Origin of the sequence: Hahella ganghwensis DSM 17046 (assembly GCF_000376785.1) — a bacterium.
Classification (GTDB): Bacteria; Pseudomonadota; Gammaproteobacteria; order Pseudomonadales; family Oleiphilaceae; genus Hahella; species Hahella ganghwensis.
This window is the reverse complement of sequence record NZ_AQXX01000144.1, coordinates 1-57,671: the sequence shown is the minus strand read 5'-3', so window position 1 is coordinate 57,671 and position 57,671 is coordinate 1. Positions and strand designations below refer to the sequence as shown.

Here is a 57,671-nt window from a genome sequence, read left to right as displayed (position 1 = left end):
TATTGAAGACACCGTCGGAGCCATGGCTGATCTGGTAAAGGAAGGTAAGATCCGGCATATCGGATTGTCCGAGGCGAATGCCGGACTTCTCAGAAGGGCTAATACCGTTCATCCGATTACAGCGCTTCAGAGCGAGTATTCACTGTGGACAAGGGAGCTTGAAGATGAAGTCTTACCGACCTGTCGGGAGCTTGGTATCAGCCCGGTTGCCTATAGTCCCCTGGGGCGCGGTTTTCTGACCGGTACCTACAGGAACAGAGAAGCATTTGAAGAAAACGATTGGCGATTGACCAACCCCAGATTTTCAGAGGAAAACTTCCAAAGAAATCTGGCACTGGTCGAGCGGGTTGAAGAGTTGGCAGAATCCAAGGGGTGCACGACAGCTCAGTTGGCCCTTGCCTGGTTGCTCCATCAACAGCCAGACCTGGTCCCTATCCCCGGAACTCGGAAGGTGTCACGTCTGGAAGAGAACGCCGGAGCAGTTGAGATCACTCTTTCAAATGAAGAACTGGCGAAAATCATGCAGGACTTCCCCAAAGAAATGGTGCAGGGATCACGTTATCCGGAAATGGCCATGAGGTTGCTTAATCAATAATTTTGCAACGCACTATTTCTGGTCGTAGAGGCAATTTTCTCCCTCATCAGTAGATTCATCATGGTGCGCTATTTTCATTGGAGAAAGACATAGCGCACCACATTAGCACACACCAGGACTGTCATGCGCTGATCTATCTTCGTCCCTTTCGTAACAACCCTTTGAAATAAAAAGCTTATTCCGCCACCTACACTACCTGACCTGTTTTTTGCATTACTCCTACATTACCAGTATGTATTTCAATATCAGCGAGTGGAGAATCTTTATGGAAAACCTGAAGGTCAGTGATTGCATGAGCCGCAAGTTCGTCTCCTTTACCCCGGAAATGCCCGTGGTCGAGGCGGCGATGAACCTGGTACAGAATGAATTAATCGGAGGGCCCGTCGTCAATGGCGAAGGAGCTCTGATAGGCTGGATTTCAGAACAGGACTGCCTGGGAACTGTCAGTCAGGTAATGTACTACGCCGACCGAGCTGCCACGGTTTCAGACATTATGCGTAAGGAGGTTCTGGCCGCCAAAACCGATGACAACCTGTTGGATCTTGCCAGCATGATGCAGCAGCACAAGCCCAAGATCTATCCCGTCGTTGATGAGCGCCAGCGGGTGATGGGGGTAATCTCCAGGCGCATTATCCTGCGGGAGATGTGTAAACAAATATCACGTCCCAGATAATATTCATTTGGATAAAAAACTACCGGCATCACCGGCTTCTGTGGATCAAACGCGGTGCCTTAACGTATTTTGAGTTCTCCGCCGGTCAATGCCCGCAAGCGGCCGGGATCCAGTATTTCAATTTCGCCATAGGACCGGGCAATAATCCCCTGGGATTCCAGGTTCTTCAGTATCTGGTTCGTCGTCTGCCGAGAAATTCCAAGCATCATCCCAAGTTGTTCCTGGTGCAGACTGATAACCCGACGGGATTTCCCTGTCCATTCTCCATACCCTTCCGACATCATCAACAGGCGTCTGACCAATCTCTCTGATGCACTGAATAAAGCAGTGTCTTCCAACGCGAGAAAGGCAAAGCGGAGCTTGTTACACAGCAAAAGACCAAAATCCCGCCAGTGTTCAGGTTTTTGTTCCAGCAGTCGGTGTAATTTTTTCTGCGGGGCATGGAGTACTGTCACCGGCCCTTCGGCAATGGCCGTGTGGGTACGTAACTGGCCATCAAACAGAGCGATTTCCCCAAACCAGTTAGGTGGCTCAACAAACGTCAGAATGGCTTCTTTCCCGTCCTCACGTACGCCACTGACCCGCAAGGCCCCCTGTATGACGGCGTATATTCCATCTGGATGATCACCACGTTCGAAAAGATGTTCTCCCGAGGCCAGCGGACGTATTGCTGACATTTGTAGCAGGCTGTTTTTCAAAAGTTCAGGCAGATTCTGGAACCAGATGCCAGTGTTAAGCAGATCGAGACAATCCGTTGGTCGCTGTGGGGCGGTCATGCGGGGTGGGGCTCCCTGTTATCATTTTTATTGTGGGAGCCTAACCCGGATTTCTCATGAGTTACCAGGAGTTTCGCGCAGAAATCAGACCTGATGAGGAGTTTTTGATGCGGCATTGATACGAGTCGGCCCAACCCGTTCTTCAATCGCTTTCTGAAGGTCTTTCATCAGCCCCAACATGAAAAGCCATTCCACCACCACAAAGAGGGGCCCTACCACCAATCCGACAAGATCATCCACAAATGCAGGTTTTCTGCCTTCGTAGTAATGACCGATAAACTGGACAATCCAACCGACAACGAATAGCCCAATACCCGTGGATAGCCAGATCCCGGTACTTGCCGCCGCGATGACAAAACCTCCCCAGACTGACAGTGCCATAAAGACGGACATCAGAACTCCCAGACCCAGATGCAAACGCAGATAGAAGCTACTGGTAGCTAATGCCAGCAGCAGGGCAACCGTCAGAGGGAAGTCTGCAACATTGAAAACGGGTCGGGAAAGCAGCACAGCCACGGCAAAGACAATCATCGGTATCCCGACAAAATGCGTGGCGATATTACGACGATCACGATGATAATCGGCGTATTGGGAAAGGTGATCAACAAGTGTTTTCATCAGACAACTCCTCCTCTATATCGAACAGAGTATAAAAAATCAGGAGTCGTCGATTTGTCGCCTTTCTGACAAAGCACCGACTAAAGATAAGCTTTGGTGAGGATACTTATACGCCCTGGGCTAAGTATGATAGCTCCCTAATCCAGTTCATCCTTGACGACTTTTCTCACTTCCGCCAACCAGGTCAACCATGCCTTTTCAAAATGAATCCCCAATCTCAACGTCATATAGGGCAACAGATACTTTTTCCGTTGCCGGGGAGTCAGGTGATCCATCTGGGCTTCCAGTTCCGCGTACTGCTCCGCAGTTTCCTGGTGCAACTTCTCATGACGGGCAAGCTCATCCAGAAGTTCATCTTTATCGCCATGGCGCCCGGCAAACAGTTTGACCAATAAGGGTTCCTTGATTTTGAAGGCCCTGGCCGGTTGCCTGACCCAGGCTTTCAACGCTTTTAACCCAGAATCCGTGAGGAAATACACTTTCTTATCCGGCTTACCTGCCTGCTCCACTGCTTCATACTCAACCAGACCGTCATCATGAAGTTTGTGGAGTTCTTTGTAGACCTGCTGATGAGATGAGGACCAGAAATGGCCAATGCTGCGGTTAAATCGCTTAACGATATCGTAGCCGGTACCTTTTTCCAGATCCAGCATTGCCAGGATGGCATGTTTTAGAGACATAACTACTCAGAATTCAATGCCGACGGATCAGAACTCAGAACCGACGGGCTGTTTTATTATAATCGTTTCGCCGCAACCCGAGGCTGCGCAATCAGGCGACGTTACCATGTTTGTCACAGAAAGTTGAGTGGATCACAGAATTTCCCAAATTATTGCTCCTTATCGTTGATTATGCAATTTTTTGCATATATTCTGAAAAAATATTGCACAACCATCAGGAGAACACCATGAGCACAGCGAACAATAAGAATAGCTCTTCCAAGAAAAAATCGCTGAAGCCAAGCCCTATCAGAATTGGGACCCGGTATCGCGCCAGTCGGGTGGAAGGCAACTATGATGCTATTGTCATCGGCTCCGGAATTGGCGGGTTGACCACCGCTGCGTGTATGGCCAAACAGGGCAAGAGAGTCCTGGTGCTTGAACAACATTACACAGCAGGTGGTTTCACTCACAGCTATGCCCGTAATGGCTACGAGTGGGATGTAGGAGTTCACTACATTGGGGATATGGGGTCACCCAACACATTGGGGAGAAAGCTGTTTGATTACATCACCGAGGGGCAGCTCAAATGGGCTCCCATGGATGATAACTATGACCGCTTCTATATTGGCGATGAGCAGTTTGACCTCCACCAGGGTAAAGAAGGTTTTATCCGCAGCCTGGCTGGTTATTTTCCTGAGGAAGAGAAGGCCATTCGCCAATATGTCGCCATGTTGAGCAAAGTGGCCACGGGAATGCAGTTCTTCACCATGAAGAAAATTCTTCCCTGGCCGATCCGAAAAATTCTGAATATTGCCACCAAACCAGTCGTACCCTCTTACTTTAACAAGACCACCTACGAAGTACTCTCTGGCCTGACCAAAAACGAAAAGCTGATTGCCGTCCTGACCGGGCAATGGGGAGACTGCGGACTGACACCAAAGGAATCCAGTTTTCTGATTCACGCACTGATCGCCAAGCACTATATCCATGGTGGATACTACCCGGTAGGCGGTGCTTCCCGTATGGCCGAAACCATCATTCCGGTCATTCAGAGTGCTGGCGGTGATGTCCTGACTTACGCGGATGTCAAAGAGATACTGTTCGAAGGAAACAAAGCTGTCGGTGTTAGAATGGCAGATGACAACTGTCTCTATGCACCCCGTATCATCAGCAATGCTGGCGTCATTAATACCTTCGAAAAACTGATGCCCGATACCATGGCCAAAAAAGCCGGCTACACAAAGCAGCGCAGTCACATTACTCCGTCCATGCCACATCTGGGCATGTATATCGGCGTCAAGAACACCGCAGAAGAGTTAAATCTGCCGAAAACCAATTTCTGGATTTATCCGAGCACGGATCATGACGCCAGTGTTGCCAGGTTTATGGAAGATCAGAACAATCCATTCCCGGTGGTGTATATCTCATTTCCTTCTGCCAAGGATCCCAGTTACCAGAGTCGCTATCCCGGCACGTCCTCCATTGAAGTCGTTGCGCCAACCACTTACGAGCAGTTTGCCAAATGGAAAGACACGATTTGGGGCAAGCGTGGCGAGGAATATGATCAGCTGAAAGAAGAACTCAGTGAGCGTATTCTGGCTTATGTATACGAGAAGCTGCCGCAATTAAAAGGCAAAATCGACTATTACGAGCTCTCCACCCCTCTGTCCACTGACTACTTCTGCCGATACAGTCGCGGAGAAATCTATGGCCTTGACCACACGCCAGAGCGCTTCGAACAGGATTGGTTACGCCCGAAAACCAACATTAAAGGGCTTTATCTGACCGGACAGGATGTCCTGAGCTGCGGCGTGGTCGGAGCGATGATTGCCGGTCTGCTGACAACGGTTGCTATTGATACCAGAGACAGCCTTCCACTTGTGAAGAAAATGTTTGTGGATAAGGGCAATCCTGTATCCTCCTCCAAACTGGCAGAAGCCTGAGTCTCAACAAATAAGACTCACGTCACGATGACGGGAATCGCTGATTTCACGTTATCGTGACTACAAATCACATTAAAACCCGTTATACTGGCGCCTGTTTAAAATAGGGATGGGCAGAAGAGTCGCCCTTTAACGGATATTGCCATGCGATTTGCAGTTCTTATCACAGTCTTTACCTTACTTTCTGGGTGTCTGACCGCTCCTGGAATAGTGAGGACCCAATCACCCACGACACTTACCCCACTTGATGACCAGCGTGCCTGGATTGTCGGGAGCCTGTCGACGGCACCTGATGTTAGCAATGTTAACGCAAGCCTTTTGTTGAAAAACCAAGCCTCTATTGGACTTGAAGAGTCCGCCGAGAACAGTTTTTCACTCAGTTTTGACTGGGGCACCTTAGGCATGATGCCGGAGCTACAGTTCTGGAAAGGTGGCGAAGATAACGCACCCGAAAAGACAACTCCCTATGATTCGCTTTTCCTCATGGAAATCGTTCCGGGGCAATACTTTCTGGCGGATATCGAGGTCTATGCCCATCCATATACAACCCGCGCGCTTAATGATTACTACATCCCACTCAAATTCGCACCAGGTACAGTGACCTATCTTGGAGCGTTTACAATGGAAATGTTGTCTTCAGGCAGAATCCGAACAGCTCAACTGGCGATAAAGGAACGGTATGAATTCGATGTCAGTGAGTTGAGAGCCATGTACCCTCAGTTACAGGGCAAGGAAGTGATTAATGGCACTTTGCCCATTACCTACATTTCACCATTTGTTGTCAGGTACTAGTTCATGAGCAGGTATTCATTTATTGGCGCCTTCATGATGATATCAGCGCTACTAGCAACCTTACCCTCTACAGTTTTTGCCGGAAGCCTTCAGGTCTCTGATATCAAAGAAAAAATGGTCTCGGTAAACACTATCGGACTGCTTCCCCTGGATATCCAGATGATGGAGATCTTTCCCGGAGACCTGGTGGAACCCCGTGAAGACTGGGCAGTTCAAGCAAAGGAAGTCACCAAAAACTTGATGTCTGACTTCTTCAGCAAGACGCCGTACCAACTGACTCCCATTGATATTCAGGGTCAGGAAAACCAGATTGAAGAAGTCATGCCCCTCTATAAACGAGTGGCCGCAACGCTGAATGCCGGAGTATTGGACCAATTCAGCCCTATCAGCCTGCCCGGAAGAGATAAACCGTTTGATTACTCACTCGGGGATGTTTCGTTTCTGTTCGAGAATCGGGATATTGATGCTGCCCTTATCGTCATTGGAGCAGACGCGTACTTGAGCACCAGCAGAAAAGTCTCCGAAAGCGCCAGTGCTGTGGTAAAACTGGTATTTGGCGTGGTGAATTTCACCAATCCCGAAGGAACGATCACGATGGCATTGGTAAATAGAGATGGTGCTATATTGTGGCATTCCAGCCAGACCATAGGGGGCACAAACTTTCGAGAGCCTAATATACATCAGTACATCATGACCAAAGTTCTGGAAAGTTTCCCCACGACGCCATGATGACTTCAAAATCAGTTAATAAGTTAGTTTTGACGAGCATGGTCTGCGTTTTGCTGACAGCCTGCTCAGGCTCGCAGATTAAGCCAATCACAGACCCCGGTTATCAGCCTGGTAAAGAAGATGCCCGCCTGAGAATAACTGCGGACAGATTGAGCAAGCGTATTGAGGATAGCCGCCACTATTACCACGATCCGGAAGTTCAGGACTACCTCAACCGGATCGCGAGACGGCTGGTTGGAAGCCTGGAGCTGGGGGATATCAAGCTCAACATACAGGTCATAGAAAACCCTAACTACAACGCCTTTGTTCTGGCTAACGGTCATATTTATATTCACACCGGTCTGCTGAGCCTGATAGATTCAGAAGCCGAACTGGCGACGATTCTTGCTCATGAAATCGGTCATGTTGTGCACAGAGATGCGGCGCGAGCTGCAGATCAGAGAAAGAGTGCCGCCAACCTCTATGCCGGCTTCTCCGCGCTACCGCTCATTAATATATTTGGTGGCCTGCACATGGCAGGTTCTATCAGCGGTTACTCCAGAGACCTTGAGCGGAACGCTGATCACTATGCTGCCGAGAGACTCAACCAGGCAGGATACAACCTTGCAGAAGGCTCTGGAATATTCAGGAAGCTAAGTGAAGCAACCGAGGGTATAACCGAAAATGACACACCCTATTTTTTCAGCACCCATCCACGGATGAAAGAACGGGTTGATAGTTTTGGTCAGCTTGAATTCGGTAATAACAGCAACCAGCAGAAACAGGCCCCAATTGAATCAACCCCAAATATTATTTTCCGTGATATGGCGTGGTCCACACTGGCAAACTATATCGAGCTGGGCAATACAGCCCAGGCAGAACATCTGCTACCCAGACTGAAAGAATATGAAAGCAATAACGCCGTGCTTCGCTATTACGAAGCCAAGATTGCTCAGCTCAAGGGAGAGGACGAGGAATATCGAAGCTTGTTAAATCAGGCACTGGCGCTAGAAGACCAACCCGATATTCGACGCGAACTGGGCCTACTCAGCTTCAAAAATAGAGACTGGGCAAACGCCAGAGAACACCTGACACAATATTTAAAGCAAGCTCCCGAGGCTAAGGACCGCATGTTTATCGAAGCCTATTTACGGGAAATTAAAGAGCACAAGGACACTGAACAATGAAAGTTTTGCCCTCGATCACCATGTTGGTAGCGTTGGTGTTTTCAACCCTGTACACCTATGCCGAAGAGGCGCAGGCGATAGATACTATCACCCATGGATTGGATGTCGATTTCACAGTTCCTGCCAGTTGGTACCTGTACCCGCGCTCCCAAGCAATCGTTTTAACCAGGGACGGAGAGCTACTGCAATCAGTCTCCATCTCTCGTATCGGATACGGAAAAAAGCTCACCAACATTGATCGAACACTGGACAAGAACGCACTCGTGAGCGAACTGGGTGAGCTCTATATGCAGAACATCGAAAACAGCTCCGAGGTGTCCAAACTGGAAAGACTGGCATTCGAGCCGGCACAACACGGCAGTCTTTCCGGGTTCACCTTGAAATATCGATTTAAAATCTCGAACGGTGCCTGGATGCTTGGCAGCCTGATCGTACTGACCGGTGAAAACTATGTCTATCAGGTTTTATATAGCGGTACAGAACGTGTGTATTTCGAACGCGGCGAGAAAGGTTTTGAGGCATTTCTCGCATCATTGCGAATCCTGAAACACTAACGCCTATGCTGACGCTCCTACAACTCAGCTATTCTTCAACCATAGCCTCCGACGCAGGAATTGAACTTTCCAGCAACTGGCGCTTTGGTGACGGTGCAACTTTCAGATCCTCCAGCAAAGCCTGAAATTCCGGGGCATTTCTCAGCAGTGTTCGGCCTCCCTCAATCAGGGAGTTCACCTCACTGCTTTTCAACTCCAGACTGGTCGGCAGGTTATTGAAAAAGCGCTTAAACGAATCTTTTTTGAATGACTCAAAGTTCACATCAATAAAATAGAATTTCTTGCCTTCATTTTCTGAGAATTTCTGGCCGTATTGACTCAGAAGCAGTCGAGTCTCCAGATTATAGTTCCTGATTTGGGCGTTACTGACAGCATCCACTGTTTCGACGATCCCTGGCTTATTGGGGGATAGATCCATAGGCGTTGAAGGCCTCACCTCAGCGTTCACCAGAATAATCACAACCCGTTCTGCTTTACTCAGCTCACGTCTGACATCATCGTTGCGAGTGATATATCCGAAGCTTTCCCGCACAGCCCTTAACCCGAGGTTATCGCTTATGCCGCCATCGACCAGGTGTATATAGGGACGATGCTCCCGATTGAGATAGCCTAGATAACTCTGCCTCTGCTCTTCCAGTCTCCGGTCTACGAAGTTCTTGTCGTCAGGCCCTTTATTGATCAGCGATCGACTTTGGTCACAATCCCCTGAAAAGTTTTCCATAACAACAGGAGGGAAAGCGACAGGCACTGCTGAAGACGCTGTTACTGCCCTGGCAATGGGTAACTTGCCAAGATCGGAACAGAACAGATCAAAAACGTCTTGTGTAAATGAAAAGCGATTACCGGCAGACAGATCTGTGGCATTGATCAGAATGTATGGTCGGCGTTCCACTGGAATATCTCCAAAGGTTGCGCCGCGAAAGATAAAGGTATCGTAGTACTCGATGGCCATTTCTGTACGGTCAAAAGCGGTAAACAGTGAACGCCACCAATAGGTTGGGGTCAGCAGTTGCCTGATCAATGCGCTTTGAATACTTTGCTTCAGAAAGACTTTTTCGTAATCCTCAAAAATATCCTCGCCATAAAGTCCATAATAGGCGGCCGTAAAGCTTCCTCCTGACACTGAGGAAATCATATCGATCTCATCCAACAGACGTCGCCGGGTCATTTTGGAGGGAAGATAGGTTTCACGCAGCTCCTTTAAAACGCCATAGCTCAACGCTGCCGCACGAGTTCCTCCTCCGGAAAAAGAAAGAATCAAGAGCGTATCGCCAAAACTGTGTTGTTGACTGTATGTATCCAGATGATAGCCGGTCTCAGACGATGAGTCGGTGGGGAATGGCTTATTCTGAGGTTTATAAACGCTGCTGCAGGCAGCCAGCAATAGTGACACGCCTGCCACGATGACTTTCTTGCAGATTTTCTCAACACGCCTCATATCAGAGGCCCCAATTTGATAAGACTTAACCAATGAGCTGATAATCTTTAACACCGAATCCAACATAAACCGCCGAAAAATTAACTGGAAAACAGTTCCTTCTGCATACGATGGCAATAGTCCACAAGGTTGTCATGCCCCCTAGCCATCTCGCAAAGCTCACTTTCAAATTCAGACAATATCAACTGCGCCAGGAACCCAAACCCGGTAGCATCCAATGAGCACGATCGTTCTCCCATCAGATAGACCTTGTCTGCCAGAAATACCGACAAATGCTGCAAAGTCTTATCCGCAATACTGTGAATTTCCTGACGGCTGTGTCGACCGATCCCTTGAGCCTTCGTCGACTTAATTACACCAGCCCGCGCAACACGAGGCACGATCTGCTTTAACGGCACTGGAAGCCCACCAAAGAATATCGGACAGATCTGATTCCAACCCGCCGGGTCAACCCAACGCATCCAGACCAGGCACCAATAGAAGTGCTCCTCCAGAGTTCTGGCTACCATGAAGGCCTGCGCTTTCTGCTCTGTGGAAAGCCAGGAATCAAGATCAACCTGATACTGCTCCGTCAGGTAGTCGATAATAAAGCTTGAATCGGCAATCTTTTTACCCTGATCCTCGATAAACGGCAACTTACCTTTCGGGGCCTTTTGCAGATTACTGATACGTGCAACCGCTTCATATTCGAGACCCGCAAGGCGCAGAAAAGTATGCGTTTTCAGCACAAACGGACTCGCATCATGCAACCCCAGCCCTTTACCAAATCCAAAAAGTTTTATCATAAGCTCCCCTTAATGACACGTGACCTGACGACAGCTTTATTTTAACCGTCGACTTTGTCTGTCCCCTTCAAATTGAGGTAGATCGTCAGCAATAGTACTCCAGTTCGCCTTGCTTCCTACAAATATGTGGACATCCGGCCGCTGAGGTATTTCGCTATCCAGGGTTCCGAGAGCAAACTCCACAACCTCGCCCTTATCGTTTGCAGAAGCAAAGGTCAAACTGGAACCACATTCACTGCAAAAAGTTCTTACGGTGCCATTAGGTGCTTTGAAAGATTTCAGCAATTGCTTTCCTGACGTCCAGCGAAAGTTTTCCGCAGCAGCCTCACCATAGGTTGTAAATCCAGCACCATGAAACTTCCGACACATGGAGCAATGACAATGCCCCATTTTCGATCCGATCTTCTGTACTTCATATCGAATTTCACCGCACAGACAACTCCCTGCATAGGGACCATTTGTATTACTCATCGGTTAACTCCCTTGAAGACCTCTCAAAAAAACAAACAGCATCATCTGTCAGCCCGACCAAAACATCAACCTGCATCTTTGGACTTAGAAGGCCATTTAATAGCTGAATTTGTTCATTTCGACTGCCGTTGCAGGCGTTAAAATAGAGTGACAGATGAAGCAGCCAGAAGCCCGGTTAGCGAGGCCCACGACGCTAGCTGGTCGATATCATCTGGAGGAGTGGAATGAGGAGTCGATATGAGGAAAGAGTATCATGCTTTCTGAGCATCAACCGTTAAAAGGGGAAGTGGTAGCATTTCTCGGCCCCGTCAACCTGTCCGGTTACGAAGATAACCATGATAATGGTATTGATTATCTGACGGATCTGGCGCGGGAGGCCGGTGCAGCAGTACAGTCGGGTATTGATCAACGGGTTACTATTCTGGTGACCAGTGAGTTGCATACCATGGTTGATATTCCACGGTTAGCCAAGGGAGCCAGGATCATCAGTGATTCTGTCTTTATGGACCAATACCTGACCGAGGTGCTCACTGGCGAAGAGTGGGAATAACCGTTCCCGTCCCTCACTAAGAGCTCTGTCAGACTCCTGTCCAGGTTTCCTGTTTGGCGAAGCAGTTTCTCTGGCACAGAACTTATTTGACCATCTATTAAGTTCATCTATAGATCATCAGGCCTTAAACTGAGAAACATAGTCTCTCAAGCTGGTGGCCAGATTCTCAACGTCCTGTCCTGCTCCTGAAGACCTTTCTGCCGCCTCGGCAGATGTCCCCGCCAGATCGCTGACTGCAACGATACTGGAGGAAATATCTTCAGACACCGCCAACTGCTCTGTTGCAGCAGCGGCGATCTGGTCTGTCATCTCAGAGATACTCTGCAAATGCCGGGTAATCTCATTAAGAGATTCCCCCATACTGCTGGCATCACTCACATTATCTTTTGCTTGGTCCACACCGCTCTTGATTGAAGATACGGCATCACCAACACCGCTTTGGAGCTGCTCAATCGTAGAGCGAATTTCTTCAGTAGAGTCATGGGTGCGTTTTGCCAAAGTGCGTACTTCATCCGCTACTACAGCAAAGCCACGCCCCTGCTCTCCGGCTCTGGCAGCCTCTATCGCTGCATTCAACGCCAGTAGATTGGTTTGCTCTGCAATATCACTGATAACTTTGAGCACAGACCCTATGGCATCACTATCAGTTGCCACCTTGCTCAAAACCTGCTCCATGTTTTCAATGTTGTTGGCCAGATGATTTATCTTATCGATACTCAGGCTGACAATCCGGTTTCCTTCCAGCCCCGCTTCATTCGCTCTGGTCGTTGCCTCAGATGCCTGCTCGGCGTTCTTAGCCACATCCTGAGCCGTCGCAGTCATCTCGGTGGCAGCCGCCGCCACTTGCTGACTTTGTCCCTGTTGTTGCTGGGTGGTTTCCAATACCTGGTGCGTCACTTCAGCCATAGTTGAGGATGCTGCTTTGAGTTGCTCACTGGTCTCCCCCAAATGCTGTATCGTTTGCTGGAATTTTTCCAACAAGCCATTAATTGCTACGGCACTCATGGCAATTTCGTCTTTACCAGAAACAGGCACTCTTTCAGTCAAGTCGGAGGTTTCATTAATACGCGTCAGGGTACTGGTAAAAGCAATAATAGGCGTAGTCAGCGATCTGGCTACCAACCACCCAATAACGCCCGCGACCACAATAGCGATCAATACACAGGCGATAGCCATTGTCCAGATCTGCGTTCTTAACTGATCCGAGGGCAAAAAGGCTTCTTCCTCGTCAATTTCACTCATTATTGCCCACTCCAGACCCGGTATCGACAAAGGACTGTAGGCTGACAGCACCATGATGTCCCGGTAATCCGGAAAATGGTCAAAGCCACTCTGGCCGGCGATTGCCGCTTGAGTACCTTTCGTATTGACCGGCTGTAAGCCAATATTCGTGTTCTTGGCTTTAATGGACCGAAGTACCTCGCCAGACATATCCGGCAAAGAAGCGAGCAATTCTAAATATCCTTCCTTATCCTCAATCAGGAAGCGACTCAGACTTCGCATTTTAAAGTCAGTGCCAACAAGATAGGTTTCACCGGAGTCTCCCAGACCCGATTCCTTCCAGTGGCCATCGTGGGTCATAATGGCGTTAATTCTGTCAATCGGCATCTGAAAAATCAGTATGCCTGTTTTCCTTCCATTATCGAATATCGGGGAGGCAATGAACGCGGCGGGATCTTCGTATGAGGGAAAGTACGGTTCGAAATCCGTCAGTGCTACGCTTTCTTTAAGGCCTTCCTGATTTGCCATCTGGAAGGCTTTGGCAATTCCACTGTTTGCATAGGGTCCGTTTTTCAGGGAAGTAGAATAATCCAATTCCTTGAATACTGAATAAACGATATCCCCACTGTCGACATCAACCAAGAATATATCGTAGTACTCAAACTTTACCAGAAAGTCACGAATATGGGGATGATACTTGCGATGCAGTTGTGAGTATTCGCTGTTATCCCCAGGCGCTTCCAGAAGATCCTTACTACCTAACGGATTTGGGTTAGCCTTGATATATTGGTATTGCAAGGCTATGGAGTCATCATCCAATTGATCCAGTAACCGATTCGTATCAACCGACTCGCCACTGTTGCGACGCCCATATTCTTGCAGAAAGTCTCCGGTGTAATACTGACGCAGTTGCTGTCGCATTGAATCTGTGGATGGTAGCCCCCTGAGTGGACTTGTAAGCAGTAAACGCACTCTTGAATTGCGACATGGCGTCAATAATCATACGATCATTGGAAAATGTCAGCACCTGCTTTCGGATAGTATCGAAGTAGCCTTCGATCTGCTGTTGCTTGATATCACGGATCGAAATAAGCTGATCCCTGGCCTGCTGCTCAATCGTCTGCCGGCCGCTTTGGTAGGACTCGTATCCCAAGGTAGCGCTGACCAAGATGACAGGTACTATCGCCAAGGTAATACATACGAGAATCAATTTGTTCTTGAGCGTCATCGTGGCTTCCTCTGAAGAAACATGCCACCACTCCTAAGGTGTACAAACGAATCAACTCCTTTCAATCATCCCCTAACGGCATATTCAAACCCGCCACACGTATTGCACATATACCGCAATCCTATGGATGCAATACGACCTCACCGGGGAAAACCGACTTCTCACCCCTATTAAAAAGGTTAGAAGCCGAATGACCAAAAAACAAGCACCCACATATAAAGGATATACCTTACACAAGGCTTTTACCCCTTATTATTTAGACATCTAATCATTATTCAGGTAACATCCGCTTCCCCCTCCTCCCCAGAATCAGGGCGAGGACAGGGCGTCCGGTGTCATAAAAACTAATCTCAATGCCTGACTTTGCCTGCATAAATGGCAAAGCGGCTTTCGAACACAAGAAACAATCTTCAAGCAGATATCTTTCGGTAGTGGCCTTTGGTTACAGAGGATGCCACTGCCATGCATATCAGAGTCTACTGTCAGTGAGGAAATAGATGCAGAGTCAGAATGTAGTCGCTATTGCCGACGAAAATATGATCGCCAGCAACGGTGGAGATAAAGCTGAAACTACCTTTGGCGAGCAACGGTTTAAAGTTTTCACTGCAAAGCAATTGGGCCAGATTCCACAACTGAATCGTCTCTCAGAACAACAAAGATTCGACATGAAAGTGGTTGCCAGTGTGCTGCCCTTCCGCGTGAATGAATATGTCATCAACGAGCTGATTGACTGGAACAACATTCCTGAAGATCCCATCTTCCAGCTAACATTTCCACAAAAAGAAATGCTGGCTCCTGAGTTGTATGACAAGGTGGCAACGGTATTTTCACTTAACGACAAAAGTGCGCTGAACGATACCATTCGGGAAGTAAGGGAGGCTTTGAACCCTCACCCGGCCGGACAAATGGAACACAATATTCCTACACTGGATAATGAAACCGTACAGGGCGTTCAGCACAAGTATCGCGAAACCGTGCTCTTCTTTCCCAGTTCCGGCCAGGTCTGTCACAGCTACTGCACCTTCTGTTTCCGATGGGCCCAGTTTGTCGGTGACAAGGATCTGAGAATAGCAGCTAAAGAGTCAGGTCAGTTGCAGGACTACCTTCGGGCACACCCTGAGGTAACTGATGTCCTGATAACAGGTGGTGACCCACTTGTCATGAAAACGAAAAACCTGCGAGCTTATCTTGAACCATTGCTATCTCCTGAGTTTAATCATGTCCGGACCATCCGCATAGGCTCAAAAGCCCTGACGTTTTGGCCCCAGCGATTTGTCACCGATGAAGACGCTGCCGACCTCCTGCGCCTTTTTGAGGAGGTTCAGGCAGCCGGTAAACATTTGGCCTTGATGGCTCACTACAACCATTGGCGTGAACTCGAGCCTGAAATCGCCCGGGAAGCCGTACGCCGAGTACGAAACACCGGTGCACAGATCAGAGCTCAGGGCCCACTGCTGGCCAATATCAATGACGACGCCGAGGTGTGGGCACGCCTGTGGCAAACGCAGGTTGAAATGGGAATCATCCCTTATTATATGTTTGTGGAAAGAGATACCGGCGCTCGACACTACTTCGAGGTACCACTGGTGAAAGCCTGGGAAATTTACCAGGATGCAATGCAGAGGGTTTCCGGTATCGCTCGTACTGCAAGGGGGCCCTCAATGAGTGCGCATCCAGGAAAAGTGGAGATTCAGGGCGTGACAGAAATCAATGGAGAAAAGGTGTTTGTCTTGCGTATGATTCAGGGCCGCAATCCTGATTGGGTGCAAAAACCATTCTTCGCCAGATATGACGAACAGGCGACTTGGCTAAATCATTTGCAGCCTGCTTTTGGTGAAGAGCACTTTTTCTTTGAAGAGACATGAACGTCGATTAATCAGCAATATTCTTCCCCCCACAAGTGGGGGGGATATTTTATTCAAGTCGACACTATAGTCCCTTGAACTGCTCGTTGACTTTAAACCTGTTGGAAGTTACATAACGTTCCATAGCCTGTATTCTTCGATCTACCTCGGCCATGCGCTCAGCCAGTTGTCGGGCGCGCATCGAAGCCGTTTCCCCGTAGTCAAATAAAGGCCGCGTAGAACTGGGCTGTTCCAGCCCGACAGGCCTCTTTCCAAGCAGAAAGTATCCAGCGATATACATCAACAGCCCCAGGCTTCCACTGAAGATGAATATCGTCAGCATCAATATACGAGCCAGCCAGACCGGCTGACCATAGGCTTCAGCAACACCGGCACATACACCGGCGATCCAACCCTTGGAGGGATCGCGGTACAGATCCCGATTATAGCCATTTTCTTTGGTCGCCTTATTCATACCTAATGCTCCCTTGGTCTCTGATCATCCTGCTGGTTGTCAAAAGTTCTCCAGCCATCGTGCTCTGCGTCAAGAATGGTTTCCAGGGTGACAACACGCTTTTCCAGTCTCTCTGCAGTACTCAGTGCATTATTAAGCAATTCTCTCTCCTCATTGGAGATTCCCTTGCGTGCCTTTGCCTGCGTCCAGTAGTGCAAAATCAACCACAAGGGCGCCACAATCGACAGGAAAATAACTGCCGGCACAAAGAAGAAAGCTGTCAGAGACATTATTTTTCACTCCTGTTTTCCGCGGCCATGCTTTCCTTCAGCTTGGCCAGCGCTTCATTGACCTTGTCATCACGCTCAAGCTCTGCGAATTCGTCCGCCAGATTCTTGGAGCGTCCCAGATCCTCAGACTCTACCTGAGCCTCCATGTCATCCATTTTGCGTTCATAGGTTTCAAACTTATTGAACGCCTCTTCCAGCTTACTCCGGTTACTGCTACGCCGGATATCCATTCGGGAACGCACCGTCCTTTCTCTGGCAACCAATGACTTCTGTTTGGCTTTGGCATCGTCCAGTTTTTGCTGTAATTGGGCGATTTCCTCGTCCAATACTACCAATTGCTCTTCAATACTCTTGATTTCCTGAGTTGCCAGTTGCAGGTTTTCTTCAATCAGATCTTTTTCAGCCAATGCAGCCCTGGCAAGGTCCTCTCGCCCCTTACTCAAAGCCAATCGGGCTTTCCCATCCCACTTATCGGCTTCCTGCTGCAGAAACTGCACACGGCGCTCCAATTCCTTTCTATCAGCAATCACTCGCGCGGACGTGGTACGCACTTCAATCAGTGTGTCTTCCATTTCCTGAATCATCATACGAATCATCTTGGCCGGATCTTCAGCGCGATCCAGCAATGCTGTGATATTGGCGTTAATGATGTCACCAAAACGAGAAAAAATACCCATAGCCAGTCTCCTTACGTTGTTCGTGCTCAAATAAGCGTGAAGTTCTTTCTTCAGGTATAGCTAGAGTCGTGCCAAAAACTCTATCTTATTGATTTTATGGAGATATGATCTAAAAATGCAGGAAACTCCTGCCCCTCGATTGCCATTTAAGCTATTATATGGTTATTTAGACTCATTATTAGTCATTTGAGCCACTCAAAATGGAAGTTCACCGACAGCCATTAATCGGCAGCTCCGAATCACTCCACCTGGTACTGGAACAAGTCTCGCAGGTTGCACCATTAAACAGACCCGTGCTGGTGATAGGCGAACGTGGCACCGGTAAAGAATTAATCGCCGAACGCCTGCATTTTCTATCCGGTCGCTGGGACCAACCCTATCTTCAGGTTAACTGCGCGGCGATGAATGAAAACCTTCTGGAGTCTGAACTTTTCGGCCATGAAGCCGGAGCTTTTACCGGAGCTAACAGAACTCGCGCAGGGCTGTTTGAAAGGGCTGACGGCGGCACACTTTTCTTGGATGAATTGGCAACAGCCTCGCTGCCTATTCAGGAGAAATTGCTCAGAATTATTGAATATGGCCGCTTTGAGCGGTTAGGCGGAAATAAAACGCTGCAAGTAGACGTTCGATTGGTTGCAGCCACCAATGCCGACCTGCCCCGATTGGCGACAGAGAACCAGTTTCGAAGTGATCTGCTGGATCGACTGGCCTTTGATGTGATCAACCTGCCTCCTCTGCGTTATCGCATGGAAGATATACCTGAACTGGCCGATCACTTCGCCCTGAAAATGTGCCGGGAACTAGGTTACGACTGGTTTGCGGGATTTACCTTCCAGGCAATGAATACACTGATAAGTCATCAGTGGCCGGGCAATATTCGGGAACTGAAAAATGTGGTGGAACGCAGTGTCTATCGCCATCACACACCAGAAGATCCAGTGGACCAGATAATTCTGGACCCATTTGTCTCGCCTTGGAGTTCTGCGGCGACGACAGTGGCGAAATCATCCGCCTTACCAGAACCAGAATCGACTCCGTTAGACCCGAAACAGTCTACCACCAGCCCACCCCTTTCTCCGCCGGAGGTCCTCACAAAGGGCTTACGAGGCACATTGGCTGACTTGGAACAACAACTGATAAAGAAAGCCTTAAAAGACCATCAGTTTAATCAGAAACGCACTGCCAGTGCACTGGGATTGACCTACCACCAGCTAAGGGCGGCCCTTAGAAAGTTTCCGGAAATTTTGAAAGAATAATAAGAAATCAGAAAGGAAAAAATTGAAGACAGAAAAGAAAGACTATGCAGCCTGAAGGCCAAAGGAGCAGTCCCGGGACATTGCCCGGGCCTGCTCCTTTAATTGACGTTTGTCTTTAGCGCGCTTGGCGCTATTTGATTTTTGGTGAACACCACCTTTGCGCATGATCGGATTACATGCATGAGGATTACGTTTTTTCACCTGGTTCGCCATATGTATCTCCTATAGATTTAATACAAACCACTTTTTACATTTCAGTTTCTTCCACATTCTCTTCACCTCCCGGTGGGTAGTGACATACTGTGGACCCTGCTCTGTTTCCTTGAAACAGAACTTTTTTGGCAGATCGGTATACAAAGACCTGGGAGGTCCACGATGACCGATATGCTTTAGCGCCTTGCCGGTTTCATAGTTGTGATAAAAGATTGTACGAAACCCCAGTTCATCACGTATTAAACCGATCGCAGCAGTCAGCATTGCTTCCGCCCATTGCTCACTGTGACGGGCCAATACCATTTCGTAGTACCGACACATTTTTCCCACCTCAAACTCATCACTCCATAAGCTGAAGGTCTTCTTCTTTTCCCTGCGAGCTTCTGTGGCATCCTTAAATGCATCTCTGGCTTCCCTGATCCAGTCAGTCTGAATTTCCTCGATCAAGGCCACACCTTCGTCAAAGTCCAGATCGATTCTGGCCCAAGCCAGCGTATTCCGCTTACCCCGGTGAACGGGATGACTATAAAATTCAAAATGATCAAAGTCTTTTCCCAAAAGACATCGGTACTCATGATCATGTTCATTACTGAAATTCAGTTGCAGCACCAGATTCCATCCAGGCACTGACGTCTGATTCCAGCGATAGTTATTCATCCCTCCCCAGCGCCCGACTGTCAGCACGTAAGGTGTTGAGTTTTCCGGCCACAATGCTGCAAATTCATCTGCCAACACAGGGCGATTTCCTGCCCGGCTGACTAAGGGACTGCACACCGACTTTTGCACCAGTTTTGAGAAACGCGAGCGTTTCAATTCTGCCACTGTTCTGGAACCATTTTGTTCCAGCTCTTTTTGTAGAAGATAAGGTGCATAGCGGTCCTTGAAATACCAGAATAAGGTCCGCTCCTTAGGAAGGCCGTCTATCACCTCCCTGACTGTATCGAGTTCCATAACGATCTCTCAAACGCTGTTTTTCAACATCAGTTTCATCACGAATTTTGTTGCCTATCCACTTAGGAAAGGCGTTATTTACCAAATACATGGAATAGCTCCTGTAACGATGTTATTCATTGCTATGGTTTATAGCGGTTATACACTTTCGAAGAAGTGCAGCAGCTTATTTCGATCAATTCAAATATCACTTCATCACCCCTTCACACATAACACTTGTTTCAATTGATGTACTACTTCCACCAGATCACTTTGATGCTCCATCACCTGATCGATATCTTTGTAGGCACTGGGTATTTCATCCAGAACCCCTTTATCCTTACGACATTCAACGCCTCGGGTCTGAGTCTCCAGATCCTGCCGAGAGAACCTTTGCACTGCTGCCGAACGGCTCATTTTGCGTCCTGCGCCATGAGAACAGGAACAGAACGACTCCGGATTTCCTTTGCCCCGGACAATATAGGACTTTGCTCCCATACTGCCTGGAATAATGCCAAGCTGCCCTTCTCTTGCGCTGATTGCACCTTTTCGGGTGACATACACATCAGCCCCATAGTGATGCTCCTTCTGCACATAATTATGATGGCAGTTGATCGCTTCACAGGTCAGCGTAAATTCCGGCAGGAACGGTTGAATTGATCGTAAAACCAGATTCAGCATTTCCTGCCGATTCACCCGAGCATATTCCTGCGCCCAATTGACCGCTTCAACGTAGTCGTAAAAGTGGTCACTTCCTTCCTGGAAGTAAGACAAATCTTTGTCCGGCAGATTTATTTGATTCCTCGCCACATCTTTTCGGGCAAGCTCAATAAAGAAGCGCCCTATAGCATTGCCGATTCCTCGACTCCCTGAGTGCAACATGACCCACACATCCTTGCTTTGGTCTATACACAGCTCAATAAAATGGTTTCCACTTCCCAGTGTTCCCAGTTGTCGTAGCCAGGTTTCTCTCGGCCGGCGTAGCATCTTGTTCAGCTTGCTGTGTTTCTCCAACAGTAAATCAATACCACTGGCCAGTTCCTTGCTGGCAGCATGGCGGGCTGATATCACCTTATGGGAAGCATTCCCCACAGGAACAGCTCTCTCTATCGCCAACCGTAACGGTTTCAGGTTATCTGGTAGCTGACTGCTTTTTAGCGACAACCGAACCGCATTCATACCGCAACCAATATCCACACCGACAGCCGCAGGAATGATGGCACCTCGAGTTGGAATCACCGAGCCCACTGTTGCACCGATACCCGCATGCACATCTGGCATCGCCGCAATATGCGAGTGGATAATGGATAACTGAGACAGGTTTTTGAGCTGCGCCAGCGCTTTATAGTCCACATCGGCCGTGTAGATTTTGACAGGACGGGCTCCCCCGTCCTGAGACTTATTTAATTCAATATAGACAGGCATACATTCTTTCCTTGCCACAATCATGACCTGATTTTTTGATGGCCGAACACCATCCGGACCTATCGTCAGATCTGATTCAATAGTCAAAATATCGCCTGGAGCGATATTCTAGAGCCTGCTTCGAGAAGGGATTCGATTAACCGAATAACGATTGGAAAATAAAAAACCCTGGCGGATTACTCGGCCAGGGTTTCTTTTGGGATTCCTGACTCGAAAGGCTCTTGTTTGGCCTTCCAAGTCGAGACACTTGAAAGGCGTTTAGCTGAAATAGTTAACTTGTTGAACTAAAAACACTTTCAAATGCCTCCTTGATAAATCTTATGGGTGACGATTGTCACTGTGAATAGAAATAATGGCCGCCTATGATATGGATCGTTATTGAGAAAGCAACCTTTTCTTTAAATCAATCTCTTATAAGGTGACTTGTTTTAATAATAGCCCCCGAAATCTCCAGCGTCATCTAGCGCTCCATTCCAGCCGCCGCCAGACCACAGCCGACCAATAATATCCCCGATCCCTTCTGGACCAGTGACTGCCCTCTTTGGCTGTTCAGAAATGACCTCACTGAGCGAGCCAGAAGCGCATACATCAATAAAATGATAAATACGATCAGCAAGAATACCGGGCCTAATTGCAGCAATTGAGACCAGACAGGTAGGCTTTGATCAAGAAATTGAGGAAAAAATGCAATAAAAAAACCAATGATTTTCGGGTTCAGCATCGTCGTGGCAAATCCTTGCACAAAGCTTCCTTTCATTAGCGTTGTGTCAAGCTCATCGGAGACGCTCTCACTACCACCTTTGATACTGTGACGGGAAAGTAATTGTCTGACTCCCAGATACACCAGATAGCCGACGCCACACCACTTCACCACAGTGAACATAAGGGCTGAGGAATATAACAATGCACCAATACCGGACAATGTTAATATCAGCAACAAGGCATCCGCGACAACAACACCACATGAAGCCAGGACGCCTGCACGAATCCCTTTCTGGAGGGCATTCATCATCACAATCAACATTGAAGGCCCCGGCATCAGGGTAATGAGAATCGATGCCACAATAAAACCGCTCCACATACTGCCATCCTCCCAGGCAATGCCTCAAAGTCTCGTTCAATTACCGTAAAAGCCCGAGATTCCCGGTAAAACGGTTTACTAGCTTTTTATTGCCAAATAAAGCCAATCCCAGGTATTCGACATCTGCAGATGCTGTTTGCTGCAATCTTTCCTGATATTCCTGATTACTTCGGGTTCTTAAAGTATCACGCGTCAAGTCGACGACCAGCAGCTCCGGTTCATGTTCACGTGTGGCGGCCCGGATTTCGTTTAACAGTTTTCCGCTGCCTTTGAGAATAGGCATCGCCAGCGTCGTAATTCCGGTATGAAACAGGCCATCATTGTCCGACATATCCGGCCCGATCAGCTCCGGTTTTTGTTGCCCCAACGTCAGCGAAAGAACGGCTGCGGTATTCGCCATTATGCCGACCGGTAACGACTGATCAACGACAATCGCCCACTTAAACTCAGGTGTATTTTCCGACATCTGGACCTCTTACCAATAATTATTTGCTTGATGGTGAGTAGTCTAAACAGGAATTTATAAGTTGATGATATAGAACTTTTGAATTTTACTGTTCCATATTATCGAACAATAGAAACACGAATATGATTGATGACCTGAGAGCCATGGCCGTTTTCGCCAGAACCGTAGAATACGGCTCCTTTCGCCGGGCAGCCCGAGAACTGCAACTTTCCCCTTCAGTGGTCAGCCACCATATCTCACAACTGGAGAAACGGCTGGGAGTCGCACTGCTTTATCGTTCAACTCGACAACTGACTCTTACTGATCCTGGACAAAGACTTTTTATTTCATCCAAACAAATGCTGGAAGCTGCTCAGTCGGGTTTAAACGATCTGCAAGTATCACAGGAAGAAGTGTCGGGAACATTAAAGCTTACTCTCCCCTTTATGCTGGCAAGGCATTCCATCACAGGGTATATCGCGGCTTTTGCCAGTCAGTATCCCAAAGTCAGTCTGAACCTGAATTACAGCGATCATCCACAAAACCTGATCAAGGAAGGGATAGACCTGGCTGTTCGAATTGGTCCACTAAAGGACAGCTCTCTTAAATCCAAAAAACTGTTCGATATGACACGCGTACTCGTTGCCTCAGAAAAATACATCGATAGCCGGGCCTCACCGAAGCAACCTGAAGACCTGAATGATTGGGAGTGGATTGGCCTGGCCACACGAAGCGGTAAAAAAGAATTACAACACCCGAAAAAGAAGAAACCTGTAAATATTGATATAACGCCAAGAATAACCGCTGACAGCATGGATGCGGTCTACCAGTTATGTCTGTCTGGTCTTGGGTTGTGCACCCCGCCCGAGTTTATGGTGAAACAGGCTTTAGGACAGGGGGTTCTGAAGACCGTTCTGGCACCATGGCACCCAACGTCACTTGGGGTATATGCTGTCTGGCCACCAAATGCTGGTTATAACCAACTTGTCACAAGTCTGATCCGTTTTTTGTCGGACCAACAGCACTTATCTTCTTATGAGTGTCAGGACTGACTGGAATGCTTCATATGAGAAGTAATTTTGTGCGCCAGTTTGGATAACAGAGGCAAAGGCAGGTCGTGCCCCCAGCCAGGAATAATATCGAGCACAGCATGGGGAATATTATCCTTCAGCCAATGGGCCGCCTTCGGCTTGACCAAAGGATCAGCACTTCCATGCAGAATCAGAGAAGGCGACTGAATATTTCTGGAGTAATCCTCTATGCTGCCAGTTGCCATGATGGCACGCATTTGCCGGACAACGCCCATAGGCCTGTAACTCCGCTGAAAGTCTCTCGCGATTCGCTGGAGGACCCGATCTCTGGGTGTAGGGAATCCAGGGCTCTTAACGGTTTCCCAGAAAGCTATCCCCCTCTTCAGCGCAGATTTCTGGTCATGACCACGCACGCCACCACCATTAATTCTCCACAGCGTATTAAGGTCAGGAGATGGTAGTTTGGGATGATTATTTGACGTCATTAACAGCGAGAGACTTTTTACAGAAATATCCGCATGATTCTCAACGAGTTGCGCAATCATTCCCCCCATGGAGATCCCAAGAACATGAGCTTCCGTGATGTCCAGTGCCTTTAACAAGGCCACCGCATCGGCCGCCATATCATGCAATAAATAGGGCGCGTCAATCTCAAGCCCTATCTTGGTGCGCAAGTAGGCAATCGGTGCTGGAACCTTCATATGGAAGTCCAGCTCTTCGGATTTACCAATATCACGATTATCAAACCGTATAATGCGATACCCTTCCTCCAACATCGGCTCCAGGAGTTCCGGTGGCCATGCCGTCATCTGAGTCCCCAGACCCATAATCATCAACAAAGGCTCACCCGAGGGATCTCCCATTTCTTCATAACAAAGCTCAATGCCGTTGGCGGTCAGGAACTTTTCTTCAGGTCGATAGAATGGATGGGAATAAGGCGTGGGCATCTGTCATTGGTTCTCCATGAAAGCCGGCAGACTTTAGCAAAGTTGTTGTGCCAAACAAAGCCTATAGAAAAGCACTTAAAGTGCAATCGGCCAACACCTTCGGTCTTAGACACGTCCATTCTCTAAAAAATTCCGTATATCTTTATGAATAATATTTAACCAACCTGATGGCAACTATTTAGCGTAAGAGAAGTCATACGAGGTGTAAGTTGTTCGTATGAAAGGTACGGATGATTGAGCACAAGCCTAAGGAGGTCGACAAAATGAACGTGAAACAAAATTTAGTTGTAGCTGCTTCTCTGATTTTTGCTGCTGGAGCTGGAATCGCCAATGCTGAGAATGGTCAATTCAGCGTTGCCAATCAGCACAGCGAGTCTCAAGTCTATCTGTTACAAGGGGAAGAATTGGCTCAATACTACATTGAGCAAGGCGAAGCCACTGCCGCTGGTCCAGCGATGGATCAAACCAGAATGACTCGTCAGGAAAAGTTTGCCAATGACGGATTGACAGCAGCAGAACGTAAACGGATGGAAGTTGGCAACGATAACTAAGCGTCAGCCAATTCGGTTTCCGTTTGCACATTAATATATCAGGCCAGGGGAAATCATGAAAAACGCGCCAAACATGGCGCGTTTCTGGTTTAGGTCCCGCTATTTTTTTTCACTGCCTTCACGCTTCTGACGAATACGGGCAAGTACAGAATCTGCTGCTTTTTCAGAACTAATTCCCGCCTGCTGCAACTTACTGTCCAGAGTATTGTCAGAAAACTCGTCACCCAGGATCTGCATGGCTTCCTGATAATCCTCAAACTCAGATTGCCGGCTTCGAATCCGGTCCAAAGAATCCTGCATATCCATAATGCGCGCACCCAAAGAATTCGCTTTAGAGCTCAGAGCAGAAGTTGCTTTCTGTGAGCTTTGTGTTGCCTGAACAAGACGCAGTTCACGACGATAGTGCTGAATATGATTACCTGCCGCATTCAACGATTTACGAAGCTTTTTCTCGTGATCTTCAAGCTGCTGCAACGCCTTCTGCTCTCTTTCGCTGGTTTTTTCCTGCTCCGATATCCACTCTGCCAACTCTCTTGCGAGACTCTCAAGGCCTTTATCCAAAGCGACTCCAGCTTGCTCCTCCCGCTCCCTGATTGATGAAATCCTCTGCTCATGGAGCCGTTGTAACCGGATTTTCTCTGCCATCACTTTTGCCAAATCATGTTTTGCCAGAGTCATGGCATTCTCACAGTCATAGATTTCCTGTTCAAAAATCCGGATCGCATTGGCATCCACAACTTTCTCCGCCCCCTCACGAGCAGCCCCACGAAAAGCGGTTGTGATCTTTTGCATGACGTACATATTCACCTCTCCTGACATTCCATTTACAAAATCAGTCCGCATATTCCCGCAGAATCTGATTGGTTTTGGCTTCGCTCAGTCTGTGTAACAGGCGCTGCGCTTCATGTTCATCACGCATGGTTTTGGAAAGCGTGATGGTAGAACTCACCAGAAATAATGTACTGATTCCAAAGTATCCCTTAACCAGAAGATCTGTCGGCATGAGGAAAATGCCCGCACCGACCGCCACCAGTGCCACAACAAAGGAGGCCTTGACGTAAAACAGCCAACCTTTGGAATTACTCTGCAATTCATCAATCGACATTTCATTTTCTCCCTTTGAGTTATAGGCCCTTCTCACAACAGGACCCTTTGCTTGTCGCAAACTATCGACTGAGAACGACAAAAATAAAACCCAGACAGAGAAAGCCGCGCAAAAACCAACCACAAGCATCGTAATTTAATACTTACTCGCCCAAAAACGAGAAACATAAGAGTAAGTTTTCTTTAGCTCGATCCAATGTTGACACCGCATATACTCACTGAATACAATGTTTACACCTATTACTTAGCATCCTCCGGGGACTGCTCATGAACGCTTTAAAAGATCTGGATATACATTGGAAACTGTTTGCCCTGTGGCTCTTGCTGTTCGCACCGGTTTTCATCGCCAACGCCCAGGAAGCTCCTGTCTATACAGAAACCGTGACAGTTGAAAAAGTTCAGCGCGAGATCGATACCAGCGGACTTCTGGTGAACCCGTCTGAGCAGTCACTTGCGTTCAAGACACCCGGTATTGTCTCCAGTATTTACGTCCGCGAGGGCCAGTCGGTAAGAAAGGGAGAAGTGCTTGCTGAGCTTGATAAAGAGGAAATTGAGGCCCAGCTTGAGCAGGCGCAATCCTTACATCTGGACGCTGAAAGAACCCTGGAAAGAGTCCAGAAGCTCTATAAGAGCAAAGTGGTATCCCTGGACCAGTTGCAAAGCGCAGAAACCGGCCTGGAGGTTGCCAACTCCAAACTTCGGATAGCCAGATTCAATTACAAACACGCCACCATTAAGGCGCCAGGAAATGGCCGTATTCTCCGTAAATTAATTGAACCCAATGAGCAGGTGAATGCTCAGGTCAGAGCTTTCATATTTGCCAATGACGATGCCGGCTGGGTAATCCGTGTGGGCCTCAATGATCGCGATATTGTCCGAATCAAGGAAGGTGATCTCGCCAGGATCAAGGTGGATGCTTACCCAGAGCAAGTATTTGAAGGCTCGGTATATGAAACCGCCGCCAAAGCATCCAACGGAACAGGTACCTTTGAGGTGGAGATCCGGGTGAATCCGAGCACAACCCGTTTGCTCTCCGGTATGGTCAGCCGCGTGACTCTCACGCCTTCAGATTATGAAGAGCTGGTATTGATCCCACTAAGCGCCATTATTTCCGCAACCGGTTCCTCGGCTGAAGTGTTCACGCTGGACTCCCAGAACAGGGCTCATCTTACCTCGGTGATTATGCGAGACTTTTCGCACTCCCATGTCGCCACTCTGTCCGGCCTGAAAGCTGGAGATACGATTGTGACCAGGGGCGCAACCGGTGTCGTCGAGGGGCGCAAAGTTCTTCCGGTGGGAGAGATTGCCTCTCTGCAATAACGTAAAAGTGTTATCTGAGTCCATTGGACATGAGGCCTTGGTGCGTATGAGACTGATCGCTCTGCGCACCACCTTTTTTAATGCCTTTTATAGATACCAACCTGTTTATACAGACATTCTCAAAGCCCTAAAACCACGACCTAACGTCTGAAAACTGAAACCTACACGGGAGAGTCACGGGATGCGTTTGCCCGAACTTGCAATTCGTAATCATGCTTTTTCCTGGGTCGCGGCCTTGTTGCTCATCGGCCTGGGTGTGGTTTCGTTCATTACCATGCCCCGATCTGAAGACCCCCAATTCGACTTCCCCACCACACTGACCACCATTCTGTATCCAGGGACCAATCCTGTGGATATGGAACGTTTGGTTGTTGACCCGATAGAGGATGCCGTTAACGAACTGGAAGACCTGAAGTCTATACAGACGGAAATTCAGGACGGCCTGGCGCTGGTTCGGATTGAGTTTTTGTATGGTAGCGACCCAGAGGACAAATACGAGGACGTTATCGGAGCTCTGCAGAGTGTGCGCGGTGATCTGCCTGATGACCTAAGCACATTAACCACTCAGAAGCTGTCACCAACTGATGTGGTGATCATGCAGGTCGCCCTGACATCAGCAACCGCTACCTCGGAAGAATTCAAATATTACGCCGAGCAACTGGAAACTCGTCTGGAAAGAGTCGGCGGCGTAAAACGTGTCGATATTAAGGCAGTACAGGATCTAGAAATCCAAGTAAAAGCGGACTGGGTTCGACTACAACAACAGGGAATCTCACTGGATGAACTGGCTGCCGCGGTGGGAAAAGCCGCCTCAAATCTTCCGGGGGGGTACGTCAATACGCAGGACCGCCGTTTCAGTGTTCGCAGCAGTGGTGACTACAAAGATATAGAAACACTCCGCAGAACCGTTGTCAGAGCTGCCGACGACCGCGTAGTCTACGTCGGGGACCTGGCAGATGTTCACCTGGGTGAATCCACTCCCACCTATAAAGCACGATTTCAGGGAACACCAGCTGTATTTTTAGCCGTTGTTCAACGTAAAGGCAGCAATATTTTCGATATTACCAAAGGCCTGAACAACGTCCTCGAAGACTATCAGAAACGTTTACCTGATAACGTTGGCCTGGAAGTTGTGCATGATCAGAGTACCAGTGTCGAAGAGCGAATCAACGGGTTCTTCAGCAACCTATGGCAGGGATTGATTTTGGTAGGCTTTGTTGTTTTGGTCGTATTGGGTTTTCGAGCATCCATGGTGATTGTTCTGGCCATTCCTTTTTCCATTGCTATCGGATTGGGCTGGGTGGATATGGCCGGTTTCGGTTTACAACAGATGTCCATTGTCGGCCTGGTGATTGCCCTTGGGTTATTGGTCGATAATGCCATTGTGGTCACAGAAAATGTTGAACGCTATCTCCGGCAGGGCCTGTCACGGGAGGATGCTGCCATCAAGGGCACTCAACAGGTCGGATGGACGGTTGTTAGTGGTACCTTCACCACGGTTCTGGCTTTTGTACCCATTCTGATGATGCAAAGTGGTTCCGGAACCTTTATCCGTTCCATGCCGGTGACGGTGACCTTGACTTTAATCGCCTCACTTCTGATAGCCCTAAGCATCACACCTTTGCTTGCGAGCCGCTTCCTGAAACATGGCACTTCTGCGAAACAGCCCGGCAGAGTCCTTGTCTGGACTGAAGGTTTTTCAGCGGGTCCATACCGACGCGCTTTGGGGTGGTCACTGAGACATCCGGTTGTCGTTCTTATTATTGCACTGATGGTCTTTATCGGTACTGTCAGCCTGTTTCCCAAGGTCGGTGTCAGTCTGTTTCCCAAGGCTGAAAAATCCATGATTCTGGTAGATATTGAAACACCTGAAGGCAGTACTTTTGGCTTTACCCAGAGTATTGCACACCAACTGGAACAGGATCTTCTGCAACAGGATCTGGTAGAGAGCATTGCCACCAACGTTGGTAAAAGTAATCCACGGGTTTACTACAACACCATGGATAGCAAACAGCAGCCCAACTATGCGCAACTGCTGGTTCAACTGGGCCAACATCCCTATCCGGAAATCGAGGCCTGGGTGACAACACAGCGCCAGCGTTTCCAGGCATTTGCCGATGCCACCGTCAGATTCAAAGAGTTTAACCAGGGGCCTCCTCTCAGAGCACCGATCACCATGCGCATTGTCGGTGACAATATTGATGCACTCCGAAAATCTGCCCAGGACGTCGTCGACATCATTGAGAATACCGAAGGTAGCGTGAACGTCGACACTCCAATCAGCCGTCACAAAGTAGACCTTCGTGTCGATATTCAACGTGATAAGGCCGCTTTGTATCAGGTTAGCCTGGATACCATTGACAGAACCATACGTGGTGGATTAATCGGACTCAACGTGGGTACACTTCGAGATGAGCAGGGTGAAGACTACCCCATCATGGTCTCCACTAGATCTGGCTGGGAACCTGAACTGGAACAGTTTGATGCGATGGTTGTACCTAACGTCAGAGGTGACCTGATCCCCCTGAAACAACTAGCAGATATTCAGCTTGAAACAGCGATCCCTAAGTTTCAGCACTACAACATGGAGCGTATGGCCCGGGTGACCGCTGATGTACTCCCCGGTTACCAGACGGAACTTGTCACCAACGCGATCATTGAACAACTGGACAACTACCCATGGCCCGAGGGCGTGACCTATACCGTGGGTGGAGAGCAGGAAAACCGCAAGGAATCCTTTGGAGGGATGGCCAAAGCGCTGATTATTGCCGTGGTAGGAATTTTCGCAGTCCTGATGATGCAGTTCCGCTCATTCCGGCAGCCTATGGTCATATTCGCCGCTTTGCCGTTTGCGCTGGTGGGTGCCATCCTGGCTCTGTTCCTGACCGGTAACACCTTTTCATTCACGGCCTTTATCGGCCTCACATCGTTAGTGGGAATCGTGGTGAACAACTCCATAATTCTGGTGGACTATGCCAATCAACTTCGCGATGAAGGAATGAATGTGCTGGAGGCGATGACGGAATCCGGCAGGACCCGTTTACTTCCTATCATATTGACTTCTCTTACAACCATCGGCGGCTTACTACCACTGACTTTAACCGGCTCTTCCATGTGGGCGCCATTGGGCTGGGTTATTATCGGCGGATTGGCAGTATCGACTCTATTAACACTGTTTGTGGTTCCTGTTCTGTATCGATTATTTGAAGGAAAAGGAGAAAAAGCAACGAGTCCATATCAGGAGACAGAACCTGCTGCCGTGTCAAACTAAACGGAGACAAACAATTCATACCAAGCCGGCACATTGCCGGCCTGGTTTCCTACAAAGCCCCAAGATCAGTCAATTTTTCATAAATTGCCGTAGCCATGGCTTGATAGCCCTCAGCATTAAAGTGAATCGCATCAGATTTCATTGATGAATCCCGCATCAATTTCGCCACGACCTTATTCTCCGAGGCGACTTCCAGTTCTTCCTCCAGCTCAAGATAGAATTCAGCCGTCCCGGGTATCAGCCCAAACTCAGGAACTCCCACCAATAAGACCTGAGCCCCGTGATCACGAATCATCGCGATCATTTTCTTAAGATTGGCTTTGGCCGTTTGTTTGTTTCCGCGCTTCAGAATATCGTTGCCGCCCAGCTCAAGAATGACCAGATCAGGCTGATGTTCAACCAGTGCTTTCGGCAATCTGAGCAGCCCCTCACTGGTGGTTTCTCCGGGCACGCCACTTCTTACTACCTCACGACCAGTCAAATTGGCGAGCAACCTGGGATAGCTATGCTCTGCAGAAACGCCAGTGCCATAGGTCAGGCTATCCCCAAACGCCAGAATTGTGCCTCCCAATGGAATACGAGTCAGCTCAGGCGCTCCACCACAGCCCACGAGCAACACCAGAATCACTACAAAACTATTTGTCCACCGTTTCAATTTAGGTCACTCCTGGAAACTTCATCCTGCCAGTTTAAACCACTGTGAACGAACGACCGTAACAAATCGTGAAGCAGTTAGCACAAGGGTGCGGATTTCCGCCCATCTGGAAGTTGTGCGTGGGTGGAAATCCGCACAAATGTTTTCATGCAGTCTTCCCGGTGAAACGCAACATGATGTTTTTAAAGGACTATTCCCTCCGTTAAAAGTTGGCCCACGGGTTGCTAACAATTAATCAGGTCGCACACAGCCCGGTTGAAAATATGACTCATGAGCTCATAGCCAGTCTCAAAAATTGATGCCAGGCCTAAGGTGATTCACACAAGAAAATTTTTGACTTGAATAAAACAACAACGACGAGAGGAAAATCCTATGCGTTTTAAAAGTCTTATCATGGCCGCTATCGGTACCTGTCTTTCCGTGTCCGCCATGGCAGCTCCGGTGACCATCAAAGTCTCTCACGTGGTGGCAGAGAACACCCCGAAAGGCCAAATGGCCATGAAGTTCAAAGAACTTGTAGAATCCCGTTTGCCAGGAAAAGTTGAAGTCAAAGTTTTCCCCAACTCTCAGCTGTTCGGCGACGATAACGTTCTGGAAGCCATGCTTTTGGGTGACGTGCAGCTAGCAGCACCGTCTTTATCCAAATTCGACAACTACACGAAAAAACTGCAGATTTTCGACCTGCCATTCCTGTTCAAAGACATGGCGGCGGTTGAAAGCTTCCAGAACAGTGACTCCGGACAGAAGCTGCTGGACTCTCTGGAGAAAAAAGGATTGGTCGGATTAGGCTACCTTCACAACGGCCTGAAGCAATTGTCTGCCAACGCGCCGATTGCCACTCCTGAGGACACTTCCGGCAAGAAATTCCGGATTCAAACATCAGATGTTCTGGCGGCTCAATTCGAAGCTGTTGATGCTGTACCAGTGAAGAAACCTTTCTCAGAAGTATTCACCCTGCTGCAAACCAAAGCAATCGACGGCCAGGAAAACACTTGGTCCAACATCTACTCCAAAAAATTCTTTGAAGTACAGGATTACATCACCGAATCCAACCACGGTCTGCTCGACTACCTGGTGGTCACTTCCAAAGAGTTCTGGATGACTCTGGACGCAGATACCCGCAAGGTCGTTAAAACCAGTCTTGATGAAGCCATTGCTCACGGCAACAAAATTGCCGCAGAGAAAGCCGAGAGCGACAAGCAAGCCATCATTGCTTCTGGCCGCACCAAAGTGACCGCGCTGTCTGATGAAGAACGCAAGGCTTGGGTAAAGGTCATGAAGCCTGTATGGAAACAGTTTGAAAAAGAAATCGGTGCAGATCTGATCGAAGCAGCCGAAGCCTCCAACCAGTGATAACCAACAACCGGTCAATGATTGGCAATAGCCAACAATAGCCGGCTCGGCTGTAAAGAAATTTTCCTTTGCAGCCACCAACCATCCTGTGGGGCCTATACTTCCTGTTATCAGGGTAAGCGTAGTCCCCACTGTTTTTAACAACCCGGATACATTCCGACAACCACACATACCTGGGTTCCGATAATGACAAAAAAGGGTCTCACTATGCTGGGTCAAGTCATCAATCGCCTCGAGGAAAGCGTTCTGTGCGTATTGCTCGTGGCTATGACACTTCTGGTATTTTTTGAAACGCTACTACGCTTCGGTTTCAACACCGGACTACTTTGGGCAGAAGAAGCCACTCTCTATCTCGGTGCCTGGATGGTACTGTTTGGCGCCTCCTACGGTGTCAAAGTCAATGCTCATATCGGTGTGGACGCGTTCGTTAAATTATTACCCGATGGCCCTCGCCGGGGTGCCGGCATTATCGCAGTCACAGGCTGTTTGATTTACTGCTGCATATTCACTTATGGCGCATGGGTTTACCTCAGCAAGATGCACATGATCAGCATCGAACTGAACGACATTCCAATTGAAAAGTGGATAGCGCAAAGCATTCTGTTGATCGGCTTTGTGTTACTCCTGATCAGATTCCTGCAGTTGCTCTGGAAAATCATCAAAAACGAATCCCAAGGATTCGAGTTTATCGATGAAGCAAAAGAGAGCATGCATTTGGCGGAAGAACTGAAAGATGACGCCTCTACCGATGCTAAATCAACAACTTCAGGAGATCGTTCATGACTACCGCCGTACTCTTTCTACTCCTTCTTATCTGCATGCTTCTGGGCATGCCGATCGCGGTAGCATTGGGTCTATCCAGTGTTGTCACGATCATGTTTTTCTCAAGCGATTCATTGGCTTCAATCGCTCTCAAATTATTTGAAGCGACCTCCGCTCATTACACGCTTCTGGCAATCCCTTTCTTCATATTGTCCTCAGCGTTTCTCTCGACAGGAGGTGTCGCAAGACGTCTGATTGATTTTGCCGTTAACAGCGTCGGCCATATTCGGGGTGGGCTGGCGATGGCATCCGTTCTGGCCTGTATGCTGTTTGCAGCTGTTTCAGGCTCCTCGCCAGCAACGGTGGCAGCCATCGGTACCATCGTTATTGCCGGAATGGTGCGTGCGGGTTACCCACAAAGTTTCGCGGCAGGCGTTATTGCCAATGCGGGGACGCTGGGCATACTGATTCCTCCATCGATTGTAATGCTGGTATATGCCGCTGCAACCGAAGTGTCTGCCGCCAGAATGTTCATGGCCGGGCTGATACCGGGCATCATGATGGGTGGACTTTTAATGGTGGCAATCTATATTGTGGCCAGAATCAAGAAACTGCCTGCTCAGCCGTTTCCCGGTATCAAACCTCTGGCTAAATCCGCCATGATTGCCATGGGTGGTTTGATGCTGATCGTCATTGTTCTCGGCTCCATCTATGGCGGTATTGCCAGCCCAACGGAAGCGGCGGCAGTGGCAGCAGTTTATGCTTTCCTGATTGCCGTCATCGGGTATCGGGACATTGGCCCGATGAAGGGGGTTCCCTGGCGTAAGCAAGGTGAAAGCCTGGGAGCGGCCAGCATACGTAATACCTTCCAAATGGCCGGTGCTATCCCCCGCTCATTTGTAAACAAGGAGGTTTCTCATGTCGTTCTGGATGCCGCCAAGGTCAGCCTGATGCTTCTGTTCATCATCGCTAACGCTATGCTGTTTGCCCACGTACTGACCACCGAACGTATTCCACACGCGATTGCTGAAACTATTATTCAGTGGGGCCTGCCCGCATGGGGGTTCCTGATTGTCGTCAACCTGTTACTGCTGGCTGCCGGTAATTTCATGGAGCCTTCTGCCATTCTATTGATTATGGCTCCGATTCTGTTCCCGATTGCCACCCAGCTTGGTATTGACCCGATTCATCTGGGCATAATCATGGTGGTCAACATGGAAATCGGAATGCTGACACCGCCAGTCGGTCTCAATCTCTTTGTGACCGCAGGAATCACCAACCGATCGATCGGCTGGGTCATCAAGGCCGTTCTGCCATGGATGCTGCTGTTGCTGCTGTTCCTGATCATGATTACTTACATCCCGCAGATTTCACTCTTCCTGCCGGAGTTCATCGATCAGCTACAGGGATACAATTAACCAGCAACCGAATAGACCCTCAGTAGTTATCACTGTGCAACGTACCCTCGCCTTATCACTGTATGACATATAGTTCCTAAGGTGATTCGGGGCAGGCTTCCCAGCTGCCCCTTTTTTATTTGTCTTTTTTACCCCATCCCTTGAGATACGTGTTTAACCTCTCTAGACTGGGCACTATGGCTAATCGTTCCTCCTTCAGTTGTCACTCCAACCGTGTTTCGACCCAGGTCCGATTAATCTGTTGATCAACATTGCCTCAGCCACTGGGTCTGAGGTGGCAAGTTACACGCACCACTTTATACGTGCACAATAATTAAGGTGACATTTATGTCCGATTCCCAAGCCCGGGTAGTAAGCATTCACTACACTTTGACAAACGATCAGGGCGAAGTCCTGGATAGCTCAGTTGGAGGCGATCCGCTGAATTACCTGGAAGGCGCACAGAACATTATTCCCGGACTGGAAAATGCATTGAAGCCAATGGCTCAGGGCGAAAAAACCAAAGTATCCGTCGAGCCTGGCGAAGCATACGGAGAACACTCTCCTGAGCTGGTTCAGGAAGTACCTTTGGATGCTTTCCAGGGCGTTGAGAAAGTTGAAGCTGGCATGCAGTTCCATGCCCAGACAGAATCCGGCCCACGCGTTATTGTGGTTAAGGACGTGTCAGGCGAAACCGCAACTATCGATGCCAACCACCCTCTGGCTGGCCAGACTCTTCACTTTGAAGTGGAAGTGATCGAAACTCGTGACGCCACCTCTGAAGAGCTTGATCACGGCCACGTGCACGGCCCCGGCGGGCATGAGCACTAATCAGCCCTAGGTGAACTAACACCTATGGACAGACCTGATTCGACAGGAAGTATTCATCTCTACACAACCATTGGGAGCTACGTCATTATCGTGCTCTCAATTGTTCTCATACGAGAGGAACTTCTTAACTTCCGTATCGGGTTTGTCCTTTTGTTGCTGGGCGCTCTGGTCAGTATTGTTTCAGCGCTGGTTTCACTCAGGTGTCTTTTAAATGGGCGCTGTCGCTCAAACGGAAGTACCAGTCTCAATTGGATCAATCTGGCACTAGGAGCCGTTCCCTTCGCCATATTACTGACCAAGATCATTGCTGCCAGCCAGTATCCCATTCTTCACGATGTGACGACTGACAACGTCAACCCTCCCCCCCTGTCTACCGCGATGCTTCTCAGAGAAGCTACAGACCACACAACAGCCTATGATCCCTCCATTTGGTCTTTACAGGAGCAGGCATATCCACAGATTGAGCCTTTGATGAGTTCATTACCTGTACCGGAAGTGGCACAGAGGGTGAGAGGATTCATGCAGGAAAACGATTGGAAAATCGTATCTTCCGCCCAGGAAAATCATCTCATTGAAGCTATCGTGACATCTCCAATGTTCAAATTCAAAGACGATATTGTGGTCCGCCTGACGGAAGAGGCAGATGGAACCCGAGTGGACGTTCGCTCAGCCTCTCGTGTAGGTAAAAGTGATCTGGGCGCAAATGCTGCACGAGTCTCGGCTCTGCTGAATCACCTTCGCTAGCAGACAGACCTGAACCGAGAAGCCTGAACGACTCGCTTCCTCAAATCATCCAAACCATAATAATTTTATTGATTAACGGCATAAACTCTATATTTTATTTATAGATAGATCTTCCATAACCTGATGGCATCATACTTTGGCAATCAGGAGTACATGATGCGTAACCCCCTAAAGGTCTATTGGCTGGCATTCTACCTGCTGTTCTCATTCTGGGCAGAAGCTGGCCCGGCCACTTCAACGGTCAGATTCAGTTTTATTGAAACCAGCCAATCCAAGGGAGCGCAAGAGGCCATGGTGGTTAAAGGGGGCAGTTGGTGGACAAGACGCCACCTGACTCACGGAGCCGTATTAATAGAGCATCCTCAGGGAACACTGCTCTACGATACCGGACTCGGCACACAGGTCGATGAACAATTTGCCGGTAACTCCTGGCTCGCGAAGCAGCTGTTTGCTTTTACGCATCCACGACCGCTCATAACTCAGTTGCAGGAAAATCATTATCCCGTGCAAAACATTGACGCAATTATTCCGTCCCACCTGCATTGGGACCACGCCAGTGGACTGGTGGACTTTCCTGGCATCCCTATCTGGGTTCAGCCATCGGAGCTGGAATCCGCCAGAAGCGGTGAAATGCCTTCATTCCTGCAATCACAAATCAACTCAGACACTCTCAATTGGCATACCATGGAGCTGCCTGAAAATCCTTTTTTGAACTTCACCAGAAGCCTGGATATCTTTCATGATGGAAGTGTGGTCCTTGTCGATTTATCCGGGCATACCGCGGCACAGGTTGGACTTTTCCTGAAACTATCAGAGGCAGAACAATATCTCTTTATTGGGGATACCACCTGGACCCTGGAAGGGGTGATCAACAACAAGCCTCGTCCCGGCATGCTCAAAATTGTTGTCGAGGTTGAAGATAATCAAAGTCTGGCAGACCAACGCATCGCCCAGGTTCATGAACTCTATAAAACCTATCCGGAACTGGTCATTGTGCCTGCACATGATGAAAGAGTGGCTGCCGATTTACCCCATTTTCCGGAATTCAGTCAGCCATGATCTACTGTCTATTCCATCACCGGACTTTCAGGAACGACCATCGACTTTTCAGGAATGACTATGGATCTTAGATCTTTACGCTATTTTGTTGCAGCCGTCGAGGAAAGCAGTATTACCGCAGCTGCTGAACAATGTCACGTCGCACAACCTTCCATCTCCCTGGCAATCAATAAATTAGAAGGGGAGCTGGATACCCGGTTACTGCACCGAGGCAAAAAAGGCGTACAACCAACACCGGCGGGACGAGAGTTCTATCTGAAAGCACAAAGGCTACTCGCGGAAAGTGAGGGTATCGTGCGATATTTTCGGCAGAGGCAACCATTACGCACACTCTCCCTGCAACTCAATATCACCCTGAGTCTGCCAAGAATGCGTACTTTGTTGAGGCGCCTGGAGCCATTGCGACATGAATATCAACTCGAAATCAGCCGCGCTAATCCCGACGCTGAGATCATTATTACCAGACAGGACGAACTGCCAGAGAACTACCGCTTTCGTCCGATCTGGGAAGATGAATACTGCCTGTTGCTACCCCTGGATCATCCATTAGCGACAAAAGAAACAATCGAAATATCTGATCTACAACACCTTCCCATTGTTGAACGGACCTTTTGCGAACGCTCACATTTATGGGAGGATTTTATCGCCAGTTACCAACTTAACCCCCGGATTACAGCACAAACTGATTCAGAAGAATGGGCACTTGCATTAGTGGAAACGGGTATCGGCGCCTGTATCGCGCCGGCTCCGGACAGTCCCCATGAATATCAAATAAAAACCTGCCCCCTGTCTGCAGTAAAAGGCCTGCCCATAGTGACCCGCTGTGTCGGAATTGCCTGGAGCCCAATGATTGCACCGGCTATACAGGATCTGCTTGATAGTCCATGAGAAAAATCGGGTAGTCGATCAAAAAAACTGTCTATTTGTAATTGTGATCAATCATCCGCTCCGGCCCGCTTCGCGTATAAAAGATCATTCATTACTGGCTACTGACAGGAACTATAGGCTATGGTTAAAGCGAATAATGTCGTTGTCCTACCACTGAGCCGAACTATGGACTCAAAACCGAAGACATCTCCGGCTGCCGACGACTCCGCTAAGGTCGACCATCTGGCACCGCTCATTGAAGCGGTGGCCCTAAGACAGGACCGTGCGGCATTTCGCCGTCTGTTCCAGGATTTCGGGCCTAAAATTAAATCCTATGCCATTAAGCAGGGGATGCTGGAATATGCCGAAGAGCTGGTACAGGAAGTGATGGTCAATATATGGCGGCGCGCGCGTCAGTTCGATCGCAACAAAGCCAGCGCTTCCACTTGGCTGTTCGCGATCACTCGTAATGCCAGGATCGATATGCTGCGCAAGCTCAACCGGGTATCCAGCGAGATCCATGTGGAAAATGATTTCCTCTGGTCTATGCCCGGAGAGGACGAGCCAACCTCAGCGTTCCAGCAAGCGGTTTACAGCAAGCTGCTCAGAGAGTCCCTGGATGAATTACCCGTGGATCAGCGGGACGTCATCGCTAAAGTCTATCTGGAGGATAAATCCCATCAGAGAGTCGCCAATGAATTAGAGTTGCCTCTTGGCACGGTGAAGAGTCGAGTGCGTCTGGCACTCCAGAAACTGAAAGTGATTTTGCAGGAAGTATAAGTATGGTTCAGCATCACCCCAGTGATGACACTCTGGTTGAGTACGCCGCCGGGAACATCAAGTGTCACTTGGCGTTATGTATCTCGGTTCACTTACAGTACTGTTCTCAATGTCGTACTCAAATCCAAAAACTCAGCACCCTCGGTGGCGCTCTTCTGGATACGTTACCCAACGAATCCCTCGACGATGCTATTTTTGAGCGAATATTGGAACGGGTCGATCTCGTACATCCTGAACCCGAAGTGGAAAGAGTGGGCAATCCACTGCATTCCTGGCTACCGGATGGCCTGGTAGACCTTACCTGGCGTAAGCAGTGGTTTAAACTCTACGAATATGTCCTGGAAGTGCCCAAGCAAGGCCGCTGGCGGCTGGCTCTCCAGAAAATTGCGGCAGGAGGGATTGCACCGGTTCACGGTCATTATGGCCGCGAAATAACGGTCGTGCTTCAGGGCGGTTTTTCCGATGAAATGGGTGTATATGATGTGGGAGATTTCATCATCCGGGACGGAACCCACAATCACCGACCCCGTGCTTTGGAAAATGAAGACTGCATCTGTCTGACTTATATGGAAGCTCCCGTTCGGCTGACCGGCCCTGTAGGCCGCTGGCTGGAAAGATTCCGTGATATGTTTCTGAATCAGGAAGACCTGGCTTCCCAATCAACCTGACCCGGTACTAAACCTAAGATACCGACAATCCTGACAACTCCCATTTAGGAAGGCGGCCTCCTGGTCGCCTTCTTCTATGAAACTTCATGCGAAATTCTTCTCAATATTCCTTATAATCCCTCTGCTACGCTCCATTTTGTAAAGTTTACTAACATTTTGGCACTCCATAACGGTCCGGAATTGCAGCAACTCAGTGTCAAAGCGTTAGAAAACTTAAAATCTGGAGGCGTTAAAGCTAATGAGTATACCTAAGATAGTCGTCGTCGGTGGCGGCGCAGGAGGACTGGAACTCGCTACCCGTTTGGGAAACAAGCTTGGAAAGAAAGGTAAAGCAGAAATTCATCTGGTGGATACCAATCCCACCCACCTTTGGAAACCTTTGTTACACGAGGTCGCCACAGGTTCGCTTGATTCGGGGATAGACGAAGTCAGCTACCGGGCACATGCCTATTACCATTATTTCAACTTCCATCTGGGAAGTATGAGCAATCTGGACCAGACCGAACGAACTCTCACTCTGGCCCCCACCATGGACAGTGCAGGCCGTCAGGTACAGCCTGAACGCACATTAAAGTATGATTATCTGGTTCTGGCGGTAGGCAGCAAAACCAACGACTTCGGCACGCCAGGAGCGGCAGAATTCTGTGCTTTTTTAGACAGTCGCAAACAGGCAGACCGCTTCCATCGCCAATTGCTGGATACGTACCTGAAGCTCAGCAACGATGCAGGAGAAGGCAAACCGGTGGTCCTGAAGATCGGTATTGTCGGTGCAGGAGCCACAGGCGTTGAGCTTGCAGCAGAACTGCACAATACCACCGCTCTGTTGAGAGCCTACGGCCTGAATCTTGGTTCGGAAAACCTTGAAGTCACTATCATAGAAGCCGGCCCCAGAGTACTGCCCGCCCTGCCTGAACGTATTTCCAACTCTGTCGTGGAAGAACTTGGCAAACTGAATATTTCGATTCGCACCAACACCAAAGTCACTCAAGTCACAGACAAAGGGTTTGAAACCGCTGATGGTGAACTGATTGAAGCTGACACCCGAGTATGGGCAGCCGGTGTCAAAGCCCCTGAGTTCCTTGGCGGTATTGAAGGTCTGACAACCACCAGAAATAATCAGGTGGAGGTAAAACCGTCTCTGCAATCAACGTCTGATGATCGTATTTTTGCAATTGGGGATTGCGCCAGTTGTCCTCAGCCAGACGGTTCTCGTGTTCCACCACGGGCCCAATCTGCCCATCAGATGGCAAGCCATGTCTACAAGAACCTGATGAACCTTCTGAATAACCAGCCATTAAAAGGTTACGTATACAAAGATCATGGCTCTCTGGTGTCTCTCAGTCGCTACTCGACGGTAGGCAACCTGATGGGGAACCTCACTGGCAAATCCATGATGATTGAGGGACGGGTGGCCAGAGTGGTGTATATATCCTTGTACCGACTGCACCAGATTGCCCTGCATGGCTATATCCGGACTTTTCTGATTATGTTTTCAGCCAGGATCAATCGGATAATCCGCCCACGACTGAAGCTTCACTAAGCAATTTTCACCAGATTTCCACAAAAAAGCCCCGCATGCGGGGCTTCATGTCTTTACTGGCCTGAACAAACTTAGCTCTGTTTCCGCTTGAAGAGTTTGGCCACACCATAGAAGGCAGCAATAATCACAAACCAGAACTTCTTCAGTAACAACAACGCCATGGCCAACAGACCTGTTTTTGCCAGGACTTTTCCTGCAACCAAGGCACCGAGTCCATAGGCAGCCACTTTATCCACACTCGGGTCAAATTCTTCATAGCGATAACCCGGATTAAAATGCGCGACCTGCATAACGCCGTCCAATTGGGATTCAATCTCCGGCAACTGGCTCATATCGGCAATAAAGTTCAGAGACAACACACCCTGACGCCCTAATACCCGTAGATTATAATTGAGGGTATGATCAGGGCTGCTACCGAATTTGATTTCTTTGGCCCAGTGCAGCTTATGCTGCGTCTGGTCATAGTATGGACGAGCCGCCCATCCAACCAGTTCGATGGACTCGTAGCCCTGCTCCATCCGGTACTCACTCGCGTCACGGGTATCAGCCTGCATATCAGCAAGCAGATCATCATAGTCAATATCCTGGGCATCAGAGTCATCAACATAGCCTTCTTCTGTGTACTCAATCAGCACCCCCCAGGAACCCGCATCCAACGGCGTGTACTGAGCCGGAAAGATCATGCCCAGATGAGTTTCATCCGGAGGATTGCCCCAGGCTTCCACGAGGACCCGCTCCGCATCCTCAGGAGACAAGTAATAATAGTCCTCGCCCAGATCCAATGACGCCACCTGATTCGGCAACGTCACTTTACCGGTTTGCTTGTTGAGGCTTGCCAAAAACTCAGTCGCCCAGGCGTAGTACTTAGCTTCTTCCTGACTCATTTCGCTGGAGGCGCTTTCATCAGCTAGAGCCTGCAGGGTCAGCGCAGATAATAAAAGGGAAAGTAACAACGTGGAAAAACGCTGCATCCGTATACTCCTATCAATTCGTGGTCCCTGAAACTTCTGTGAGGCAGCAAATTGGTTCCATCGTTAATGCAACACACTCGGTTTCGCAGGTGTTATAGATGGCCCGGAGGATGACTGTCGACTTATGGTCAGTCCTGGTCCAGCATCTTGGGCAAGAAGGAATTATACCAGTCTTAATTTTTCTTCATGTAAAAAAATGACAAATCATTGGATTACAACGTAAGCCTAAATCAATGTTTTTTCAGCTCCCAGATCCGGTTCATCCAAATGCCGGAAAATTTCAGCTCTGGCATCGGCGCTCAGTTTTACTGCCGCACTCCAATCATTGCCGTCCGGTCGGATAGCAGGGAACAAGCGAATGTTGATCTTTCCTTTATGAGGGTAGAGATCATCCCCCCTCAGGATTGAACGGGTACCTCTAATTGTCATGGGAATGACCGGAACCCCGGCTTCCACAGCCGCCACAAAGGCCCCCATGCGAAACGGCAATAGCCCCGGCATGCGGGTAAAGGTACCTTCCGGGAAATAGATCAGGGATCGCCCCTCCTGGAGGGTTTTGATCGTTTTTCTGGCATCTGCCACACCTTTTTGTTTATCAAAACGTTCAACAAATTCTGTGCCCAACCGCTCCAGAAACACCCTCGCAAAGTAGTGATTTTTCAGCTCACCTTTAGCCACAAACCCAAAACTGGCTGGCAGTGCGGCCGTTATCACGAGTCCATCCAGATAACTGGAATGATTAGCCACGATCACGCAGGCGCAATCCGGTGACAGGTACTCAAGCCCTTCTACAGACATCGGCAATCCGGCCATTTTTAGAAACGCCCTGGTTACTCTGCGCACAAATACACGAGCTTGATTTGTTTGAGTACAGAAAAATATGCCCACCCAAACACAAGGGGCCATCATCCAGAAAAGAGCCCTGACATACCCTGCATACCAGGATTTTCGTATTGCCAAAAGGAAACGTCGCATGGCCGGCTTCCTGGCGGCTATAGACAACCGAAGTAACTGCCACCAGATTTTTTGAGGTTTTCTATTGAGGCCATGAGTTTCGTATAAAGTTTTCACAGCAGCCCGCCGCACCTTTCCGCTGGAGGTTTTAAGAACAGTATGTGGTGACACCAGCACCACGTCATCCGGAGCAGAACCCAGTATCTCCGTTGTGACGGTGATAATGTCTTTACACAATTGCTGCTTGACCGCCTCCTCCGTCTCACGTGTTTCAGCAACCACCACCAGCGACTCTGTTCCTGATTCTTGTCGCGGCACGCCAAATACAGCAACGCATCCTTTGCGAATACCTTCAAGTTGTCCTACAGCTTCTTCCAACTCGTGAGGATAGATATTTCTGCCTCCACGAATGACGATATCCTTAGTCCTTCCTGTCAAATAGACATCGCCACCAGAAATGTAGGCCAGATCCCCTGAATCCAGCCACTCCCCGTGGTAGAGGCGACTTGTTGCCTCGGGATTCAAATAATATCCGGAAGTTGCCGATGGCCCCTGAAACTCCAGATGGCCCTGATGCCGATCCGGAAGTTCTCTCCCCTGATCGTCCACAATTCGAATTTGATAACCAGGCAAAGGATGACCACAGGCAACAAAAGATATTGTGTTTTCATCATCTGCCGTTGCCGGTATAGCCTCACCTTTCGTAGTGAAGGGATCACGCTGGACGCGATCGACAATCGGAAAACGTCCAATTGGGGGAATGGCCAGCCCGACCCCAACTTCCGCGAGCCCATATACAGGCACCATAACCACCGGTCGCAGACCGCAAACCGCAAATTTTTTCGTAAACAGATCCAAGGTTCCCGGACTCACAGCTTCAGCACCATTAAACAGAATTCGCAGGCTACTAAGATCAATTCCAGCCAATTCGTTGTCGGGAATTTTTGTCAGGCATAACTCAAACGAAAAGTTCGGTCCTCCGGAAATCGTTCCACGATGACGACTGATTGCCTGCAACCAGCGCACCGGGTGAGCCAGAAAGGCTAGCGGAGACATCAGAACCAAGGGCACTGCGTAGTAAAGACTGTTCAACCAGGCACCAATCAATCCCATGTCATGATACAGAGGCAACCAGCTGACAAATATATCCGTCGAGTCCACCTGAGCCGCTTCCCCCATAGCCCGGATATTCGCCAGTAGATCACGGTGGGTCAGCATGACTCCTTTAGGCTGTCCGGTACTGCCCGAGGTGTACTGTAAAAATGCTATATCGTCCGTATTAACTGGCGTTCTATGATAGATGGCATTGACTGACTTTAGTTCGTCAGGCGATATCACCTTATCAAGCGACTCAACCTGCGCCTTCATTAAAGCTGCCACCTTACCCGCCTCCGGTATAGTGATTAACACGACCACCTGGGCATTCGCCAGAATCTTCACATGGCGCTTTAGATGATCTTCCAGTTGATATAGATTAGTAGGCGGATAGATCGGCACCGGAATGGCTCCGGCCAGAAGAATCCCGATAAAACTTGCAAGATAGTCTTTTCCCGTTGGCAACATAATTGCAACGGTCTGACCCGACCTGATCCCCAGTCCCTGAAGTCCGGCAGCGATTTCCTTCCCCAAGCGGAGCATATCCCCGTAATTAATAATCTGTGGATTTTGTTGATCACCATAAAGATAAATATGAGGCCTTTGCGAATGTCGATCTACATGCCATTGCAATGCATCGGTGAGCGTTTCAGCCCCCTCAGGAACGTCATTCACATCTCCAAGCATATTTTCTTCCGCGTCAAAGATAGAATGATCCCAAGTCTCCAGCGACCCTTCGGTGGCAGTTTGAATCATCTTCAGGAGGTCTTCCGGCGTCTCTGTTGTGGTAAGTGCCTGCTCGGGTAAGGTCACAGAGAAAGCGTGCTCCAGCCGCTGAATCAATTCAGCTTTCGACAAGCTATCCAGACCCAGATCACGATCAAGAGAGCTTTCTAACCTGACTTTAAGTGTTTTTGAACCCGGATAGGTGTCTTCGAGCAGTTGACGAATCACCCCTAGCAACACAACGGCGTGATCAGCATTTTCGACAAATGCTTCAGGTTGCGTCTCTCCAGAACGAGGATTCCGGGTGTGTTCGTCTTTCATAACCATCCACCTTATTGGATTGTCGGCCATGATATAAAGAGAATAGCACTTTACAGCGACACTGCCTCAGGCTTGCCAAAACTTAAATGTTCTTTCGTTGACAGGGAAATATCATTCTGTCATAAATCCGCGCCGATGGATTAACGCCTGATTTAATGGGCCATGTCAGAGCGCTCTGACATACACTTTCCATCGCTTTTTTATCGACATCAACACTATCAATCACTAACACAAGATTAGTGGTAGAGCTTTCATCCGGTATAAAACTCGTTTCCTAACAGGTCCTTTAGCACAGCTGTCAGTGATGACCAGTTCTGAAAGTTAAGTGGTCCAGGAAAATGCTTCGTCGCGATCAAACACCGGAAAGCTCTATACGATAGGTATAAAGAAAAACCACCTTCATTAGGAGTATGAAGTTGAAAACACTCAACAGGATTCTAGGCCTTAGCCTCTTCACGGCAGCATCATTCACCCATGGTTTACCTATGACGGAAGACCCCGTAAAGGCTGCGGTGAATATTGACGATAACGAACTGATTCTTGATTCTCAATACAACTCAGTTACCACTTATGATTCATCCAGGACCATTGCAACCACCGGCGCTGATATTGATCGGGTGACTACCTACAACGAGTCTCGCTTCGAAGCTAATCCAGGTTCAAAAATAAGCTATTTAAGTGCCGAAGACCAATCTGCCATCACTGCAGAGACCGGGAGTGATTTCGCCCACCTGACTGGACTGAAGCAATCCACCATAAACATCTTCGGTGGTGAGATTTCCTGGTTACGACTCTACGACCAATCTGTGGCCAACATAACCTTTGCCGATGACCTGAGTTGGCTGATTCTGAATGACGATGCTCAAGTCAATATCTACGGTAAAGAGTTCAGCTACACTGGAGGTCATCTCTCAGGTGTCTGGGAAAATGGCGAGGCCTTTTCCTTCTGGGCCTACGAAGAGACAGGGCAAGGACCATCCGCATCTTCTGCTCTTCCTGAAGGCATTACGCTGCATTTTGTTGATGGACCAGCATCCATGGCACTACTGGGAACCGGCTTGTTGCTCCTGGGTAGATTCAGGCATGGGAAGAATCAATAACGCAGAGATCAGCGTCTTGGTAGAATTGCGTGTAATAAAGACATAAGACGAAAAAAGGGCAAGGTTTTCACCTTGCCCTTTTTTGTATTTCAGCAATGCTTCTACTGATCAAGCCACCGGTTGCCAAGCCGCCGCAATGGCGTTATTGACTTCACTTTGCTGGCTTTCCGACAGGTTCATCTCTCCTCCGGAAGGCGTCCCAAATGTCGCCATGGCATTGACCAACGCATCGATCTCGGATTTATACAGAACCTGATCGCCTGCATGGATTTCCTCGATATGAGAGGTTTCGTCCGTATACCAGTTGGTGACTTTCACCTGATCGCCTGATCCCAGCACGTCAATCACCAGGTAGTTGTCCTGCTGGCTGAACCAGAGATCGCCATGCAACGCATCCTTAAATTGCACAGTATCGGTGTCGGTGAGATCACCATTGTCTTGCACCCAGTCACTACCATGTCCCTGATAGAATTCGTAGGTATCGTTACCTGAACCACCTTGCAGAGCGTCACGGCCGCCCTCAAAGTTCAAGAGTTCAATCAGGTCATCATTGGCGCCGCCCACAATGCGGTCATAACCAGCATCGCCGCCAAAGCGGTCGGTACCGTTGTTCTGGCCGTCCACTTTGAACACATCATCACCGGCACCACCTCTCAGAACATCACTACCTTCGCCGCCGATAATGATATCGTCGTCTGAAGAACCGGTGATTCGGTCATTACCGCTACCACCATCAATAAACGCAATGTTCTTCAGTGTGGTTTCGCTGAAGTCCAGGGTATTGTCATAACGAGTGCCCACGATACTGTCGGTACCGGAAACCCCATCAATCTCTTCCACCCGGTATTCGTTTTCGAAGTCCACCAGACTGATCACATCATCTCCGGTGCTGCCTTCGATACGATCATAGCCGTCACCGCCGGAAATACGATCCGTATCATTATCCGAACCATGGATGACAAAGGTGTCATTGCCCGCTTCACCGAACATCCTGTCATAGCTACCGCCACCGTCGATCAGATCGTTCCCAGCTCCGGCATAGATGGTGTCGCGACCAAACTCGCCAAGGATATGGTCATTACCGGCTGTTCCCTGTAGTTCTTCATCCCGATAGCTACCCTGGATGACATTCAGTTCACCACTGTCATCAACTTCGGTCACCGTCAGAGTAAATGTCTGCTCAGCAGTTTCTCCACTATTGTCGGTGGCCGTCACCTTAATCGAATACATTCCTGCAGGAGCATCCGTTGCTGCAAACCGCTTCGCCACAGGGTCAAATGACAACCAGGCAGGTATCTCATTACCGTCTGCCAGTGTCGCTGAATACGTCAGGGTGTCGCCCGCGTCTGGATCAACGAAAGCCTGTTCCGGCAAAGTAAAGCCAATGCCACTTCCTTCCTCGGAGGATACGTCACTGATCGTGGTTTTTACCTCCGGTTTATCATTCACATTCACCACCGTCATGGTAAACGTGGTGAACGTCGACGCCTGACCATCTGAGGCCACCACCTCAATGGAGAAGCTACCCACATCGTCATTCCCCGGCGTACCACTGAAAGTGGTGCCGTCGAAGCTTAGCCAGGCCGGTAAGCTGGCTGGGTCAACGTTATAAGTCAGTGAGTCACCATCCGCATCACTGAAGGCATCGCCTGGAATCGAGAAAGAGAAAGACGGATCGTCTTCATTGACGCTTAGGTTGCCGATCCCCTGATCTATCTGAGGTGCTTCGTTATCACCCATGCCTCCCTGGTTCTCTCCCAGCAAATAGAGGTTTGCACCGCCATTCGTCAGATGCTGATAGGTTTGTCCATCCATCTCAACATTGCCCTGTGAAGTCCACTGAGCTGAGTCAGTTAACTCTACTGTGCCATTTTCGCCAGGATGGATGTATAGGTTGTTATCAGCATCCGTCATCGCCAGCAGGCTTTGTGCCGACAACCGAATCGTATTCGCTGTGGCAGCTTCCAGACTAATCACTTCAATACTTTGAATGTGCTCATATTGGTCAGCAGCAGATAGATCCGTCAGGCCATCTGTCATCACCACCAAGCGGTCTTTCCCCGTACCGCCATCGATGAGTCTATCTTCAGCATCGTAGTGGATGCTGTCGTTACCCATCCCTCCAGACAGACGATCTCGGCCACCACTACCAATCAAGACATCATCGCCAGCAGAACCCGTGATCACATCATCACCGTCTCCACCATCAATGTGCTGGATGTTAATCAGTGTGGTCTCACTGAAGTCAAAGGTGTTACCGTACTTGGTCCCAATAATTGTGTTGGTGCCCGCACCACCATCAATCTCCTCGACTCTCAGATCACCCTCAAAGTGCAAGAGTCCAATCAGGTCATCATTGGCACCACCCACAACGCGATCATAACCGGCATCGCCGCCAAAGCGGTCTGTACCGTTGTTATGGCCATCCACTTTGAACACGTCATCACCGGCACCACCTCTCAGAACATCACTACCTTCGCCGCCGATAATGATATCGTCGTCTGAAGAACCGGTGATTCGGTCATTACCGCTACCACCATCAATAAACGCAATGTTCTTCAGTGTGGTTTCGCTGAAGTCCAGGGTATTGTCATAACGAGTGCCCACGATACTGTCGGTACCGGAAACCCCATCAATCTCTTCCACCCGGTATTCGTTTTCGAAGTCCACCAGACTGATCACATCATCTCCAGTGCTGCCTTCGATACGGTCATAGCCGTCTCCGCCGGAAATGCGATCCGTGTCGTTATCTGAACCATGGATGACAAAGGTGTCATTACCGGCTTCACCGAACAGGTTGTCGTTGCTGCCGCCACCGTCGATCACGTCGTTCCCTGCGCCGGCATTGATGGTGTCACGACCAAATTCACCAAGGATATGATCATTACCAGCCGTACCGGTCAGTGTTTCGTCGAAACGGGTGCCTTGAATCACATTCAGCTCACCACTGTCGTCGACTTCGGTCACGGTCAGAGTAAATGTCTGTGATTCCGATGCTTCGCTGCTATCAGTGGCCGTCACTCTAATCGAATACACGCCCGCAGGAGCATCGTTCGCTGTAAACCGACCTGTCACAGGGTCTAATGACAACCAAGCTGGTATGTCATTACCGTCTGCCAGTGTCGCTGAATACCTTAGGGTGTCACCCGCATCCGGATCGACGAAAGCCTCTTCCGGCAAGGCAAAGTCAATGTTATTACCTTCCTCTGAGGATACGTCACTGATCGTGGTTTTTACCTCCGGTTTGTCATTCACATTCACCACGGTCAGGGTAAACGTGGTAGAGGTCGACGCCTGGCCGTCTGAGGCCACCACCTCAATCGAGAAGCTATCTACATCGTCATTCTCCGGCGTACCACTGAAGGTGGTGCCATCGAAGCTTAACCAAGCCGGCAAGCTGGCTGGGTCAACACTGTAGGTCAGTGAATCACCATCCACATCACTAAAAGCGCTACTTGGAATGGGGAAGCTGAATACCTCATCTTCATTGACGCTTTGGTCACCGATGCCCTGATCCTCAATGGGGTCATGGTTCACCTCTGCCACCGTCAGAGTAAATGTCTGCTCAGCAGGTTCTCCACTGCTGTCTGTCGCCGTCACCTTGATCGAATACACACCCGCAGGAGCATCGTTCGCTGCAAACCGCCTCAACACAGGGTCAAATGACAACCAGGCAGGTATCTCATTACCGTCTGCCAGTGTCGCTGAATACGTCAGGGTGTCACCCACATCGACATCGGTGAAGGCATCTACCGGCAAAGTAAAGCCAATGTCACTTCCTTCTTCTGAGGACACATCACTGATCGTGGTATCCACCACCGGTTTATCATTCACATTCACCACCGTCATGGTAAACGTGGTGAACGTCGACGCCTGACCATCTGAGGCCACCACCTCAATGGAGAAGCTGCCCACATCGTCATTCTCCGGCGTACCACTGAAGGTGGTGCCGTCGAAGCTTAGCCAAGACGGTAAGCTGGCCGGATCAACGCTATAGGTCAGTGAGTCGTTATCCGCATCACTGAAAGCATCGCCTGGGATGGAGAAGGAGAAAGACGGATAGTCTTCGTTGACACTTTGGTCGCTAATGCCTTGTTCGACGGTGGGTGCCGTATTATTAATATTACTCAGTAAAGAACGGATATCCTCGTCGTGCTTATATCCATCAGAGAATTTGAAGGTTTCGATAGTTCCTGTTCCAAGAGTGTTCAGGCCTTCCCCTGCAACAAAAAACTTTTTGATCCTTAAACTATCTGACTCTCCATATTGAATGACAAGGTCGGCATCCTCTCTCAGATAGGTTGCCTGGTCGAAACGAAGATCTTCAAAAGTGACCAAGTCAGCGTTACCCGCATCATGCAGTACATCGCTTCCATCACCAACTCTAAAAATGTACTGGTCTCGGCCTGTCGACCCGTACATGGTGTCGTTTCCGGTTCCTCCATCGAAGGTATCGCCATCCGGGTAAGGATCAGTCCATTGCCAATCAGCTTCGCCTGTTAACTTATCGTTACCTGCGCCTCCATACAAAAAGTCTGCTCCAGTGCCTCCCAGAATTTCATCATTGCCATCATTACCATAGAGAGTATCTATACCAGACCCTCCCTCAATCTTCTCATGGGCCGTTCCGCCATGGATGGTGTCCCGATAATAAGAACTACCATAAAGAGTCGATGATGCAGTACTCCCGTACACATGCCACACTTTTTCCGGTTGTTCTAAATCCAGATCTTTGCCGTAAACGGTCTCTCCCAGGGATAAAAACGGTTTCCAACTCATTGAGCTGGGAGAGCCGTCAGAGTTGGTGAACTGGACCTCATTCACCGCTGCACCAGGAGTCAGTACGATGTAGTCAGTATCAGTGTAGTGGACTTCAATCCCCCCTTGCTGAACGTCTCCATAGCGACTAACCAGCTTCAGGTCTTGATGTAAAATTCCCTCACCAAAAGTAATAATATCATTCCGGTCTACCACTAGGTGGTCCACGCCATCTCCCAAATTGAAGAGGTAGGTATCCGTGCCTTGCCCTCCATCCAACGTATCATTACCCTGACCGCCAATGAGCTTGTCATCTTCAGAGCCACCGTAAAGGTTGTCATTATTCTCTCCTCCTAATAGGGTATCGGAGCCTGTTCCTCCTGATAACGTATCAGCACCGCTTCCCCCGTCGATGGTGTCGTTGCCGCCAAACCCATAGACGAAATCGTTACCGTCCAAAGCTTCCAGTTGCTCGTCTTCGTTGTTGCCCAGATAGATGTCATCTCCAGTGGTGAGAGAACTGAACTGATCTCCGATGAGCTGGGAGATTCCACGGACTTTCCGGTCGGAGAGCATGAACGTGCGAAGACCCGTAAAGCCCCCGACTTCCGCGTCGAAATGACCTTTGATGCGAAGCGTTTCACCGGTCGTATTAAACGTGATAACCGTATCGACGCCTTCCATGCTGAGCGACAGGTCATCAATGCTGGCCACATTGAGCAATTGCAACGTGCTGTCTTCACCCTTGGTGAGTTCAATGGTATCGTTACCCTCACCAGCAAAGACGCGGTAGGTGTTATCGCCTTTACCACCAATCAGGGTGTCATCACCCAGGCCACCGTAGAGTTTGTCATCCCCTCCGAGAGTTTCGATGACATCATCACCGGCTTCGCCGTATAAATCCTCTTTGTAATTTGAACCTATCATTCTGTCGTTCAGAGGTGTACCTTTCCAGTGCCCACCTTCGAAACTGATCACCGGATCTCCCGCGATGGCCAGGATGTCATCGGCCGAGTACTCATCTTCTCCCTGCTTAAACTTCAGGTGACTGAATTGATCAGGATTGATCAGCAACACATCCGTGTCACTTAACATGAAATAGACGTAACCCTCGGTGCCACCAGACAACCGAATATTCTGCACATCAAACTCAGAATCCAGTTCGATGGTGTTAATACCCAAAGCATCATCGATCTTAAGCCAGTTGTCCCCTTTGCGTATGACGTAAGTGTCGTTGTCTTCGCCGCCCGCCAGTAGGCTTGCCCATTTCGCTTCCGAACCACCAATACTGGACAAGGTATCCTCACCGGCTTCGCCGTAGAGAAGATCTGAGCCTTCCCCACCATCCAGGGTATCGTCACCCTTGCCGCCATAAAGGGTATCTGTATGCGCCTCACCATAGAGATGGTCGTCGCCATCGTCACCATAAAGGGTATCGGAGTAATCGCCCCCTCTTAAGGTGTCATTATTATCGCCACCGTATAACCGATCGTTTTGGGCACCACCAAAGAGCTTGTCCTCACCCGTGCCACCACGGAGGATATCCTGGTCGTCACCACCATATAGTTCATCATCTCCGGCGCCTCCCTCCAAGGTATCATTGCCCGCCTCACCGTATAGAAAATCCGCACCCTCTCCGCCATAGACAGTGTCCCCTCCGTCTGCAGCATAAATTTGATCGCTACCATCTTCACCGTAGAGCCTTTCCATATTGGCTCCACCATAAATAATGTCATTCCCGCCACCACCATAGGCGTTTCCGAGGCTTTCGCCCTGGTAGAGAATATTGTCTTCACTGTCCCCTTTCAGGTCATAGTAGCCGGGGATACCCACAAATTTGGTGCGCTTGGTGATTTCGTCATAATCCCAGGTCTCACCGGTCACAAACGTTAATGCCGACAGCTCATTGGGAGCATTGCCTTTAAAGAAATCTTTCACAGTGACGTCACCATCCGACTCGGTTCCGCCAATGGTCAGGTCATCGCCAGTGCGGGAAAGGCGGGTGTTGTCGGCGGTCATGCCGCTCCCAAACTTCACAGTATTACTGCTGGAGCCACCATCCAGAAGAATGGTGTCATGGCCGTCACCGGAACCGTGTTCAAAGGTATTATGGCCACCGCCCCCTTCCAGGGTGTCATTACCGACACCGCCAACCAAAGTATCATCACCACCTTGGCCGATCAGATGATCGTCTCCGGCACCACCGCTCAAATCGGAGCCGTCTGGACTGCCGACAATATAATCATCCCCGTCAGAGCCCTGCATGGTAAAATTGATCAGATCCTGCCGGGTCCAGAAGGTCTCATCACCAAACTCAATTTTCGTGACGCCGTCATTGCCCGAGAAAAATCCACTGAGCAGCAAACCGTCAGCGTCATTCAGTTTGATATAGAGTTGATCAGGATTGGTTTTCGCGCGATAAACCTGCAAATCGCCGGCGCGGATACCTGTCCCCATGACAATGGTGTCAGTGGCCCCTGATTCCGCATGAATAGTGTCCTGGCCACTGCCATAGCCAAAGTGGTAGGTATTGGAACCTTCGCCGCCAATCAGTGTGTCGTTTCCGGCACCGCCGTCCAGCACGTCATTCCCTTCACCACCGATGAGGCTATCCACACCTGCACCACCGTATAGATGGTCATCCCCCTCCTGGCCATAAAGAATGTCATTATCGGCACCACCGTAGAGAGAATCTTTACCGGCACCGCCATACAGCTTGTCTTCACCAATACCACCATAGAGCTTGTCATCACCGTGATATTGCGTGTCCAGCTTGTAGTCACCCACCTGAGTTAACTCAAACGTTTCTCCGCCAATGACGATCGTGGTGGTGGTTTTATCAAACTGGCTGTCGCCATATAGCGTGTCATTGCCTTCATCACCATAAAGCGTATCGTTATCGCCGCTGCCGATCAGGTCGTCATTGCCTTCGCCGCCGTGTAAGGTGTCTTTGCCGTGGAATTCACCGGAGAGGTTGTAGTTGCCATACTCATCAATGGCCGTGTCTCCGGCCAGGAAATCATTTTCCGTGCCGCCATAGATCGTGTCATCACCACCGCCGCCCACAATCTGGTCTTCACCAGCATCTCCATGGAGAACGTCAGAACCATGATATTGGCCTTCCAGGCCATCATTATCATCCCCCCAGATGTGGTCATTATCGATGCCACCGAAGATAGTGTCGTTGCCACCATTTCCTTGGATTTCATCTTCACCGGCGCCACCATAGATGGTGTCATTCCCGTGCAGCGACGCATCCAGTTGCTTAAACGTGGGGTCAGCTTCGCCGTTGATTTCCAGTTGATCCGCAGAATGGTGCCGATCCCCCTGAATCCAGTCATTTCCCTCACCGCCATCAATGGTATCGTCACCAATCTCACCGAGGATGATGTCGTCCCCGCCACCACCACTGATGATGTCGTTATAACTCACCTCAGGATCAGCGGATTCAATGTATTCGGTAACAGTGTTGACGGTAATGTATTCCCGGCGGCTGTCGCCAAAAATCGTGTCTTTATCGTCTCCACCGGAGATCGTATCAGCCCCTTCGCCACCAGCAATATTGTCTTCACCGGCACCGCCGATCAGTACATCGTCACCTTCATCACCGCTGATGTGATCGTTACCCAGACCACCATCAATATGATCACTGGAGTCGGCCGCTTCAGCCACATAGCTGCCTTTGACTTCGCCATTGTTCAACCGCTGCAGGATATTTCCGGCCAGAAAATCAATGCCATCGCCTCCCTGGATATAATCATTCCCTAAACCGCCTTCGATTCGATCAATATCCGCCAGGCCGGAAATCACATCATCACCGTCCCGGCCCATCAGGTGGTCCATAAACTGCCCACCCGTCAGCGTGTCTCCTTTGTTACCTCCTTCGAACCGGTATTTGTAGATGTCATTCGTATCCACATAATCCCAATACTGAGCGGCATCATAGGTAATGTTCTTATCGTTGATATGCCCCTGACCCGCCTGACTTCTGTCTCCGTATCGGGTTTCAATATCGTTGGTCACAACATAGACGTCATCGTCGTTGGTCGGTATTTCGGGGTCTTGGTAGTCTTCTAGGGTGATGCCGAAGTTGTTGATTGCATCAAATCCATTGATCGTAATAGATCCACCTTCCGGGTCGTCTTTCAGCGATACAATCAGGATATTGTCGTCTTTAATATACAGGTAGGTGTTACCATCTTCATCCAGATAAATGTTTCCATCTCTGGCTACCTGTTTTGCAGTAAAACCTGTTTTACCATTAATTCTGAGGATATTGATTCCATCAATATCCTGGATCACATCCCTCCCATCACCAGTTTCATAAACATAGGTGTCGCTATCAGCTCCCCCCATCAGAACATCATTATGTTTGCCACCGGTCAGAGTGTCGTTGCCTTTGCCTCCGACAAGTAAATCCGATCCGTGATATCCATATATAATGTCTTCGCCAATGCTACCGTATAGACGGTCATTAGTTATTGATCCTCCTGGGTTAGTACTACTGCTACCAGGTTTAAGAGCCTTCAACTCTCCGCCATCTTCACTAGCAAATATGACCTTACTAGAATAGGTATAATCAGGCTCGTTGGGGTTAAAGACATCTTTATCAACATTAGAGCCGAAAATCGTGATGTCTTTGTCATGATCTATAACGATTCCTTCACCTTGGCCAACTTGATAGACGCCTTCCTCCGTGGCTTTAGGGCCATCTTCAGGTATATAACTTAGCTCATCGGTATCAGCCTGGTTTCGCTGGATATAAAGTGCCAAATATTCTGCACGATCCTGAAGGTACTCTTTGGTAAAGTTTTCCAGTTCCAACTCGCCATTCGAGTTATGTTGAGCATAAATACCTGGATCACCAACCACAGCGAAAGGGTTCAGTTCCACTAAAGCATAACGATAGGCAATATCGGTCTCTGCCAGCTCCGCAATACCTTCAGCAGACATTCCAACAAGTGAGATAATTTGAAGAGGGCTGGTTGCTCCCGCAGTGGCATCTGTAATGCCGTAGACATTGCTAAGATATTCTCGAACCCTTGAAATATTGTCATGATAGACATTGCGATTCTCGATGTCGGCAAACCCCCCACTGGTAGGGTCTACCGGTGTCTCAGTCCAACTATCACCAAAAAACATCCCACCCAAGGGATCTAGAATATTTTCCAGAGAATGGGCTTCAACAGATCCAGCTGTCCTACTGGCTTTTTCATTAGAACTTGCTTTGTATAATTCTTCAATTTCAGCGCGTGTTTTGGTCGGATCAACCCTTTGAAATAATTCAGTCAGATAGAGGGAGTCTGCAATTAGCGAGATACTATGAGTTGGACCAAATGCCCTAAGGATAGAATCAAAAAATGAAGACGAGTCCCCACTTTTGGAAAGTCCACTAAATTCTTCTTGGTCCTCAATAAAGATGTTATTCCCACCTGTTATAGTCGCACCAGACTCCGAAACAATCTCGTAATCACGCCGCGTACCGTGTCCCCAGTAATTTCGTACACGTCCTTCTATAGTGTCTTTAAGTCTTGTCTCATATATATCGAGAATTGGCTTTCCTTCGGTTAGGTCAACCCAAAGTGCGCTTTCAGTGCCTTCCGCCATTATGAAGGTTAGAAAAGAGTAATAGCCATTCTTATATATATTGTCTGTAGATTCCTTGTACCCCTCTATCCGCATATTACCCAAGATTGTATGAAGCTCAGCTTCCGTAGTGAACTCAGAAAGACCAAGTCGCTCAGCTAATCTTGCAACACCTAAGGAGGCTCTGAATAACTCCCCAAATCAGTCATAATACGGCCAACTTCACTCATCAGGAATACTATCCATGGATCAGATGACTTTCTCCGAAGCTGAATACCAGAATAAGAAGCGTAAGACCCGCCGGGAAATCTTTCTGGAGCGAATGGATAAGCTGATCCCATGGAAACGCATGGAAAAGAAGATCGCCCGCTATTACCCCAAGGGCGAGAACGGCCGCCCTCCGTATCCGTTATCCACCATGCTTCGTGTCCACTGCATGCAGCTATTTTATAACCTCAGCGATC

At 49.0% G+C, this 57,671-nt stretch carries 49 protein-coding genes (1 of these 49 running past the window's edge); 26 read left to right on the top strand and 23 right to left on the bottom strand.

Going from position 1 to position 57,671, the window contains the following annotated elements:
- Together F566_RS0130195 and F566_RS0130190 are read left to right on the top strand one after the other, a co-directional pair.
- Nucleotides 1-595: the 3' portion of an aldo/keto reductase gene (locus tag F566_RS0130195; protein WP_020410798.1), read on the top strand. It extends 398 nt beyond the left edge of the window; the window shows 595 of its 993 coding nt (coding positions 399-993); its start codon lies off the left edge, out of view; the stop codon is at nucleotides 593-595.
- A 265-nt stretch (nucleotides 596-860) separates the two neighbouring features.
- A complete protein-coding gene (locus F566_RS0130190) occupies nucleotides 861-1,268 on the top strand; it encodes a CBS domain-containing protein (RefSeq protein ID WP_020410797.1) in 408 nt (135 codons plus the stop codon).
- Nucleotides 1,269-1,327: 59 nt separating this feature from the next.
- Here the strand turns inward: F566_RS0130190 and F566_RS0130185 are convergent, their stop codons facing one another.
- The 3 genes from F566_RS0130185 to F566_RS0130175 all read right to left on the bottom strand — a co-directional run bounded on the left by F566_RS0130185 (nucleotide 1,328) and on the right by F566_RS0130175 (nucleotide 3,342).
- Nucleotides 1,328-2,044: a Crp/Fnr family transcriptional regulator gene (locus tag F566_RS0130185; protein ID WP_020410796.1), complete on the bottom strand. Its 717-nt coding sequence runs from the start codon at nucleotides 2,042-2,044 to the stop codon at nucleotides 1,328-1,330.
- A gap of 84 nt (nucleotides 2,045-2,128) precedes the next feature.
- Entirely contained in the window at nucleotides 2,129-2,662 is a 534-nt protein-coding gene (locus F566_RS0130180) for an Mpo1 family 2-hydroxy fatty acid dioxygenase (protein WP_020410795.1), read from the bottom strand.
- A 137-nt stretch (nucleotides 2,663-2,799) separates the two neighbouring features.
- Nucleotides 2,800-3,342: a PadR family transcriptional regulator gene (locus F566_RS0130175; protein ID WP_020410794.1), complete on the bottom strand. Its 543-nt coding sequence runs from the start codon at nucleotides 3,340-3,342 to the stop codon at nucleotides 2,800-2,802.
- 227 nt (nucleotides 3,343-3,569) lie between these two features.
- Here F566_RS0130175 and F566_RS0130170 point away from each other — a divergent pair, with 227 nt between their 5' ends.
- The 5 genes from F566_RS0130170 to F566_RS0130150 all read left to right on the top strand — a co-directional run bounded on the left by F566_RS0130170 (nucleotide 3,570) and on the right by F566_RS0130150 (nucleotide 8,508).
- The gene (locus F566_RS0130170) at nucleotides 3,570-5,267 is read left to right on the top strand and encodes a phytoene desaturase family protein (protein WP_020410793.1); all 1,698 of its coding nucleotides are present in this window, start codon (nucleotides 3,570-3,572) and stop codon (nucleotides 5,265-5,267) included.
- Nucleotides 5,268-5,411: 144 nt separating this feature from the next.
- Nucleotides 5,412-6,059, top strand: coding sequence for a hypothetical protein (locus F566_RS0130165; RefSeq protein WP_020410792.1), 648 nt, complete (start codon nucleotides 5,412-5,414; stop codon nucleotides 6,057-6,059).
- Between the two features lie 3 nt (nucleotides 6,060-6,062).
- Nucleotides 6,063-6,788 carry a hypothetical protein gene (locus F566_RS0130160; protein ID WP_020410791.1) on the top strand — a complete coding sequence of 242 codons (726 nt, stop codon included), beginning with the start codon at nucleotides 6,063-6,065 and terminating at the stop codon, nucleotides 6,786-6,788.
- A 38-nt stretch (nucleotides 6,789-6,826) separates the two neighbouring features.
- On the top strand, nucleotides 6,827-7,954 hold the full coding sequence (locus F566_RS0130155) for a M48 family metallopeptidase (RefSeq protein ID WP_245555340.1): 1,128 nt from the start codon (nucleotides 6,827-6,829) through the stop codon (nucleotides 7,952-7,954).
- Nucleotides 7,951-8,508 (top strand): hypothetical protein, encoded by a 558-nt coding sequence (locus F566_RS0130150; protein WP_020410789.1) that lies wholly within the window; start codon nucleotides 7,951-7,953, stop codon nucleotides 8,506-8,508. The genes F566_RS0130155 and F566_RS0130150 overlap by 4 nt, the downstream gene beginning before the upstream one ends.
- Nucleotides 8,509-8,536: 28 nt before the next feature.
- Here F566_RS0130150 and F566_RS0130145 read toward each other — a convergent pair whose 3' ends face one another.
- The 3 genes from F566_RS0130145 to F566_RS0130135 form a co-directional block, all read right to left on the bottom strand.
- Nucleotides 8,537-9,946: a patatin-like phospholipase family protein gene (locus tag F566_RS0130145; RefSeq protein WP_157497226.1), complete on the bottom strand. Its 1,410-nt coding sequence runs from the start codon at nucleotides 9,944-9,946 to the stop codon at nucleotides 8,537-8,539.
- 80 nt (nucleotides 9,947-10,026) lie between these two features.
- Entirely contained in the window at nucleotides 10,027-10,731 is a 705-nt protein-coding gene (locus tag F566_RS0130140) for a glutathione S-transferase family protein (protein WP_020410787.1), read from the bottom strand.
- A gap of 36 nt (nucleotides 10,732-10,767) precedes the next feature.
- Nucleotides 10,768-11,202: a GFA family protein gene (locus F566_RS0130135; protein ID WP_026180423.1), complete on the bottom strand. Its 435-nt coding sequence runs from the start codon at nucleotides 11,200-11,202 to the stop codon at nucleotides 10,768-10,770.
- A 253-nt stretch (nucleotides 11,203-11,455) separates the two neighbouring features.
- Between F566_RS0130135 and F566_RS0130130 the strand changes: the two genes are divergently transcribed.
- Nucleotides 11,456-11,752, top strand: coding sequence for a hypothetical protein (locus F566_RS0130130; RefSeq protein ID WP_020410785.1), 297 nt, complete (start codon nucleotides 11,456-11,458; stop codon nucleotides 11,750-11,752).
- Between the two features lie 117 nt (nucleotides 11,753-11,869).
- On the opposite strand, the gene F566_RS35060 is transcribed toward F566_RS0130130, so the two are convergent.
- Both F566_RS35060 and F566_RS37105 read right to left on the bottom strand, forming a co-directional pair.
- The gene (locus F566_RS35060; protein WP_020410784.1) at nucleotides 11,870-13,894 is read right to left on the bottom strand and encodes a methyl-accepting chemotaxis protein; all 2,025 of its coding nucleotides are present in this window, start codon (nucleotides 13,892-13,894) and stop codon (nucleotides 11,870-11,872) included.
- Complete coding sequence (locus tag F566_RS37105; RefSeq protein ID WP_157497224.1) at nucleotides 13,815-14,201, bottom strand: hypothetical protein; 387 nt, start codon at nucleotides 14,199-14,201, stop codon at nucleotides 13,815-13,817. Before F566_RS37105 ends, F566_RS35060 begins: the two co-directional genes overlap by 80 nt.
- 536 nt (nucleotides 14,202-14,737) lie before the next feature.
- Between F566_RS37105 and F566_RS0130120 the strand changes: the two genes are divergently transcribed.
- Nucleotides 14,738-16,066 (top strand): KamA family radical SAM protein, encoded by a 1,329-nt coding sequence (locus F566_RS0130120; protein WP_051085460.1) that lies wholly within the window; start codon nucleotides 14,738-14,740, stop codon nucleotides 16,064-16,066.
- A gap of 64 nt (nucleotides 16,067-16,130) precedes the next feature.
- Here the strand turns inward: F566_RS0130120 and pspC are convergent, their stop codons facing one another.
- The 3 genes from pspC to pspA are packed head-to-tail and all read right to left on the bottom strand — an operon-like array spanning nucleotide 16,131 to nucleotide 17,466.
- On the bottom strand, nucleotides 16,131-16,520 hold the full coding sequence (gene pspC / locus F566_RS0130115) for an envelope stress response membrane protein PspC (protein WP_020410781.1): 390 nt from the start codon (nucleotides 16,518-16,520) through the stop codon (nucleotides 16,131-16,133).
- Between the two features lie 2 nt (nucleotides 16,521-16,522).
- Nucleotides 16,523-16,789 (bottom strand): envelope stress response membrane protein PspB, encoded by a 267-nt coding sequence (gene pspB / locus F566_RS0130110; protein ID WP_020410780.1) that lies wholly within the window; start codon nucleotides 16,787-16,789, stop codon nucleotides 16,523-16,525.
- Complete coding sequence (gene pspA / locus F566_RS0130105; RefSeq protein ID WP_020410779.1) at nucleotides 16,789-17,466, bottom strand: phage shock protein PspA; 678 nt, start codon at nucleotides 17,464-17,466, stop codon at nucleotides 16,789-16,791. The genes pspB and pspA overlap by 1 nt, the downstream gene beginning before the upstream one ends.
- A gap of 200 nt (nucleotides 17,467-17,666) precedes the next feature.
- Here pspA and pspF point away from each other — a divergent pair, with 200 nt between their 5' ends.
- Nucleotides 17,667-18,722 carry a phage shock protein operon transcriptional activator gene (pspF, locus tag F566_RS0130100; RefSeq protein ID WP_020410778.1) on the top strand — a complete coding sequence of 352 codons (1,056 nt, stop codon included), beginning with the start codon at nucleotides 17,667-17,669 and terminating at the stop codon, nucleotides 18,720-18,722.
- 42 nt (nucleotides 18,723-18,764) lie between these two features.
- Here the strand turns inward: pspF and F566_RS37210 are convergent, their stop codons facing one another.
- The 5 genes from F566_RS37210 to F566_RS0130075 all read right to left on the bottom strand — a co-directional run bounded on the left by F566_RS37210 (nucleotide 18,765) and on the right by F566_RS0130075 (nucleotide 22,837).
- On the bottom strand, nucleotides 18,765-18,935 hold the full coding sequence (locus tag F566_RS37210) for a hypothetical protein (protein WP_020410777.1): 171 nt from the start codon (nucleotides 18,933-18,935) through the stop codon (nucleotides 18,765-18,767).
- Between the two features lie 9 nt (nucleotides 18,936-18,944).
- Nucleotides 18,945-19,886, bottom strand: a complete 942-nt coding sequence (locus F566_RS0130090) for a hypothetical protein (RefSeq protein ID WP_020410776.1) — start codon at nucleotides 19,884-19,886, stop codon at nucleotides 18,945-18,947.
- Nucleotides 19,887-20,081: 195 nt separating this feature from the next.
- On the bottom strand, nucleotides 20,082-21,377 hold the full coding sequence (locus F566_RS0130085) for an RtcB family protein (RefSeq protein WP_281169130.1): 1,296 nt from the start codon (nucleotides 21,375-21,377) through the stop codon (nucleotides 20,082-20,084).
- A gap of 373 nt (nucleotides 21,378-21,750) precedes the next feature.
- On the bottom strand, nucleotides 21,751-22,371 hold the full coding sequence (locus F566_RS0130080) for a LysE family translocator (protein ID WP_020410774.1): 621 nt from the start codon (nucleotides 22,369-22,371) through the stop codon (nucleotides 21,751-21,753).
- Nucleotides 22,372-22,411: 40 nt separating this feature from the next.
- Nucleotides 22,412-22,837: a DUF2000 domain-containing protein gene (locus tag F566_RS0130075; protein ID WP_020410773.1), complete on the bottom strand. Its 426-nt coding sequence runs from the start codon at nucleotides 22,835-22,837 to the stop codon at nucleotides 22,412-22,414.
- 122 nt (nucleotides 22,838-22,959) lie between these two features.
- Between F566_RS0130075 and F566_RS0130070 the strand changes: the two genes are divergently transcribed.
- Nucleotides 22,960-23,868 (top strand): LysR family transcriptional regulator, encoded by a 909-nt coding sequence (locus tag F566_RS0130070; RefSeq protein ID WP_020410772.1) that lies wholly within the window; start codon nucleotides 22,960-22,962, stop codon nucleotides 23,866-23,868.
- Here the strand turns inward: F566_RS0130070 and F566_RS0130065 are convergent.
- On the bottom strand, nucleotides 23,859-24,794 hold the full coding sequence (locus F566_RS0130065; protein ID WP_020410771.1) for an alpha/beta fold hydrolase: 936 nt from the start codon (nucleotides 24,792-24,794) through the stop codon (nucleotides 23,859-23,861). The two genes, F566_RS0130070 and F566_RS0130065, sit on opposite strands and share 10 nt — an antisense overlap.
- 263 nt (nucleotides 24,795-25,057) lie before the next feature.
- Here F566_RS0130065 and F566_RS0130060 point away from each other — a divergent pair, with 263 nt between their 5' ends.
- Nucleotides 25,058-25,345, top strand: coding sequence for a hypothetical protein (locus F566_RS0130060; protein ID WP_157497222.1), 288 nt, complete (start codon nucleotides 25,058-25,060; stop codon nucleotides 25,343-25,345).
- A 99-nt stretch (nucleotides 25,346-25,444) separates the two neighbouring features.
- On the opposite strand, the gene F566_RS0130055 is transcribed toward F566_RS0130060, so the two are convergent.
- Both F566_RS0130055 and F566_RS0130050 read right to left on the bottom strand, forming a co-directional pair.
- Nucleotides 25,445-26,146 carry a PspA/IM30 family protein gene (locus F566_RS0130055; RefSeq protein WP_020410769.1) on the bottom strand — a complete coding sequence of 234 codons (702 nt, stop codon included), beginning with the start codon at nucleotides 26,144-26,146 and terminating at the stop codon, nucleotides 25,445-25,447.
- A 31-nt stretch (nucleotides 26,147-26,177) separates the two neighbouring features.
- Entirely contained in the window at nucleotides 26,178-26,450 is a 273-nt protein-coding gene (locus tag F566_RS0130050; protein ID WP_020410768.1) for a YiaA/YiaB family inner membrane protein, read from the bottom strand.
- Between the two features lie 266 nt (nucleotides 26,451-26,716).
- Between F566_RS0130050 and F566_RS0130045 the strand changes: the two genes are divergently transcribed.
- Both F566_RS0130045 and F566_RS0130040 read left to right on the top strand, forming a co-directional pair.
- Nucleotides 26,717-27,769: an efflux RND transporter periplasmic adaptor subunit gene (locus F566_RS0130045; RefSeq protein WP_020410767.1), complete on the top strand. Its 1,053-nt coding sequence runs from the start codon at nucleotides 26,717-26,719 to the stop codon at nucleotides 27,767-27,769.
- Nucleotides 27,770-27,950: 181 nt separating this feature from the next.
- Nucleotides 27,951-31,040, top strand: coding sequence for an efflux RND transporter permease subunit (locus tag F566_RS0130040; protein WP_020410766.1), 3,090 nt, complete (start codon nucleotides 27,951-27,953; stop codon nucleotides 31,038-31,040).
- Nucleotides 31,041-31,089: 49 nt separating this feature from the next.
- Here F566_RS0130040 and F566_RS0130035 read toward each other — a convergent pair whose 3' ends face one another.
- Entirely contained in the window at nucleotides 31,090-31,695 is a 606-nt protein-coding gene (locus F566_RS0130035; protein ID WP_020410765.1) for a GDSL-type esterase/lipase family protein, read from the bottom strand.
- 372 nt (nucleotides 31,696-32,067) lie between these two features.
- On the opposite strand from F566_RS0130035, the gene F566_RS0130030 reads away from it, so the two are divergent.
- From F566_RS0130030 to F566_RS0129985, 10 genes are all read left to right on the top strand, one after another.
- Nucleotides 32,068-33,048, top strand: a complete 981-nt coding sequence (locus tag F566_RS0130030) for a TRAP transporter substrate-binding protein (RefSeq protein ID WP_020410764.1) — start codon at nucleotides 32,068-32,070, stop codon at nucleotides 33,046-33,048.
- 207 nt (nucleotides 33,049-33,255) lie between these two features.
- A complete protein-coding gene (locus tag F566_RS0130025) occupies nucleotides 33,256-33,831 on the top strand; it encodes a TRAP transporter small permease (RefSeq protein WP_020410763.1) in 576 nt (191 codons plus the stop codon).
- Entirely contained in the window at nucleotides 33,828-35,228 is a 1,401-nt protein-coding gene (locus F566_RS0130020; RefSeq protein WP_020410762.1) for a TRAP transporter large permease, read from the top strand. The genes F566_RS0130025 and F566_RS0130020 overlap by 4 nt, the downstream gene beginning before the upstream one ends.
- Nucleotides 35,229-35,555: 327 nt before the next feature.
- On the top strand, nucleotides 35,556-36,038 hold the full coding sequence (locus F566_RS0130015; RefSeq protein WP_020410761.1) for an FKBP-type peptidyl-prolyl cis-trans isomerase: 483 nt from the start codon (nucleotides 35,556-35,558) through the stop codon (nucleotides 36,036-36,038).
- 24 nt (nucleotides 36,039-36,062) lie between these two features.
- Entirely contained in the window at nucleotides 36,063-36,782 is a 720-nt protein-coding gene (locus F566_RS34575; RefSeq protein WP_020410760.1) for a DUF1499 domain-containing protein, read from the top strand.
- 153 nt (nucleotides 36,783-36,935) lie between these two features.
- Nucleotides 36,936-37,841, top strand: a complete 906-nt coding sequence (locus tag F566_RS0130005) for an MBL fold metallo-hydrolase (RefSeq protein WP_157497220.1) — start codon at nucleotides 36,936-36,938, stop codon at nucleotides 37,839-37,841.
- Between the two features lie 60 nt (nucleotides 37,842-37,901).
- On the top strand, nucleotides 37,902-38,729 hold the full coding sequence (locus F566_RS0130000; protein ID WP_020410758.1) for a LysR family transcriptional regulator: 828 nt from the start codon (nucleotides 37,902-37,904) through the stop codon (nucleotides 38,727-38,729).
- A 120-nt stretch (nucleotides 38,730-38,849) separates the two neighbouring features.
- A complete protein-coding gene (locus F566_RS0129995) occupies nucleotides 38,850-39,488 on the top strand; it encodes a sigma-70 family RNA polymerase sigma factor (RefSeq protein ID WP_020410757.1) in 639 nt (212 codons plus the stop codon).
- 2 nt (nucleotides 39,489-39,490) lie between these two features.
- Entirely contained in the window at nucleotides 39,491-40,156 is a 666-nt protein-coding gene (locus tag F566_RS0129990) for a ChrR family anti-sigma-E factor (RefSeq protein WP_020410756.1), read from the top strand.
- Between the two features lie 238 nt (nucleotides 40,157-40,394).
- Nucleotides 40,395-41,696: an NAD(P)/FAD-dependent oxidoreductase gene (locus F566_RS0129985; protein ID WP_020410755.1), complete on the top strand. Its 1,302-nt coding sequence runs from the start codon at nucleotides 40,395-40,397 to the stop codon at nucleotides 41,694-41,696.
- Between the two features lie 71 nt (nucleotides 41,697-41,767).
- On the opposite strand, the gene F566_RS0129980 is transcribed toward F566_RS0129985, so the two are convergent.
- Nucleotides 41,768-42,667: a DUF2167 domain-containing protein gene (locus tag F566_RS0129980; protein WP_020410754.1), complete on the bottom strand. Its 900-nt coding sequence runs from the start codon at nucleotides 42,665-42,667 to the stop codon at nucleotides 41,768-41,770.
- 225 nt (nucleotides 42,668-42,892) lie between these two features.
- Nucleotides 42,893-45,763, bottom strand: a complete 2,871-nt coding sequence (locus F566_RS0129975) for an AMP-binding protein (protein ID WP_020410753.1) — start codon at nucleotides 45,761-45,763, stop codon at nucleotides 42,893-42,895.
- Nucleotides 45,764-46,179: 416 nt separating this feature from the next.
- On the opposite strand from F566_RS0129975, the gene F566_RS0129970 reads away from it, so the two are divergent.
- Entirely contained in the window at nucleotides 46,180-46,863 is a 684-nt protein-coding gene (locus tag F566_RS0129970; protein ID WP_157497218.1) for a hypothetical protein, read from the top strand.
- Nucleotides 46,864-46,971: 108 nt separating this feature from the next.
- Here F566_RS0129970 and F566_RS0129965 read toward each other — a convergent pair whose 3' ends face one another.
- Nucleotides 46,972-56,763 carry a putative Ig domain-containing protein gene (locus F566_RS0129965; RefSeq protein WP_169334468.1) on the bottom strand — a complete coding sequence of 3,264 codons (9,792 nt, stop codon included), beginning with the start codon at nucleotides 56,761-56,763 and terminating at the stop codon, nucleotides 46,972-46,974.
- A gap of 688 nt (nucleotides 56,764-57,451) precedes the next feature.
- Between F566_RS0129965 and F566_RS0129960 the strand changes: the two genes are divergently transcribed.
- Nucleotides 57,452-57,671: IS5/IS1182 family transposase (locus tag F566_RS0129960; protein WP_020409876.1), on the top strand; the 220-nt coding region annotated here is incomplete at its 3' end.

Excerpts from the sequence above, each read along its gene's own strand:
- F566_RS0130190 (WP_020410797.1), top strand. The coding sequence starts at position 861 with ATGGAAAACCTGAAGGTCAGTGATTGCATGAGCCGCAAGTTCGTCTCC.
- F566_RS0130185 (WP_020410796.1), bottom strand. The coding sequence starts at position 2,044 with ATGACCGCCCCACAGCGACCAACGGATTGTCTCGATCTGCTTAACACT.
- F566_RS0130180 (WP_020410795.1), bottom strand. The coding sequence starts at position 2,662 with ATGAAAACACTTGTTGATCACCTTTCCCAATACGCCGATTATCATCGT.
- F566_RS0130175 (WP_020410794.1), bottom strand. The coding sequence starts at position 3,342 with ATGTCTCTAAAACATGCCATCCTGGCAATGCTGGATCTGGAAAAAGGT.
- F566_RS0130170 (WP_020410793.1), top strand. The coding sequence starts at position 3,570 with ATGAGCACAGCGAACAATAAGAATAGCTCTTCCAAGAAAAAATCGCTG.
- F566_RS0130165 (WP_020410792.1), top strand. The coding sequence starts at position 5,412 with ATGCGATTTGCAGTTCTTATCACAGTCTTTACCTTACTTTCTGGGTGT.
- F566_RS0130160 (WP_020410791.1), top strand. The coding sequence starts at position 6,063 with ATGAGCAGGTATTCATTTATTGGCGCCTTCATGATGATATCAGCGCTA.
- F566_RS0130155 (WP_245555340.1), top strand. The coding sequence starts at position 6,827 with ATGGTCTGCGTTTTGCTGACAGCCTGCTCAGGCTCGCAGATTAAGCCA.
- F566_RS0130150 (WP_020410789.1), top strand. The coding sequence starts at position 7,951 with ATGAAAGTTTTGCCCTCGATCACCATGTTGGTAGCGTTGGTGTTTTCA.
- F566_RS0130145 (WP_157497226.1), bottom strand. The coding sequence starts at position 9,946 with ATGAGGCGTGTTGAGAAAATCTGCAAGAAAGTCATCGTGGCAGGCGTG.
- F566_RS0130140 (WP_020410787.1), bottom strand. The coding sequence starts at position 10,731 with ATGATAAAACTTTTTGGATTTGGTAAAGGGCTGGGGTTGCATGATGCG.
- F566_RS0130135 (WP_026180423.1), bottom strand. The coding sequence starts at position 11,202 with ATGAGTAATACAAATGGTCCCTATGCAGGGAGTTGTCTGTGCGGTGAA.
- F566_RS0130130 (WP_020410785.1), top strand. The coding sequence starts at position 11,456 with ATGCTTTCTGAGCATCAACCGTTAAAAGGGGAAGTGGTAGCATTTCTC.
- F566_RS35060 (WP_020410784.1), bottom strand. The coding sequence starts at position 13,894 with ATGCGACAGCAACTGCGTCAGTATTACACCGGAGACTTTCTGCAAGAA.
- F566_RS37105 (WP_157497224.1), bottom strand. The coding sequence starts at position 14,201 with ATGACGCTCAAGAACAAATTGATTCTCGTATGTATTACCTTGGCGATA.
- F566_RS0130120 (WP_051085460.1), top strand. The coding sequence starts at position 14,738 with ATGATCGCCAGCAACGGTGGAGATAAAGCTGAAACTACCTTTGGCGAG.
- pspC (WP_020410781.1), bottom strand. The coding sequence starts at position 16,520 with ATGAATAAGGCGACCAAAGAAAATGGCTATAATCGGGATCTGTACCGC.
- pspB (WP_020410780.1), bottom strand. The coding sequence starts at position 16,789 with ATGTCTCTGACAGCTTTCTTCTTTGTGCCGGCAGTTATTTTCCTGTCG.
- pspA (WP_020410779.1), bottom strand. The coding sequence starts at position 17,466 with ATGGGTATTTTTTCTCGTTTTGGTGACATCATTAACGCCAATATCACA.
- pspF (WP_020410778.1), top strand. The coding sequence starts at position 17,667 with ATGGAAGTTCACCGACAGCCATTAATCGGCAGCTCCGAATCACTCCAC.
- F566_RS37210 (WP_020410777.1), bottom strand. The coding sequence starts at position 18,935 with ATGGCGAACCAGGTGAAAAAACGTAATCCTCATGCATGTAATCCGATC.
- F566_RS0130090 (WP_020410776.1), bottom strand. The coding sequence starts at position 19,886 with ATGGAACTCGATACAGTCAGGGAGGTGATAGACGGCCTTCCTAAGGAG.
- F566_RS0130080 (WP_020410774.1), bottom strand. The coding sequence starts at position 22,371 with ATGTGGAGCGGTTTTATTGTGGCATCGATTCTCATTACCCTGATGCCG.
- F566_RS0130075 (WP_020410773.1), bottom strand. The coding sequence starts at position 22,837 with ATGTCGGAAAATACACCTGAGTTTAAGTGGGCGATTGTCGTTGATCAG.
- F566_RS0130070 (WP_020410772.1), top strand. The coding sequence starts at position 22,960 with ATGATTGATGACCTGAGAGCCATGGCCGTTTTCGCCAGAACCGTAGAA.
- F566_RS0130065 (WP_020410771.1), bottom strand. The coding sequence starts at position 24,794 with ATGCCCACGCCTTATTCCCATCCATTCTATCGACCTGAAGAAAAGTTC.
- F566_RS0130060 (WP_157497222.1), top strand. The coding sequence starts at position 25,058 with ATGAACGTGAAACAAAATTTAGTTGTAGCTGCTTCTCTGATTTTTGCT.
- F566_RS0130055 (WP_020410769.1), bottom strand. The coding sequence starts at position 26,146 with ATGTACGTCATGCAAAAGATCACAACCGCTTTTCGTGGGGCTGCTCGT.
- F566_RS0130050 (WP_020410768.1), bottom strand. The coding sequence starts at position 26,450 with ATGTCGATTGATGAATTGCAGAGTAATTCCAAAGGTTGGCTGTTTTAC.
- F566_RS0130045 (WP_020410767.1), top strand. The coding sequence starts at position 26,717 with ATGAACGCTTTAAAAGATCTGGATATACATTGGAAACTGTTTGCCCTG.
- F566_RS0130040 (WP_020410766.1), top strand. The coding sequence starts at position 27,951 with ATGCGTTTGCCCGAACTTGCAATTCGTAATCATGCTTTTTCCTGGGTC.
- F566_RS0130030 (WP_020410764.1), top strand. The coding sequence starts at position 32,068 with ATGCGTTTTAAAAGTCTTATCATGGCCGCTATCGGTACCTGTCTTTCC.
- F566_RS0130025 (WP_020410763.1), top strand. The coding sequence starts at position 33,256 with ATGCTGGGTCAAGTCATCAATCGCCTCGAGGAAAGCGTTCTGTGCGTA.
- F566_RS0130020 (WP_020410762.1), top strand. The coding sequence starts at position 33,828 with ATGACTACCGCCGTACTCTTTCTACTCCTTCTTATCTGCATGCTTCTG.
- F566_RS0130015 (WP_020410761.1), top strand. The coding sequence starts at position 35,556 with ATGTCCGATTCCCAAGCCCGGGTAGTAAGCATTCACTACACTTTGACA.
- F566_RS34575 (WP_020410760.1), top strand. The coding sequence starts at position 36,063 with ATGGACAGACCTGATTCGACAGGAAGTATTCATCTCTACACAACCATT.
- F566_RS0130005 (WP_157497220.1), top strand. The coding sequence starts at position 36,936 with ATGATGCGTAACCCCCTAAAGGTCTATTGGCTGGCATTCTACCTGCTG.
- F566_RS0130000 (WP_020410758.1), top strand. The coding sequence starts at position 37,902 with ATGGATCTTAGATCTTTACGCTATTTTGTTGCAGCCGTCGAGGAAAGC.
- F566_RS0129995 (WP_020410757.1), top strand. The coding sequence starts at position 38,850 with ATGGTTAAAGCGAATAATGTCGTTGTCCTACCACTGAGCCGAACTATG.
- F566_RS0129990 (WP_020410756.1), top strand. The coding sequence starts at position 39,491 with ATGGTTCAGCATCACCCCAGTGATGACACTCTGGTTGAGTACGCCGCC.
- F566_RS0129985 (WP_020410755.1), top strand. The coding sequence starts at position 40,395 with ATGAGTATACCTAAGATAGTCGTCGTCGGTGGCGGCGCAGGAGGACTG.
- F566_RS0129980 (WP_020410754.1), bottom strand. The coding sequence starts at position 42,667 with ATGCAGCGTTTTTCCACGTTGTTACTTTCCCTTTTATTATCTGCGCTG.
- F566_RS0129975 (WP_020410753.1), bottom strand. The coding sequence starts at position 45,763 with ATGAAAGACGAACACACCCGGAATCCTCGTTCTGGAGAGACGCAACCT.
- F566_RS0129965 (WP_169334468.1), bottom strand. The coding sequence starts at position 56,763 with ATGTTTTTTGGTGATAGTTGGACTGAGACACCGGTAGACCCTACCAGT.